The following is a 57,671-nucleotide window of genomic DNA, read 5'->3' on the forward strand; positions in this document are numbered from 1 at the left end:
AAAATAGCCATTTCGGTTGCTGGCTTTGGCTACTCTTTATCCACCTGGATCCTGGTATTGTATAATGCGTAGCCAACTTCCCATTTTGCCCGGATTTCCATTGCATAATCTCCCGACGAAATTTTTGATTGGGCCAGATTCAATGGTAAACCATCCAGGCTTTTATAAGCGAGTCCTCCTGTATTCATATCCCATAAATAGCATGTCACCGAAACAGGTGAATGCTCGAACTGCATATTAATGCTGTCATTGCTTCCGACTTTGATTGGAGGAGTTTCTCGAACAAATACAGCAGGATCGATATTGGAATCTGCTGTTGCTGCCCTCCCCCATTTTTTAAAAGAATAGGTTGAAGCTTTAATTTCCACCGCCTGTTTATCTACGACCATTTCAAGTTCAGGGGGAGTTGGCTTATAGCTTTTATAAGAATTCCAGCCGATTATGAGTACAAACAATAATACCACTGAAATTCCCAGAAGAATTTTTTTCACTAACAAACTCCCCCATTTCATGAATAACTTATTTTACTTCCAAATAATTAGACGGTCATTCAGGGAATTAAGTTTCAAATTTCCAGTTTTTTCAGTTCTTACTGATTTTTGAATCTTCATTTTCATAAAGCCTTTTGTCATTAGTATGTAACATTCCTTACATGCATTCCCTCCTTCCTAATCTATAATGAATGAATAAAAGATGAAAAGTTGGTGATGAAATTGCATGGAATAGGACATGCTCATTCCACTGGCAGCCATCCGGATGCAATTGATTTTAACGTGAATCCTTATATTGTTATTTGGGAAGTGACAAGGGCTTGCCAATTAAAATGTATCCACTGCCGGGCTGATGCACAAAACAGGCCTGATCCCATGGAATTGAATCCGGAGGAAGGGTTGAGGCTCATCGATCAAATATATGAGATGGGCAATCCCATGCTTGTATTTACAGGAGGAGACTGCATGATGCGTGAGGATCTTTTCGTTCTCGCTGAATATGCGGTGAAGAAAGGCATGCGCGTATCTATGACACCTAGCGCTACAGATAATGTTACTAAGGAAAAAATGCTAAGAGCTAAGGCAGTTGGATTATCCAGATGGGCTTTCAGCCTGGATGGACCCACTCCTGAAGTACATGATCATTTTCGCGGTACTCCCGGGTCATTCAATCTGACAATCGAAAAAGTTAAATACCTAAATGAATTAAAAATGCCGTTGCAGCTTAACACCGTCATTTCACGGTATAATTATGAGTACCTTGAACAAATGGCTGAATTGATGAAAGAATTAAAAGTCGTTATGTGGTATATCTTCCTTTTGGTTCCTACCGGCCGTGGCCAGTTGGATGCTTGTCTTACTCCAGCAGAACATGAAAAAGTATTCCGCTGGCTGTATGAATTAAGCAAAACTGCACCATATGATATAAAAACGACGGCAGCCCAGCATTATCGCCGTGTAGTTTTCCAACAAAAAGCCAGGGAACATAGGGTTAACAAAGGTGAAATACGGTATGAAGACACATTAACGAAAGATATGGCTTCAGTCATCGATGGCCTGAAACGTGCGCCAAAAGGGGTAAACGATGGAAACGGATTTGTTTTTATTTCTCACACAGGAGATGTGATGCCATCCGGATTGCTTCCTTTGGTCGGCGGAAATGTGCGTGATAAGCCTTTGGCTGCCATTTACCGCAACTCTCCAATCTTTAAGGACCTGCGTAATCCTGATCAATACAAAGGCAAATGCGGTGTTTGCGAATTCCGCTATGTCTGCGGGGGTTCCCGTTCAAGAACCTATGCGGTCACGGGTGATTACATGGGCAGCGAGCCATTCTGTGTCTATCTCCCCGAGGCAATGCGCAAAAATTCAGCATTATAAAGACGATAGCTCCTGATAGGGAGCTATCGTTATTTAGGGTTCTGTTCTTATCCAAAGTCCCAATATCAAGAGGGTCAAGGAGCAACACAGCAGCAAACGTCTTCTTTGAACAATATTGACACTTTTATGACATCCCATTTTCTGTGACATAAAGCACGGAAAACACCGTCATGGAAGTTTTACAATAAAGTTAACGAAAGGATGGTGCAAAGATGACAATCAAGATTGATCAAGAAGCATTTAAATGGTTTGAAAGAGAATTCAATACACAAAAACCGTTTCACATCCGCCTTTATCCTCAATATGCCGGGTTTGGCGACAAAAACAAAGGCTACAGCCTGGCATTTTCGCTAGAAGCTCCAGCCATTGCCGCCGAACAGCACGAAATTAATGGAATTACGTTTTATGTAGAGTCCAATGACACCTGGTTCTTTAATGAGACAGATGTAGAAATACAATACAGCGATGCTGCCGGTGAAATATTCACAAATTACAAAGAACACAATTAATCACCATTCATTATATAAAGCAACAAGTGTTGCCTAAAGTCAAAGTTAAGCTCCCGGCAGAACCAGGAGCTCTTTTTACATTTCTTTCGGTGCCTGGATTCCTAAAAGCCTAAGGCCTTCTTCCAGAACAATGCTGACTGCATTCACCAAAGACAGGCGGGCATCTTTTTCATCATTTTCTTTCAGAATCCGGACTTCTCCATAATACTTATTGAATGCCTGTGCGAGATCCAGCACATATTTTGCGATTTGGGATGGATCATTTTTATCGTAAGCTCTCATTACCGTTTCAGGGAAAGCCATAAGTTCTGTGATCACTGGCCATTCAGCAGATCCTTCAAACTTAATTTCCTCATGGGTTATTGAAGTTGCTGCCTTTCTTAATATGGTTTTGGCCCGGGCATTTGTATATTGTACATATGGGCCTGTTTCTCCTTCTACCTTCAACATTTCCTCCAGGGAAAAATCAATATCATTCATTCTAAAGTTCTTTAGGTCATGAAAAATGATTGCTCCCGTACCCACCATATCAGCTGTTTCCTTCTTATCTGCGAGTAGCGGATTTTTTTCCTCGATATTCTTTTTTGCGAGTTCAATCGAATTCTTAAGGACATCCTCCAGTAAAACAACTTTCCCTTTGCGCGTCGACATTTTTTTGCCGTCTTTCAGCATCATTCCAAAAGGGACATGGATAATCCCATCCGCCCACTCAAAGCCCATTTTTGCAAGTACGGCTTTTAGCTGTTTAAAATGAAGACTTTGCTCATTTCCCACAACGTATAAAGAAGTGACAAATGAATGCTGATCATTTCGATACTTGGCCGCAGCCAAATCCCGCGTTGCATATAATGTAGCGCCATCTGATTTCTTAATTAGGCATGGAGGCAGGGCAGCATCTTCCAATTGAACGACCATAGCCCCGTCCGATTCCACAAGCAGTTCTTTTTCCCTTAACATTTCTACGATGGGCTCCATTTTATCATTATAGAAAGCTTCTCCAGCATATGAATCAAACTCAATCCCCAGCAGATCATATATCTTTTTGAACTCCTTCAATGATTCTTCCTTGAACCATTTCCACAATTCAATGGCCTCTGCATCTGCATTTTCAAGGCGTCTGAACCAATTTCGGCCTTCTTGTTCGAGTGCAGGGTTGGTTTCTGCGGCTTCGTGAAAATTAACATAAAGGGCAAGAAGCTCCTTTATCGGACTCTCTTTCACTTTCTGTTCACTGCCCCAAAGCTTATAGGCAGTAATCAGTTTGCCAAATTGTGTCCCCCAGTCTCCCAGATGGTTTATTTTAATCGTCTTGAAGCCACACTTTTCATATATTAACGAAAGGGAATTTCCTATAACGGTTGAACGCAAATGCCCCATGGAAAAGGGTTTGGCAATATTAGGAGAGGAAAGATCAATAGTCACGATCTGTTGACGTCCAAGATTACGGTATCCGTATTGGTTTTTCTTTTCTGTAATTTCATGGAGGATCTCAGCAGCTGCTTTTGATTTATTCAAAAAAGCATTCACATATCCGCCAACTGCCTCAAACCGTTCTAAGTCAGATTCATTTCTTGACTGCAATTTAAGGCTGATGTCTTTGGCAATCTCCACAGGAGACTTTCTCAAGATTTTTGCCATCTGGAAGCATGGAAAGGCCAAATCTCCTTGTTGCAGGAATTTCGGTTTTTCGATCAACCGTTCAATATCCTCCAAAGAAAGGATTCCATTGAATTCTTGAGCGAGTAATTCAGAATATTTTTTAGCGTATTTCATTGTAGACCTCCCTCTAAAAAATAAAAAAACTCCCGCCTCTAAAAAAGAGACGAGAGTTTGATCCCGCGGTACCACTCTAATTGTTCCTAAAAAGGAACCTGCTTTCATTGATAACGGAGTTCGTTCCGGCCCACCCTACTGGTTTTCAGGGAGGCATCTCAAAAGTGCGCTTCATTACCCTGTTGCACCAGGCTTTCACCGTCCCTGGCTCGCTAATGCAAAAAAGAATAACTACTCTCTTTCTCATCGATTAGATATTTTTACCATTATAAACAACAACTATGCTCGTTTGCAATCATTTTTTTAAAGCTAATGCTGTATTAAATTCCTGGGTTGAACGATTGTAATCATCGAAGGTTTCAATATAATTTCCACCGGTATATTCTCCTATTACCTTCCGCCAAAAACTTCTCGCTGGTTCGTTCTTCTCCACCTGAAGGACACTCCATCTGCCGGGGAATTGATCAAACAGCTTTAATGCCGCAATTCTGCCAAACCCTCTTCTGTAAAATTTCCTCATGATAAAAAACTCCAGGATGACATTTGGCTCTCCGCTTTCAACCATGGCAAACCCAACATACTCACCTTCATGAATGATGAAGAAAGCATGAAGATCCGGTTCAGTCCAATATGATTTCAAATCAAACGGTGCAAAACTTCCGTTCTCTTCAAGCTTGATTTCCTGGAACACTGTAAACTCGTAGATATAGAATTGAATCAGATTCTGGAGGATCGCCTCATCCTCCTGTTTCACACGTACCAAATCGATCACAAGGATTCCCCTTCTTGAAACAAAATTTTTAAATATAATTATTCGTTGTAAAAAGAGGAAAATCCTTTTTTAAACTGATTTCCTTTTCACTCATCCCGATCAGGATATGAGTATTGGTAGGTAAGTTCTTTCTCTTTTCTAGTTATCTTAACTACTTCCTTCCCATCAGCAGATTCAAAATTATAGGATGGTCCCTCACCTCCAGTATGCTTCCAGACGCCTGTTGCCTGTATCTTATCAAGATAATCTTTCATGTTTTGATCGGTACCTCGGTCCCATATATATTTTTCAGTGACCCCATCGATTTCTGCTGGCCGTAAGCCTACTGGATAAGGAAGATATCCATAGCCATGTGTAACATATAGCGGTTCATCGTGATGATTAGGGGCAGGATTTTTCAGATCAAGTGACCCAATAATCTGAAATATATCTGCATATTCAAGCTTTGGATAATCAAAGCTGAAATACAATGTTTTATTGGCTGCTTCCACAAAGAAGTGGTACCGGAGGCTGACATCCATCATTTTTACATGTTCGATATATAATTTCGTTGGATAGGGAAAATTCTGAAGTTCTTTTTCAAAATTCATCGCTTTTGAACTGAGTATTTCTTTCTTCTTACGATCATTCACGAATTCGGCAAAACCAACCTTTTCAGATTCTCCTTTTTTGTAAAAATCATAGCCCTCACGACTTTTTTCAGTGTGTACAGTATCTAAATCCCAATTCAGACTGAACTCCTTGACAGCCTGTGATTGACTTGCTTTGTCTTCACGTTGATCATAATTTTGTACTTGAAACAACAAGCCAGCAGATAAAAGCAGGAATAGCGACGTTAACACAACGTTTTTAAGGTCGAAGATTCTTTGCTTCTTACTTTGAGCTTTACTATTTCGAATGGAAGATCTTATATTCATCCTAATTCGGTCCCTTTCGCAATCACTAGGAATTAACTTTTTCAGCGATTCCCATTGTTCATCAGAAAATTTGTTCATTATGTCCGCCCCCTTCCCCTATATCCCTTTTTCTTAGTGCCGCAAGTCCTCTCGATAGTGTTTTCCTGATTTTTGATTCCGACCAGCCCAGGATTTCGGCAACTTCTTTAGTGGAACATTCCTCGATTTTTTTCAGCGTGATCACAAGCCGGTAGTCAGGCTTAAGCTGTTGAATTGCTTTCAGGCTCCTTTCTACCGTATCCCGGTTTTCTATATATTGTTCGATGTTTAGAGGTGATGGTATGTCTTGCCCCTCATAAAATAACGTGAAAATCCTCCTTCTTTTCCGCCTGCGTATTTCATCCAATACAAGGTGCTTTGAAATGCTGAAAAGCCAAGTCTTCACACTCGCCCTCTTTTCAAATTTCTCGAAGGATGTATAAGCACGAAGAAATGTATCATGAACCAGGTCCTCACAGGATTGGCGATCACCCAGCATATAATAGATGAAACGGTAAATATCCATATAATACAATTCATACCATTGCATTACTTTTTGTTCTTTTAAGTTATCACTAATTTTCCCCACCTCATTTTCCCCTATCTAAAAGATAGGTCGAAGAATAACCAATAATGTGACACTTTTTCTCCTCTTTTTTCCATTATAAAGTGAAATGGGCCCTATCTTGTTAAGATAAAGGCCCACTTTATTAATCTTCTTCTATATCCCATGTATGTTCAAATTGTATGCTGCCTTTTAATGTTTGGGAAACCGGACATCCTCTTTCGAAAACATTCAACGCCCTTTCGGCTGCTTCCCTATTGCCAGCTGGAATCTTAAGCATATAGTGGCAACTGATTTTCGTTATTTTCAGTACTCCTTCAGGTGCTTCAATTGTACCTTGTACCTGTGCCTTTACTTTATCGGGTGAAGTCGGTATTTTACGCGCCTCCAGCGCGCCAGATAGGGTGCCGACCAGTCAGCCGCCTGCAGCAGCAACAATATGGTCCAGTGTTGAAGGGTATTCCACTTCTGGATTGACACCATAGAATTGTTTTACTCCCCCATGGACACCGAATATCAAAGGTTCTTGGAAACCATCAATGTATGCTACTTTAATTTTATTGGAAGTATCCTTTTGAATTACCGTTATTTTTGTTAAGGCAATTGGTTCAGACAATAAAACGATCCCTCCTTTAATAGTTACTATCAACATAATGGAAACCTTGCTATTTTTCAAATAAAGTCCCTTCAAAAAATAGGCTGCCCTTATTTTGATTTCTATGATACAAGCTGATGCTCGTCCGATATTTTTACATATGATGTTGTTGTAAGGTTCGGATCTTACCTATCTTCTTAAAAGAAAGGGGGTGGGGAGATGTTAATCACTGCTATCGTAGTACTATTGTTGGCGCTGGCTTTGGTCGTTGCAATCTTGTTGAATCAGGATGCACTTGCTGACGTCCTTTACAATTGCATCGGTGAAGTTATTGCTGTTGATAATGGCGTTGCTTAATCTCTTCAAATGATGTAGAACCTGAACCTTGTGACTGGCTCCCTGGCTATACCGGTATTGGCCGGGGAGACCTAATTTATTGAAAGGATCGGTGAGGATGAAAGAGAATGATTTAAATCTGGATATTGACATTGACTCATTGAAAAAAAATCCCTCATTGAATGAGGTACTTAATTTAACCACGGCCATTTTTAAAAAGCTGCCACAAGAAACGAACAATGAGAAAACGGTAAATTTGAAACCGGCTGAAACAAACCATATAAATCAAGATAGTATTCAATCATTGTTGACAGCTGCACAAAGTATCGTCAATCCTACTACTTTATCCCTTCTCTTAAATTCATTAAAGCAGCAAGAAAATAAAAGTGACAAACCAGAAATTTCTAGCCAGGCGTTTGATCAGCTTTCCTCAAGTATGAATGCTATAAAAGAGGAATTGAAACAAACGAAGATCGAGTTAGAAGAAAAAAGCCAGCGTTTGGCTGCCATGGAGTCAGAAGTGAAATCCCTCAAACGCCGCAGAAGACGGTAATGAACTGAGAGTCCTTCATCCATTTATGAAGACTCTTTTTCTAGTTTACCCCCTCTTTTCATGATTTTTTAAAAGGATTTAACAGATTTTTGAAGAATACTGTCATATCATGAATTGGAGGTTTTTGATTTTGAATACAGATACTTTGACAATCAATAAGACGAGCTGGGATGAAGTGGCCCAAAACTTTTTTGGGAGAACGGCTTTGCCGGAATATGGTCCCTTTGCTCCTGACGAAAAGGAACTGAACCTATTCGGGGATTTAAACCATAAAAAAGTATTGGATATCGGATGCGGAAGCGGACATTCCTTGAAATATATGCACGAAAAAAATGCCGACGAGCTGTGGGGCCTCGATCTTTCCAGCTCACAAATTCAGGCGGCTACAGAATTATTAGAAGGAATGACTGCCAAATTGTTTCAATCTCCGATGGAAGTGAACCCTGGAATTCCCGAAAGCCATTTTGATATTGTATACTCCATTTTTGCTTTAGGCTGGACAACCAATCTGGAACAGACGCTGACTAACATCAATCATTATTTGAAGCCGGGCGGATCGTTTATTTTCAGCTGGGAGCATCCACTGTTTAGCCGTGTGCGAAACACAGAGCATGGACTTTTATTCTCAAAGTCTTATCATGAGGAAGGTCCATATGAACATGAGGCATGGAATCATCCCGCCATCATGCAGCAGCATAAGACCAGCACCTATGTCAATTCACTAGTCAAAGCCGGTTTTAAAATCGAAAAAATAATCGAAGAAATCAGAGTTTCCGAAGAATTATTGTCCAGAGATTCAAACAGATGGTATAACTGGGAGAAAGTCAAAGCCGTTCCGACGACTATCATATTTAAGTGCCAAAAAAATAAGTAATAAAAGATAGACTCAAACGCTAATGTAGAAAAAAGGACCTATGACTAAGTCTTTTTTTCAATCAATCTTTAAAGATTTTTTGTGAAATAAAAGATATTACAAGATATATTATAAAGGCAAATATACCAAAGAAAATTTTGTTCCCCCATTCGAACCCACTGGCAAACGTCAGAATGGTAGCAACAAAAAAGCTTGTGAAAAGGATCTGGGTGACATTTAATTTAGTTTTCATTTTTTCTCCTATTGTATTGGAATCATAGATTGTAAGATAGCCAAATCCAACTGATCAATTTTGATTTCTTCTTTTAAATCCCATAGTTTTACTTCAGTTGTTTCCTCGTTTTGTGTAAAAGGCATGAGTGAATATATTGTAGAGAAGTATATTGGATTTAACTTTTCAGCTTTTGTCTTGAGATTTTTCACTCTGGCTACCCCGATTAATTGCAAACTTTCTACAATCTGTCCCGTTTCTTCAAATAGTTCTCTTTTCGCACATTCCAATGGTGTTTCATTTTCTTCTCTTTTGCCGGCCGGCAATTCCCATTGCCGTCTTAAGCTGTTGTATCCTAGAAGATATTCCCCCTCCATTTCAATAATCGCAAAAGACCCAGCCATTGGATGGACATGCTCCATTTCAAGTTCACTCATTTGTATGCATTCAATCAACTCAAAGCCATTATTCTGAGGTGATGCCATTAAGTATCCGTCCCTTCTCGTCTCTTACCCTCGAACCATAATGGACGTGCCAGTGCATATGCTTATTGCTTTGATAGTTTCCAACATTTGTAGAAATGGTGCAGGCTCCATATTCTTTTTCAAGCCTTGCTGCTACTTCCCTGACAACCTGGAGTACATCATCCAACAGATGCTTTTCCTCTGCCGTAACAGTCAGGATAGATTGTATATGTTTTTTTGGAATAACAATGATATGTATTTCATAATAAGGCCGAGTATGGTAAAAGGCGAGACTATGTTCTGTCTCCATAATGGTCTCTACCTCCGTTTTGCCAGAAAGCACCTCATCACAGTAAAAATCTTCCCATTGAGCGTTAGCCACCTTTTAAACACCTCTCTTCATCCCTCTAGTTTTTTTCTGCTTATCTAAGGTTGCCGTCCATTAAAGTTCATTTCTTTTATCAAGATAACCTTGAATATATTTCAAATAGCCTGACTGCAAGTCTTTCGGCAAATGGTCCAAATGGAAGAACATAAGATCGACTGATTCATGTTCATCTATTTCCAAAACCCCATTATATTCCCTAGTTGAATAAACGGTTGTGACAGAATAAAGTTCGTCCCCGTTCGCCACTTTTAAATAGTATTCAGCGCCTGAGAATACGCCTTCCAGCTTGAGTTCGCCGATAATAAGCCCTGTTTCTTCCTTTACTTCTCTTCTTGCTGTTTCCTCAAGACTCTCCCCTAACTCCATCAATCCACCTGGCAGTCCCCAGCCACCATCACTCCGAAGCTGCAGAAGCAATTCATCTTTCTCATTGAAAATCATGACTACGGCCCCGGGCAATATCAGTGGCCGATGGCCGACCAATTTTCTTAGCTCAGCAATATATTCCAATGGTTTCACTCCATGCCTATTTTTTAAATAACCCTGCCAACAATTCACTTGTACCAAACAGGCCTTCTTCAGGTGACTGGTCTTTCATTTTCCTGAGTTCCACAACTTCAAAATCACGAAAGATGTTAGTTAATTTTTCATTTGTAAAACCCAGTCCGCCCCTCATGCTTTTCCCTCTGTACACTTCCCAATCAGATATGTCTGACCCACCCAAGCTACCTCCCTCAACAAAGCATGTAAGCGCAAAATGGCCTCCAGGCTTTAAAGCACGAGTTACCAGGTCAATATAATCCATTCTCCTATGCGGGGGGATATGATGAAAGCACCCTGAGTCGTAAACGAGGTCGTAGGAACCCTGTTCTATATCCAAACCATAAATATTTTGCTGCATAAAGTTCACCGTAACATTTTGCTCAAGTGCCCTTTCTTTTCCCCAGTTCAACCCTTCTTCAGATTGATCCACTGCGTCCACAGAAAAACCTTTTTCAGCTAAATATATGGCATTCCTTCCTGGACCGCATCCCAACTCCAACACTTTACCAGGAGTAATTTTCCTTGTTTCCACATACTCTGCAAGATTCTCATCTGGGTAGTTTTTAAAAAAAGGGACTCCTCTATCTCGGTCTGAATAAAAAACGTCCCAATCAAATTTCCTTTCTTCACTCAAAAAATGGTCAAGCATCTCCAATAAATCATCATAGCTGTATATATTTTCTTTCATCGTTTTCCTCCTTAACTCTGACTTATCCCCTCACTGGAGAGATCAACTGCAAGTGTTGTTTATGGCTGTTTGGCTTAATTACAACCGGCCTCATAGGACCCGTGAAACTCATCACAATTTCTTCGTCAGAAATCGATTTAAGAGCATCAATCAGAAAATTATTATTCAATGAAATCAATATCTCGGGATCTCCTTTCAGTTCCCTGATTGGGATCGTTTCCTCTGTTTCACCTAAATCTGAAGAATAGGAAGCAACCCTAAGTCTCCCTTCTTGTGTTACATACAATTTCACGTTATTTCTGCTTGAGTCGCGAGTAAAAAGGCTGGCACGGTCAATAGCACTCAATAATTTCCTGGTAGATAGGATCATTGATGTTTTTGATTCGGATGGAATAATACTTGAAAGGTCAGGATAAGTCCCCTCAATCAGTCTTGAGTACAAGGATAAATCTTGTGACTCAAAGACAAAGTAATGATCAGATACATGAATTGTTACGGTAATAGGATCATTGAAAAATCTAATGAATTCCCTTATTGAATTCAGAGGAATTATGTAAGAATCGGCAAAAGGTGTGTCAAAGCCAAGTTCACACATGGACAAACGATGAGAATTTGTGGCGGCACATCTTATTTTATTGTTCATGAAGGAAATCAATATCCCTGTAAGAACCTGGCGAGCATCATTTACTGAAGCTGCGAATGCAGTCTGTTTAACCATCTCATGCAGGTGGTTTGCCGGCAGCTGCACGGTTTCATCACTATTCACTTTTGGCAATGATGGATATTCATCAACATTGAAACAATTTAACTGAATGCTTATCTCATCTGCCTGTAAAAAAAGTTTGTTATTTGTTCCGGTTTTCACTGTAATCTCACCAGGTAATTTTTTAATCAATTCTGCCAAATGCTTAGCAGGCGCTACAAAGCTGCCCTTTTCTATGATATTCAGGTTTGCGTCACAATTAAACAGCTCTTTTTTCAGAAAAAAGTTATGATTGCTGACAATAAGAGTCAAACCTTCAGAATGGGCAACTATTTTAATGCCGCATAAAATTTGCGGTTGAGGATTCGCTAAAACACACCTGCTCAAATTCGATAGTGCTTCATAAAATAAGCCATTCTTAATGATAAATTTCATGCTTCTTTCCTTTCCATTTCTATACACTATAAATTCGACAAATTCTTGGAAAATCCTTGTAAAAAATAAAAAAGTGACCTCCCTTTAAGAAAAATCACTTTTACTCATTTTGTATTATTTTTTGAGGATAACCTGAATAACATGGCCTGTTCCTGTGTGCAATTCCCCTTCCACTCTTTCCTGTTCTCCATAAAAGAAATGTAGGACTTTGTAGTCTTTAACCCATTCTAAAACATCAGATGGGTCGTAAAGCATTTCAACCGTCTTGGGACCGCCTGTTCCGTATTTCACCTGGTCTTCTGAATATACCTCGAACATGATGGTCCCCCCAGGCATGACAGTTGAAATCAACTTATCCATCACGGTTTTTTGATCATTTTTACTAAAATGGCCAAATACCATAAAGGCTGCGTCGAATTCTTCTGCAGGTACCGGATCATGTATTAAATCCTTTATTTCGGTTGAGATTTTCACCTTATTGCGCTCTGCTAGAGCATTTGTTTTGTTTAAGCCATTTTCCGCATAATCATAAGCCGTAACATGATGGCCCTGCCTCGCAAGATAAACCGCATTTCGGCCTTCACCTTCAGCAAACGCCACGATTTTACTTTCTTTTTCCAATCGGTGTGACTGGTCTTTTATAAATTGATTTGGTTCTTCTCCATATACATACTGTTCTGCGCCAAAACGTTCATGCCATGAATTTCCCATACGATCACTCCTTCCTAATCATTATACCCATTACCCTTTTTCTAGTATGATAAAAGTTCATGTGGCTATTCTGTTTTTAATAGGGTATCAATTAAGGAAGGAGTTGAGTTGAATTAAATGAAAGAATTAACATCCATAGATGAAGTGAAAAATTTAATCAATGATTACGAATTAAGTTTCGTTTATGTCTTGACTGATGGTTGAAGTGTCTGTCACGGATTGCTTCCTCAGGTCGAGGAAGTTTTAAAAGATTTCCCTAAAATTGAGGCTGGACTTGTCAATGCCGGAAAGGTCGAAGAAATAGCAGGATTCCTTATGGCATTTACAGTACCTGTTCTCGTCTTGTATGCAGATGGACGGGAATATTTAAGAGAGGCAAGAATCGTCCAGGTTGAGAAATTCAGGGAAGATGTCTCAAAGATATATGAAGGATTCTTTGGAGAATAAGTGAGGAGCTTGGTACTTCCAGGCTTCTATTTTCTTATGATCGATCAATTATAAAACTTCAATATCTTTATATTCTAATTCGGATAAAAACCTGATCTGCTCTCTGTAATTTGTCCGAACCTGGTGCTACTTCGGACAATTTCAGCCCCTGATACCTGTTTTTTGTCTGAACACGGTCCCACTTCGGACAAATCCTGTCTCTGACTCCTGCAATTTGTCNGAACNNGGNGCTACTTCGGACAAATTCCCGCTCTGGCTCCTGTATTTTGTCTGAACACNGTNNCACTTCGGACAAATCCTGNNTCTGANTCCTGCAATTTGTCNGAACCTGGTGCCACTTCGGACAAATCTGACTTCTGGCTCCAGTATTTTGTCTGAACCCCATGCTACTTCGGACAAATCCTCGTTCTGTTTCCTGTATTTTGTCTGAACCTGTTGCCACTTAGACAAAATCTATGTTTTAATTCCACTCACTTTCCCAATCTGATATTTCCTAAAGATTAATCTCAAGTTAATGCATGAATCGTTCTCTTTTAAGCAAAATAAGCATGTTGACTAATTCCTTTCCTAAGGAGAAAAAATATGAATATAAACACTATAAGGAGTGCGGTTATGGGAATTTTAAGCGGAAATCCAAAAGATGAACCTATGCATTATGGTGAGGTTTACGGGGCCTGGACTCATTTATCAATCAATCATGGTCTGATTGCTGGGTACCAGACCTTCATCAATCACATTGGTGATGAGGACCTTAAAAAGCTTGTCCAGGAAGCAATCGAAGCGATGCAGGAAGAAAATAAGCAGGTTGAAGAACTGCTTAAAACGAATGGCATCAGCCTCCCTCCATCACCACCTGAACGCCCGGTTGCCCATCTGGAAGATATTCCTCCTGGAGCAAGATTCAGTGATCCTGAAATCTCGGCTGCAGTCTCAAAGGATGTTGCTGAGGGCCTTGTTGCTGCAAGTACTATGATCGGGCAATCCATCAGGGAAGATATTGCAATGATGTACGGCCAATTCCATATGGCAAAGGCACAATTTGGCGCTAAAATGCTAAAATTAAATAAAACAAAAGGGTGGCTGGTTCCTCCTCCACTACAGGTGAAATCTACCGAGTAATAAATAATTATATTATGTAAACGGCACAATCACATCAGACAAAAACAGCAGAACCCATATCGACGAGCTCTGCTGTTTTTCCGTTTAATTTTTTCTCCAAACCCTTTTGTTCTCAATCCTTCTCGTGTATCCAAGTGAATCAAGACGTTCAAGGAATGGAATCATATACTTACGTGATAAATCCACTGCTTCCTTGGCCTGGGAGACCTCAAATTCATCTCCCGTCTGCTCTTTCAGTTTCCTCACTGCATCCTGAAAATGTTCTCCATACCAGGCATATTGGTCATCAAGCAACACAATAACTCCCTGGTCTTCGAGGAAGCGTTTTAACTCGAAGGAAATGGAGTCAGGTATGCCCGCATTTTTAATATAGTCATTCAAATAAGCAACCTTTAAGCCATCTTTCTTAAGCTCGTTGATGAGATTCTCTGTCCGTTTTTCCCAGTTCTTCGGGACATGCGGAGCAAAGGCTGCAAGTGCGATATATTGTTCTTTTCTCATGAATAAGCCCTTGCTGATTCCATTTTCAATTATGAATTCCAGCAAATTTTTAGAGAAGAATTTTTGTAGCGTTTGCAGCAATTCAGCCTTATTCATTCCAGGTCGCATGGGATTATCTTCGTGATACTCTTCCAGTCGATCCTTGATATCCTCTTCAATGACGTCAATAACTGATGCCAGGGCAAATTCCTTATTAGTAATTTTGACAAATTGATCATCTTCAAGATGGGCTAAAATGGATACTTCATCGAGTGCCGTCCGCTTAATCAGCTCTTCGACTGTAAGGCTTTTTGCCTCATATAAGGCAGCGATCATTCTTTCGATGGGCGTTCCAGCTTTCTTTTTTTCCAACTCCTCAATTGTCTGCTGTCCAAATCGATACTTGTTCCCACGCGGGTCAATTACCCAGCCGCCTCCGATCGTCTCCTGCGGACTTGGCCTGCGGACAATGAAACGGTCTCCACGCTTTGTGACGATTTTCTCCTCAAGGCGTAGCTGGCAAAGGATCTCTCCATTGTCTTCTTTTAATTCGTTTCGGTCAAAAAAGACAATCCGTCCCATCACTTCGGCAGTACCGATATGGCACTTAATCGGCGTCCTCTGTTTTACTAGATGGTCAAGGTCCTCAACGACCCTGATTGCGACATCAATGGTATTGGTCACGATAAAATGCTCGGATGATACCAGAACTTCGCCCCGTTCAAGGTCGTCTCTGGAAACACCTGAAAGATTAATCGCAGCACGCTGACCCGCGTAAGCTTTTTGTGCAGGCTGATGATGGACCTGAAGCTGGCGTGCCCTTACTTCGTGCCCTGATGGCAGGACTTTTAACTGCTGACCCTCTTCTACTGTACCTTCATAAACAGTTCCCCGGACAACGGTGCCCTGTCCTTTCACTGAAAATACCTGGTCGATCGGCAGACGGAAAGCTCCTTTAGCATCACGCATTTCCTGTTCCTTCAGCGTAGCGATGATCAGCTCTTTCAGTTCAAGAATGCCTTTTTTCGATAGACTGTCAACCATCATAAAAGGTGCGTTCTCAAAGACTGTGCCTTTAAGCTCACCAAGTATGTCGTCTTGCACGAGCTCGATGAATTCCTCTTCCACCCTGTCAATCTTGGTGATGGCAATTATTCCTGAAGAGATCCCAAGGAAACCAAGAATGTCCAGATGTTCTCGAGTTTGTGGCATGACGCCTTCATCAGCAGCGACAACGAGAACGACAAGGTCAATACCTGCAACACCAGCAATCATCTGTCGGATGAAGCGCTCATGTCCGGGGACATCCACCACCGAAATCTGCAGTTCTTCATCTTCATATAGTGGCGCAAAGCCCAATTCAATCGAAATTTGCCGTTCTTTTTCTTCTTTCAGGCGGTCAGTATCCACATTCGTCAACGCCTTGGTCAACGACGTTTTTCCATGGTCAATATGCCCCGCCATCCCGATCGTAAAATACCTTTTGCTCAAATGCCGACACCTTCTTTTACTATGTATAAAATAACTCTAACTTTAAATTCAAAATAGTTCAAGCGACGAAAATGAGACAATATATCAAGCCATTTTGCATGCCCCTATAAAATAGACCTGCAGACGTCTCATATCTTGTCTGCAGGTCTATTTTAATAGCAATCAATGATTAAACATGAAACGCAGCATTGCGGCAGCTGCCAGTCGGCTTGTGATATCACGGAAATCTTTAGAAGGGTCTATTTCTACGATATCCATCGCTTTCACTTTTGGATGAGATGCTGCAGCAGAAATGCCTGTAAGCAGTTCCCTGCTGGTTATGCCTCCGGGCCCGATTGCCGGGCATCCTGGTGCAAAGGCCTGGTCGACGACATCCATATCCACTGATAAGTAGATGAAATCTACTGATTTCGATAATCTGTCCAGTTCCTTTTTTATGATTGGTACTATTCCTGTATTTTCAACATCGTCCATTGTAAAAACGGTAATCCCTTTTTCCTTCGTATAATCATGATAGACTTTTGCATTGGCATAATCACGGATTCCTATCTGGACAAGGTTTTCACCTTTAAGGTGACCTCCTTCAATGAGACTGCGGAATGGGGTGCCGTTCGTCCGTCCTCCATCTTCCAGATTCCTGACATCATGGTGTGCATCCCATTGGATGACGCCTATTTCCCCATAATGCTCACCGAATGCGCGGATCGAAGGGTAGCTGACTCCATGGTCCCCGCCTAGCAAGATATACCTGTCGCTGGCCTTCTTTGCAAGCATCTCCCCGACACTAATTCGCAGTCTTTCGATTGACTCCTCCATGTCGGTTGGATGCACCTGCACATCACCAAAATCTAGGACCTTAAAATTCTTATAATCTTTGTCTCTTTCTCCTGAAAACGTAGAGAATGTACTTAGACATGCCCTTATATATTTAGGCGCATCTGATGCCTGTGACATTGAAATAGAAGTTTTAGAAAACGGAAGACCGATCAATCCGACCTCCCCTCTAGCTCCGTCTGTATAGGAAGCCAGACACTCATTGACCTTTGTGACAAATTTGTCCTTGAATATTGCCGGCCTACCAGGCTGAAGATAGCTGAACTCCACTATAAGCCATCCTTTCCCAAAGTTTTTTGCCAGAACGGAAAACGCTTTGAGCATGGTTCACACCATAGTGGTATGGGATGTATTGATAGTTAGGCACATCCCAGATCACGAAATCTGCACGGCGTCCAATTTCAAGTGTCCCTGCCTCTTGGGACTTGCCGATTGCATGAGCGGCATTGACGGTAACTCCATTCCATATTTCTTCTGCTGACATTTTCAGTTTTAAAGCAGCGAGTGACATGATCATTTGCAGGTTTTCAGTCACACAGCTGCCCGGATTGAAATCTGTTGCCAGGGCGACTGCCGCACCCTCATCAATCATTTTCCTGGCACGAGCATACTGGTCCTTACCGAGATAAAACGTTGTACCTGGCAGTAGAACGGCTACAGTGCTGCCTTCAGCGAGCCGTTTGATTCCTTCATCCGAAGCGGCAACTAGATGGTCCGCACTTGCAGCACCCAAAGACACAGCAAGCTCAGTACCGCCTAGCGGATCGATTTCATCAGCATGGATTTTCAACCCAAAACCCTTATCTTTTGCTAGCTGTAAGTACTTCCTTGATTGTTCAATCGTAAACACACCTGTTTCACAAAAAATATCGACGAATTCTGCCAGCCCTCTCTCTTTGATTTCATCTAATAAATCAGACATATGCTCCAGGAATTGAGCTTCTTTTCCTTTGAATTCGGGAGGAATAGCATGTGCTCCGAGAAATGTTGAAATGATCGAAACCGGATATTTTTCTTTTAACCTTTGGACCACCCTCAATTGTTTTAGCTCTGTCTCCGCATCCAGACCATATCCGCTTTTGGCCTCCATAGTTGTCACACCATAAGAAATCATCCTTTCAAGGTGGAAGGAAGCCTTTTGGAGCAACTCCTCCTCGGATGCGTTCTTAGTGGCTGACACAGTAGACAAAATGCCTCCACCCTGAGCCAATATTTCCAAATAAGGTACACCGGCCTGCTTTAACGAAAGCTCATGCTCACGGGAACCTCCAAAAACCAAATGAGTATGGGGGTCAACAAGACCAGGTGAAACAACTTTTCCTTGGGCATCGATTCGTTCAGAAGCTTTTAATGATTCTGCGTCAATGCTTGAACCGAGCCAGGCCACTTTTCCATCGCTGATCCCTATGGCCGCATTCTCACTTATATTCAGCTCTTTCATTTCCTGCCCTTTTAGCGGCCGTTCTTTGCTTTTCGGCAAAATGAGCTGTCCAATATTATATAGAATAAAATCATAGGTCAATCGTTTTCATCCTTTCCATATAGAACTTGTAAGGCTATTGAACGAATTAAGAGTTCTTTTATGTGCCATCTGGCCAGTAATAATCCGTTCGTTTACAAAGCACATCGATCCAAGCATGGATTTTGATTTGAAACAGATGATCCAATCATTCCATCCATCGTTCAGTCCCTGCTTACGGAAGCATTGGGATATCTACACCTTTCTCTTTCGCTGTTTCAATTGCTATTTCGTAACCTGCGTCAGCGTGGCGGGCGACACCCATACCAGGGTCAGTGGTCAGCACCCTTCTCAATCTTTCTTCGGCCAGGTCCGTTCCATCAGCGACTACAACCATACCTGCATGAAGAGAATAGCCCATGCCGACCCCGCCTCCATGGTGGACAGAAATCCACGAGCCACCTGCTGCGACATTGATCAGCGCATTTAAGATCGCCCAATCGCCTACTGCATCGCTGCCATCTTTCATCGCTTCGGTTTCCCGGTTTGGCGAAGCTACGGACCCGCTGTCCAAATGATCACGGCCGATGACAATCGGGGCTTTCAATTCACCATTGCGCACCAGCTCATTGATTGCCAACCCCATTTTCACTCGCTCACCATAGCCAAGCCAGCAAATCCGTGAAGGAAGTCCCTGAAACTCAACCTTTTCCTGAGCCAAGTCAATCCAGCGCTGGAGGGCTTCATTTTCAGGGAAAAGTTCTTTGATCAGTTCATCTGTACGATGGATGTCAGCAGAATCTCCTGACAATGCTGCCCAGCGGAAAGGGCCTTTTCCTTCACAGAACAGCGGACGGATATAGGCAGGGACAAATCCCGGGAAGTCAAAAGCATGCTCTTCGCCATGGTCCTTCGCCACCTGGCGAATATTGTTTCCGTAATCGAAAGTAACAGCACCTCTGCGCTGGAACTCAAGCATCGATCCAACATGCTTAGCCATTGAGAAGGATGATTGCTTAACATATTCCTCGGGATTATTTTCCCGCTGCTGTGCTGCTTCCTCCAAATTCAAGCCGACAGGTATATAGCCATTCAATGGGTCGTGTGCAGAGGTCTGGTCCGTTACGATATCAACCTGAAAGTTTCTCGTCAAAAGTTCAAGATGGACTTCTGCTGCATTGCCTACAAGACCAATCGAAAGTGCTTCACCTTTATGTTTCGCTTCCTTTGCCCATTGAATCGCCTCGTCAATTGAATGGGTCATTTTGTCGCAATAACGGGTGTCCAGACGTTTTTGGATACGCTGAGGGTCGATTTCCACCGCGAGGCAAACGCCTCCGTTCATCGTGACCGCCAACGGCTGGGCGCCGCCCATACCCCCAAGACCCGCGGTCAATGTAATCGTATTTTTTAGCGTACCTCCAAAATGCTGTCGCGCAACCTCCGCGAATGTTTCATATGTGCCCTGCAGGATGCCCTGTGAACCAATATAAATCCAGCTTCCCGCAGTCATCTGGCCATACATCATCAAACCTTTTTTATCAAGATCATGGAAATGATCCCAATTTGCCCATTTAGGGACCAATACTGAATTCGAAATCAAGACACGCGGAGCTGCTTTGTGTGTTTTAAAAACAGCGACAGGTTTACCAGATTGTACAAGCATTGTTTCATCATTTTCCAGCCTTCTTAAGGTTTCTACAATTGCATCAAACGCTTCCCAGTTACGGGCCGCTTTGCCGATTCCTCCATAGACGACTAGGTCCTGTGGTTTTTCTGCGACCTCTGGGTCAAGATTGTTATAAAGCATTCTTAATGCCGCTTCCTGCTCCCAGCCTTTACATTCAAGTTCCAGACCCTTTTTCGCTTTAATATTGCGCTTCGCTTCGATTGTCATCATTTCCACTCCTCTTAATAGATTAGATTATCAAACTAAGCTCCCCTGCTTTTTTATAGCTGTCCACTGCCAGTTATTTTTTTTTAGCCACTCTGCAAGTCTCTCAATATCCTCTGAGAAAACGCGATCTTCTGTGATCGAAGGAACAATCTTTCTTGCATCCTCATAAAAGGCTCTTGTTTTTGGCGCCATTTTTTCCATCCCCCGGTATTGGACTGCCTGGAGTGCACAAATACATTCTATGGCCAGCACACGCCTGACATTCTGAATGATGCTGTATGCATGGCGGGCTGCAATGGTTCCCATGCTCACATGGTCCTCCTGGTTGGCTGAAGACGGGATGGAATCTACACTTGCCGGGTGTGCGAGCGTCTTATTTTCGGAAACAAGAGAGGCCGCGCTGTATTGCATAATCATCGCACCAGACTGAAGTCCAGGCTGAGGACTCAAGAATGGCGGAAGGTCATTTAATTGAGGATTGACGAGCCGCTCAATGCGTCTTTCGGAAATACTCGCAAATTCTGCCACAGCAATTTTCATGAAGTCCATCGCAATGGCAATCGGCTGGCCATGGAAGTTGCCGCCTGATATCACGGTCTCACCACTGTCAAAAATAAGCGGATTATCCGTAGCAGCATTCATTTCGATTTCAAGCTTTTCTTTTACATAATCAAGTGCCTGCCAGGATGCACCATGCACCTGTGGTATGCATCTTAGTGAGTAAGCGTCCTGCACACGTTTTTCTCCCTGACGTGTCGTCAGCTTGCTCCCTGCCAGCAAGTCTCTCATACGTTCTGCTACGTCCATTTGCTGCTGGTAACCTCGTGCCGCATGAACAGCGGGGTGGAATGCATCAATGACGCCCTCCAGTCCTTCCATAGTAAGGGAAGCAATCCACTCTGACTGATAAGCGAGATCATTTGCCTCCAGCCAGTTGACAACCCCCATAGCCGTCATTGCCTGGGTACCATTAATTAATGCCAGCCCTTCTTTAGCTTTTAACTCAATTGCTTCCAGTCCTTCTTTTTCATAAGCTTCTGAAGTGACGCACACCTTACCCTGATAAAAAACTTTCCCTTCTCCAAGCAGAACCAGTGCCAAATGTGAAAGCGGAGCTAAATCTCCGGAAGCACCAAGCGAACCTTGCTGCGGCACAACTGGATGGATCTGCAGGTTAAGCAATTCCTTTAATCGTTCTACAATCACTGGCCTGATTCCGGAATACCCTTTGATTAAAGCGTTAAGCCGCAGCAAAATCATCGCTCGTGAAACCACTTCCGGAAAAGGATCTCCTACGCCGCAGGCATGTGAACGAATCAAATTCAATTGCAGGGAGTTGACATCCCGTTCATCGATGATGACATCACTGAATTTGCCAAAACCTGTGTTTATTCCATAAATCGTGCGCTTTTCGGCAACGATTTTTTCTACTGCTTCCCTGCTTTTTTTCACCTTTTCCATGCTTTCCTGACTGATCCCAACGATTTCATCCTGATAACAAACCTGCCTGATTTGTTCCAAAGTTAATGATTCACCCGTTAATACAACCATTCACGCTACCCCCCTGATCGAATAAAATAAAAAGGAGACGATAATGGCATACTTAAACCATCATCGCCTCCTTATGACTAGTGGACTATAGGCAATGCAACTTCATATATGATTGATTCCCAACCCGACTGTCTCGTGTTCAGAACCTTTTACCGGAGCGCCAATCGTTCCATAGAACGCGACAGCAATCCATTCACCTTCTGCACGATCCTCAAAGGGTGTTCCCCTTACGACAGCAAATCTCAGACCGACTGTCCGGCTCATTTCGCCAATGGATAGATGCCCGCGCGTAACACCTTCCATCCCTTCCATTATTGCATGATACAGAGCATGTGTTTCACGGTATAAATGAGGATGTATGAGTCCGTGGCGCTTGGCAGCAGTTTCCACTGCGGAAATGACCTTTTGCAAATTCATTGATCCTACTTTGCCAAGACAATAGCTTACATCCTTCAACCTATCCTGAAAAAAGACCATCTCTTCTTCTGTGAAAGATGCCAGCAGGACCGCTGTTTTTCCAATTGCAATTTTACTCATTATAGACTCCGTTTTCTGAATTTTAACTATTAACTAATAACTTATAATCAGTTTATGTTTATTACTGGCTGGTGTCAACCAATTCGGGAAAATTTTAGTATATTACTATAGTAGTATGATGCTTTGATAAAGCATTAAAAAACCGCCCCGTAAGGCGATTTTTATTGTTGCTTTTCTATAGATTCAGCCATTTTGAAAAGAAAACTGTAAATCAAGGAGTATGCTTCCCTTATTGATAAATCCTCCCTGTATCTGTCAAGCCCATTCAGTGCGAAATTAAGGCTCCAAAGTCCCTCGTTTCCATCGAACATTAAATCATATCCGGTCTCAGGAAGCATTTCGTCAAGATATTTCGTAATGGCTGGTCCATGTTTTTTCTGAAGTTTAAGGCCAAGCATAACATCAAAGGTCCCGAAAACATCATCATTTTCAAAACTTATGGCATCTACACCGATCAATTCAAACCAATTGGATTCCATATATATAAATTCATTTTTTTTGTCTTTAAAATAGGAGATCGACTGTTCAAGAAAAGCGGATGATTCCTCGCCTAGGAATTCCTCCGTTTCTTTGTCACCCCTTTCAATATAGGCATTATCGAACAGCGAGCCTGATTCCAAAACTTTTGCCTCTTTTCCTTGAAGCAGTCCATTTCGCTCGGCATATTCTTTAATGCCAATATGTAATTCTACAATCCCGTTCTTTGATGCGATATACTTCTCCACCTGGTTTTTCAGCATTTCTTTACCCTCCATATTTCGTTAACTGTTATATATATTGAATGGTTATTTTGGAAATAGCAAATATTCATGATCATTATTCCCGTAATTCTCTAAAGTTTTCCGGAAGTATGGTCACATCCCCATACAAAACACTGCTTTTCCCCATATCCTGTTATTACACCACCATTCGAATGAAAGGAGAGGCAAATTCATGAATTATTATTACAAGGATAACAATCGGCCAGATAAAGATGAACACTGGCATTCCAAAGGTAAAAATAAGCACCGTAATCACGATCAGCATAAAGATTGGTATGACTGGGATGACCACAAGGACCATAAAAAATGCAGGGAAAAAGATAAACACAAAGACTGGNACCATGATCACCATAACGAATCGGATGACTGGGATGACCATAAGGACCGTAAAAAATGCAGGGGAAAAGATAAGGACTGGGACCATGATTTCTATGATTGCGGCTGTGAAAAAGACCATTACCATGACAAGGATACCCATAATTGTGTTTGCAAGAAGGTAAAGGATATTAATAAAGCTCAGCATAAGGTAAAACAAAGGAAAGGTGGCTGTGATGTCAGCTGCGAACGGTCAATCAAGGAGCTGCTCGATCAATGCAAGCATCCGAACTATGATACCATTCCTTTCAAATTGCTGTGCGGTTGCAGTAAAGGTGACTGCGAGACATTTATTGGTACTGGGGTAGTGAAAATCGATGACTGTTTTTATGATATTAAATCTGCCTTTTTCCGTGTTGTTGATTTTGTAAAAGGATCCAGCTGTTGTGCGATTCTGGAACTGCTTTGTCCCGAAAGATGTGATGGTAAGCATCACGGCATTGAAGGCTTTATCCGGACGGGAGCCTGCTTTGAGGTCGATTTAAAAGATTTCGTAGGCATTACATGCTTTCCTCCAGTTAAAGCAAAGAAAATGGACCCTCATAAGTTCTTATGTTCCTGACCTGGAAAAGTATAATAGACTGAATGCCCCACTTTGTGTGGGGTTTATTTGCGTCCTTGTTACTTTGCCGTTTTAAAAACCTGTGAGTAAAAATATGTGGTTGCCCTCTATCATCCGTCTATTCATTGGTAGTTGTACTGGCATATACAATAGTAAGTCAAAAGAAAGGAGCAGAGTCATACCGTTCCGTGAAGCTTTTGATAAAAAAAAAAGGAGTGAAAGAAATGAAAAGAAATACAGGTTGCAACTCTTACCATAGCTGCCCGCCACAGCGTTCATGTGATGAAGCTAAAACACTTCGTGTTGATTGCGATAGTGTATCTTCTCCACCTTATGGGAGGAATCTCAATTACCGAGTTGCAGATATTGATGTTCCGCTTGCAGTAGTAGATCTGCAAGTTGATGTAGAAAGTGATATTCACCTTCCAACGCCAGCACGTGAAATCAAGCAGATGAAAAAGAATGTATCTCTTACACAGTGTAAGGCAATCATTTCATCAATGAATAATGGAGTGGTCAAACTCTATGTCTCCGGTATTGTCCACAAAAATATCCAATATGTAGAGCAATGCAGCGGTTATGTGCGGGATTATAGTGTCGAAGTACCTTTTACATGTATTGAGGCTGTTAAAGTTTACAATGAGCCAACTGAAGAGATGTTCAGCAAAAAGACTTCTGTGAAAGAAAGAAGGTTCATTGACAAAAATGGCCATGGTGCCGATAACTGCACTTCTGGAGCCTTTACGTATGAATATTACAATGAGCCAATTGAATGTAAACTGCTTTCATCCTCCGTCAATGACTTAGACTTGTACAAAGATTTTGACGCTTGGGGCAGGTTCAGCCGCATAACTGAAAAGATGGAAGCCGTTTTATGTATCAAATTGCTGCAAAAGCAGCAGGTTAACTTGGATCACGATGGCCAAGCATGTGAATAACCTACTTCTTAATCTTCGTCTACTTCCTCTGACATAGGCGCCAATTGGTCCAGCATCCAAAAATCAGGTCGGGATGTTATATTTAATGTGGTGACATAAAGGATAGTAGACAGGAAGGGGTGTCTCGATGGAGGCACCCTCTATCAATTTATTGTGAAAGCAGCTTTTGCAAATCCAGACATTGTTTCTGGAAAAGGTCAATCTTCATCCGTGCAGTTCCCTGAAATAAAACTTTATCTTGATCAATGAATTGTTCATTCCATACACAGTGCAGATCCGTAAGACTAAAGTTCACTTTTTCCACTAAACTCTCTTTATACTCACGTGTGAATCCTTCTTCCATGCCAAGTGGGGAAGTGAACATATATTCTTTGCTGTTTTTGGATGAAAGTTCTGGCTTATGAAGCCATTTTACCTGACTGATTTTTTTCCATGGGATGTGAATTTTGAGTGAGTGCATAGTTCCCAAATCGTCAGTATTAACATAATCCATTGTCAAAAGTAGTATTCCTTTCGTAAATAAGTTAGCAGTTGGCAGTAATACTTCTGCTTCAATTGAATGCAGAGAACACTCAACATTAGATACAGACGAGATAGGCCTTGTAAGATTAAATGTATCAAAAATGTCTATTTCGAGTTCTACATTTGCCAGCTGTAAGGGAAGCCTCACCTTTGTGCTTTCATAGGTTTTATTTATTCCACGGTAAGCAGCACTTGCTAATTTGATAGGCTGTGAGGAAGACTTCTCATCGAATTCCTTCAATTCCTGGAAGTCAAGGTCAAAATGCGCATCTTCTAGAGACTTTTCGATCCCAATCGGTTGATTGGAAGATTCCTCTTCAACCTGATAACCGCTCGATTCCTCTTCTTTCTGGTAACCGCTTGATTCCTCTTCTTTCTGGTAACCGCTTGATTCCTCTAATATTACATCATTGTTCTCTTCTTCAAAGCTTTCCAGGAATTCTTCCATTTCCAAAGGATCTGCCTCGGAAGCAATTAGCAATGAAGTATCACTTGGTTCGTCTTTAATTTCTTCAATCTTTAGTATCATTTTTTCTTCTACACTTTTAATCTTAGGTGGAGTCAGAATCAATGGTATTCCGGAACCCTTTTCTTTCTTGCTGGTTCTGCTCTTATTTGTACTATCAAGATCTCTATCATTCTGGATTTTCGAGCGTCCATTGCGTCCGACTGAATGGCTTCGCATACTTCCATTGAAAAGATTCCTATCATTAAATGTTCTATTTGTGTTATCCATCTTTACTGGATGGTTCTGCTTCTATTGCAACCTATCCCTTGCCTCCTTCCTGTATAAAGATAAAGGGGCATATACTATTAAGTGCCTAGTATAATACCCCGTCTTATACTGCTATTTATTCTGATTCATCATAGCAATCTGGATCATTAGTTGCTGAAGATACCCGGATTTGCTGGTTTTGAAGAACGCGTACTGTGAAATCGATAACCATTTTTTCTTCAATCGTTTGGAAATAGCCTTCGTCGATCGGTGAAGATGTCGGAAGCGGTTTACGGTCAATTGCCTCATCCCATTCAATAATTTGGCTGGAAACTAATTCACAGAAAGGCAGTTCATTATAGTGCTGTGAACTTTCCTGGTGGAATTGGCTCAGGTCGCTAGTCAACAATTCATCTTTTTCCGGAAACCCTGTTGATAACGGCTTTGATACGAAGAAGTCAAATTCCTTTCGGTTATTCACCTGAGGCATTACCGGCCTTGAAAGGAAATCCTTTATCTCTGTTACTACCTGGAACGGGATATCGACTGTATAGGAATGCAAATCTGAAGCTACGGATGATGATGATGAAGCTTGAATCTCCTGGCTAGGGCTGGCATATTGGATGTTCTTCCTTACAAATCCCTTTATAAATAGCTTATTTGTCGGCAACAGTAATCTGCATTGAGTCAATTTTATCCTCTTTTTTATGTCCTTAATCTCAAGCACTGGTTCTGGAAAATTGATGAATGTATCCAGATTTACGTGCAGCGTTAGCTCCGCAAGGACGACAGGAACTTTCGTAACGACCTTTCCTAAACTTACATGTGGATGATGATGCTTTGGTGTGCATTCAAAATGGTCTTTTGAAGGCTTACACTCATAATCGGGCTTCTTATTTTTATCTAATTCAAACATACATGGCTCCTCCTTAAAACTCCTTAGAGTGAAGATGTTCTATCCTATGCACCCTGATTTTTGGGGTCTAGGCGTATGCCCCCCTTGTGTCAGTTAAAAAAGTGGCCGGAACTTTTAAAACCATTTATTTTTATAGCGATGTACTGGCCAGAATCAGGAGTAAAAAATTTTTTAATTCTTTTTATACAACAGTGAGAAGAGCAGCATGACCAGGTTCTGAATATGTATAGAAGAGTGCATGAAAAATGGCAAAGACAATTGCCTTCGCCATTTTGTTGCTTATGAATGGTTAATGGTAATTAGCATTACCATTATCATGGCCTTTTAAGTCAAGGGAAATTGCTGGTTCTGAAAAACTCTGACACGGAATTGAAGGAATGTTTTTTCCACAATATTATGGAAGGTGCCTTCTTCAAATGGTGCATGATGTGGTGTTAAAGGTTCACGGTCGATAGCTTCATCCCATTGAACTATGCTGCTGGATACCAGTTCACAGAATGGAATCTGATTGTAGTTTTGAGTACTCACTTGATGGAATTGTGATAAGTCGCTGGATAGCAACTGATCCTTTTCCGGGAATCCATGTCCCAGGTTCTGTGCCCTGAAGAAATCGAATTCTGAACGAGTATTGACAACCGGAAGTACTGGGTCAGTCAGGAAATCAGTGATAACCGTTACACACTCAAACGGTACGTCAACAGTAAGAGATCGCATTTCGGACGCTACACAGTCACTTTTTGTATGCGGGCATGGCGTTGCGTACTGAATATTTTTGCGAATGAACCCTTTGATGAATAATGGAATTCCTGTTGCTGGGTCTGAGGTAGGGCCTATAAGAAGCCTGCACTGTACGATTTTCACTCTTTTCTTGATATCTTTGATTTCCAAGACTGGATCCGGAAAATGGATGTTGGCAACCAGATGGTCAGATACTGTAATATCCGCTAGAGTTACGGGAATATTGGCAGACGGCCCCAAACCCGGTGTAGGTACGTTGGTACATTCGTTCCTGGATGCAGATTGATTTACATTCACACATCCATGCTTACCTTTATGGTCATTAGTCATTTTTGTTCCTCCTTTTAAATTTCTTATACAATTTATCCTATTCCTCCTAGATTTTTTGGACTAGATGAATCAATCAGAGCAAACGCGGATTTTTTAGGTTTTATCTGGCTTTTTCTTTATTTCTTCCAACTTCTATTTCATATGGGTACTTGCACAATGGAACATACCTTTTGCATAGGATTCAAAAGGAGGAGGATGAAATGAACAATTATAATTATCTTGCAGTCGACATAGGCAACAGCTGGTATAAGGTTCTGGCCTCTGATCACGGGCAGCTGAGCGAATACCAAATGCCGAACGCAATCGCGCTATATGATGATGAGTTTTATGAGAAGCCCTATGACGAGGAGGATATAGACCTCGAAGAAAATTTGATCGTAGAGATAAAGAGCCCGGCGGTCACAAACAAAAGGGAAATCTTTTATGCAGGAAAGGCAGCCGCAAGACAAAGGAATGTGAGCTTAACTTCGAGCAACAATCAAAAAGCTGTTGAAGACCGGACCTATATCCTTCTATTCGCCGCTGCCGCCTATCATGCTTCCATTTTAAACCCGGAGGACATTGAAATAAGCTACTGCGTCGATCAATTAGCTGTGTCACTTCCGACGACACAATATAAGGAGAAAAAGGAATTACTAAAGCAGCGTTTGATTGGCAGCCATACCATCGCCCTTCATAAGGTACCCGGCATTTCCGAACCTAAAGAGCTGGTTATCAAGCTTGAGATCAAGGATGTGATTGTCGGGGCAGAAGGAGCATGTGCATATCTAGGTTTAATACGGGACATTGACTCACTTGCCATTAAAGACGACGGTCTCGTGAAGGATTCCAGGAAAGGAGTCATCATTGGTGATCTTGGGGGTGATTCCGTGGACTTTGTCGGCATCAAAAACAGCAAGCCTGTAGCGTCTGTTGAAGGTGACCATTTTGGCATTAATTTGTTCCTTGATACGATCATTAAGAAGGTAAGCAAGAATGAACTCTATACCTTCGATTCCAGGTCAGAACTCGAGGAAAAACTTTCTGCAGGGCAATCAGAGTGGTATGTCGAACCTTTTGCAGGTGTCAGGAAAGATATCAGCAAATACGTGATTCCGCAACTGAGAATCATGGCAATCAAATACCTTGAACATTTTGACCGTGCGAGGAGCAGTTCCAGCGAAATCAAGGGTGCGTCCCGCTACATTGCCGTTGGCGGCGCAGCAAAGCTTGCCCAAAAACAAATACAGGAAGCAGCGGTAAGATGGGCTGATAAGGGGCGTCCGATTGAACTGACTTTTCCTGAGAACCTGGAAAAACTGAATGTCTTCGGACTCATGATTTTAGCCAAGATGAATCAAATCAAAAAACAACATGAGAATACCGAGGAACTAATTCCCATTGAAGGGTGATCGGTATGTCAAACACCTATACGGATTATGTTAATAAAGTTGCGATAACAGTCCCTGATCGATATATTGACGTCAAAACCGGCGAATCTTATTCAATATCACCAAAGGTAGTCGAACAAATTGAATACCATGCGAAAAACAGTTCTTTGAGCCATCTCGTCCTGTCTGCCCTCCATCATTACCTTGCACCCAAGCCTTTGTTGAATGGCGGATCTGCTGAAATCCTCCAGCAGCTCGCTGACATTCGTTCGCTACTTGAAAATGGCTCTTTTTCCATGCAGCCATCTATAAAAACAAGGGCTGCGAAAGAGCAAACTGACGCAGCTAAATTGCTCGATATGAAGGAAGTTGAAGACATCCTTGATGCATTTGGGGGCTAAAAAAGAAAGGACGGTACTTATGTACGCGTCCTTCACTTTTGTTTTTATTCATCTGAACCCTGTCAAAATTCGATTCTTTTAGAACATACTCATATTATATTTGGCAGACATCATTTCCAGTAGCTTGATCCCGCCAATACTATTACCCTTTTCATCAAGTGCCGGCCCCAGGATGCCAATTCCAAACCGGTTTGGAACAGAGCCCATGATTCCACCCGAAACCCCGCTCTTTGCAGGAATGCCCACCCTGACTGCAAACTCCCCGGAAGCATTATACATTCCACATGTGACCATGAAGGTTTTGCATAGGCGTGCCACATGAGCAGGAATCAGCCGCCGGTTCGTGACTGGCTCCAAGCCATCCATTGCAAAGACACAGCCAATGCGGGCAAGGTCCAGACAATCCATTTCAATTGCACATTGCTTGGTATACACCATCAACAGTTCTTCAACGTCCTCCTCGATGACTCCATGCTGCTTCAAAAAATAAGATAAAGCCCTGTTCAAATCAGAAGTTCTATATTCAGATTCGGCAACTTCTTGTGAATATCCGATCGAGGAATTGCCGGCAAGATCCTGGATAAAGGTAAGAATACGGTTGAACCTGTCATCCGCATCTTTTCCTTTTATCATATTTGTCACCGCAAGTGCTCCTGCATTGATCATCGGATTCAGCGGTTTCGATGGACTGAATTCCAGCTTGACGATTGAATTGAATGGGTCGCCTGTTGGTTCATAGCCCACTTTATCAAAAACAGCTTCTTCACCATAATCCATTAATGCGAGGGCAAGTGTAAGGACTTTCGAAACACTTTGTAATGTGAGCTTTTGCTGGATGTCACCGGCAGATACACAAGTACCATCCTCGTGAAAAATGGCGACCGACAGTTCTTCCGGATTGGCTTTTGCCAGCGCAGGAATATAATCCGCAACCTTTCCGCCAAACGTATAATATTTTGCTTTCTGAACGAGTTCATTCAATTCATCTGTTGTTCTGCAAGGCATACTTAATTCCTCCGAATCTTCACGCAAATTTCTTCCTTCCACAGAAAAAGGCAATGATATGAACATTGCCTAAATCTCATCAAAATCTTCCCGATTTTATAATAGAATAGATAATCAATAAAAACATGCCGAACGCTATGAAAAACCCGATTTCAATGGCAGGTACGCTTGTCAATATTGTATTATTCCCGAAAGTGGCCCCAACTATCAGACCGAGGACAACAATACTGAAGGCAAGCAGCGTCAGGCTAAAAGAAACCTGGTTGCTGATCCTGTCGAACTTATTGAGGATCCGATTGATTTCAGAAAGGCTGATTTCAAACTTCAAGTCGCCTTTGGATGCCTGGTCCAAGACATTTTCCACTTGTTTCGGGATATTAACAAATGTATCTGTCAGGTCTTCCGCCTGATTCCATAGTCTTTTCCCCATCCTAATCGGATCATAGCGTTCCCTCATCAATTGTTCTCCATAAGGTTTGGCAATCTCGATCATATCCAATGTCGGATCCAGTTCAGAGATGATCCCTTCTATCGTGATCAGGGCTTTCCCCATCATCGTCATTTCCTTCGGGAGGATAACCCGGTGTTCCTGCGCTGCAGTAAACAGCTCCTTCACCGTCAACCCTAAACTCAAGCCATTTTTTGATGATAGTTCAACCGTTTTCCTGATGCTATCCACATGGTCATAAAAATGCTGTTCATCTATATCGGATGGAACATATGCCATCCGGAAAATCGCCTTGACGATTCGATGGGTGTCCTGCTGCATAATCCCCATCATCATGGAGGCGGAATGGTATCTCATACTTGCCGAAAGGCGTCCTACCTGCCCAAAATCAATGAATACCAGCTGTTTTTTTTCAGGGACATAGAGGATATTACCCGGATGAGGGTCCCCATGAAAAAATCCTTCTTTAAGAATTTGAGTTATGAATGCACTTACCAATAAATCCGCAATTTTTCGTTTCTCTTCTTTCCCAGCAGCCGTTGCATTTAACTCATTCAGCTTGATTCCTTCAATCTTTTCCATGGTGAGTACTTCGGGCGTGGAGTAATCATGGAAGATAACCGGAACTTTAATGTCTTCACAATCCTCAAATTGCAGCTGAACCATATCTGTATTACGTGCTTCTTCAGAATAATCCAGTTCCCTTCTGATGGATTCAGACAGTTCCTCAACCATATCGGTAATGTTATAATATTGCGCCCAGTCGTATCGCTGTTCGATTAGTTTTGCGAAATCCCTTAAAATCTCCAGGTCAGTAAGGACAGTCTGCCTAATCCCCGGACGCTGGACTTTGACCATGACTGATTCCCCATTGTAAAGAACTGCTTCATGAACCTGTCCAATTGAAGCTGCCGCTAAGTATTCCTCATTAAAAAATTGAAAGACTTCAGTGACAGGTTTGCCAAATTCTTGCTGGATTTTTTCCTTGATTTCTTCTACCGGGACAGGTGGCACCTGATCCTGGAGCAATTCCAGCTCCTTTACAACCTCATCTGGAAGCAGGTCGCTCCTGATGCTGAGAAGCTGGCCAAGCTTTATGAAAGCCGGGCCCAATTCCTCGAGCATACAGCGGATGCGATAACCTATTTCCTGTGTGTTTCCATCCTTCACTTCTGCTGTTATCCGATCTTTTAATGACAGTACATGAAAAAGGCCGACTTCCTGCAAAACATAGCCAAATCCATACTTCACAAATAAGGAGGCAATCTCCTTGTATCTATTTAAACGTCTCAAACGGTCCGTCAACATTCCATCACCTGCTGCTATTCATTATCTTTTGAGAAACCAGGTGGGACATTCTCCATCCCATTCTCCGCCTGGTCGAATTCTGTATTAAGGTTGTTTTTACGAAGCACAGATACTTCTTCCTTCAATGACTCAAGCTGTGCCTGGATAACATCTAATTCTTCTTTTGTGACAAATCCCCATTCGCTCATCTGGCTCCTTGCCATCTTTTTGAATTCATCATTCCATTCTTCACTTTTGTTTTCCCCTTTATTAAAAAACTCATCAAACATCGTATCTGCCTCTGCCTGTGTCATATTCCCTTTTTCGACCAGCTTCATGAAGGATTCATCCAGCTTTTCCTTCCCAGCTACCGCGGCTCCTAGCCCAAGTAAAAATCCACTTTTAAGAAAATTATTCATGATAAGGCCCTCCAATTAATAATATTTACTTATTAATACCCCAAAACCCAGGACAATCACCCTATTAATAAAAAAAGCACCTGGCTCATTAAAACCAGGTACATGGATAGTTTGGACATTTNCTTCATGATCTGCCGGTGTTTTGTCCGAACCTGCACCNACTTCGGACTTTTTCTTCACGATTTGCCGATGTTTTGTCCGAACCNNCATCTACTTCGGACAATTCTTTCATGATCTTCCGATGTTTTGTCCGAACCTGCACCGACTTCTGACATTTCCTTCATGATCCGCCGGCATTTTGTCCGAACTTGCGCCTACTTCGGACANTTTCTTCATGATCTGCCGATGTTTTGTCCGAACCTGCACCTGCTTCATACTAAATCCTCGTGACAACTCGGTGTTTGGTCTGAACTTCCATCCACTTAAAATAAAAAGCCGCTACAGCAATTTTTCAATAACAACCTGCCATTCAACACTTCCTAAACTATATCTACCTTATCAAGATAGGCCCAGTTCTGCGGGGAGCGAAAGCTCAATTGCCAGTATGTTGCTCCATTCAATTGATATAAATCTATCAGTCTGTATTTCTCGGTATAGCTGCGGATATCTTCAAACCAGACGATGTGTTCCTCGGTCCCTTTCCAGTACCTGAACCAGGGTGATTGTGCGGCTGTATCAAATTGAATGACAGAACCTGTTGATATGGCAAGGTTTTGTGCATCCAGCACGGATAGAGCACGAAAACGGTCAGTCGACACTATTTTGTCATGACCATATAGCGGAAGTCCGATTTGTAATTTCTCTCGCGGCATCAGTGTCAATGAATACCTGACTACAAGGGCAATCCACCAAAGCGGAGAGACCGGATCCGGCGGACCTCCCGGATAACCATAATCGATCGTCATAACAGCAACGATATCGGCAATCTCCCCAATAGTCTTATAATCATAAGCTCCTATGATAGGATTGGAGGGTATATCTTGAGTCTTGGCATGGACATTCACATGTAAAATAAGACTCCCCATCGCTGTTTTTAGCTCCCGAAGGAATGTGTTGAAATCCTCTCTCTGAAGAGGCGGAATAAATTCCAGATCAACACTGATTCCTCCATAGCCCCTTTGCAGCGCAAGGTTCACGAGGCTCGCCACCAGGTTCCTTCGATATGCCGGTGTTGACAGGACTCTGCCTGCTAGTTCTTTGCTGAACCCTGCGGCTGTCGTATTTTGAACCATTAATAACGGAATGATATCCAGTTCCAGGCTTTTACGGACGATTGGAACATCATCGCCGATGACATACGCATACCCTTCTTCAGTAAAGGAAAATGCTGAAACAGCCAGGTAAGTAAGGTTGGGGGCGATTTCTTCTAAATCGGCAAGAAATGTTGGAGAAGAACCTGGGACGATAAACCCCAAGGTAGAGAACTGTGGTTTGACAGGCGAAGGTATGTTGATATTCTGGCCAATATATAAATTGTTGGGATCGAGTCCCGGATTGGCATTTAGTATATTGTTAATACTTGTCTTGAATTGTTGTGAAAGTTTCCACAATGTGTCCCCCGCTTTAACCTTATAAAACCTGATGATTGGTTGCAGGTCTGGGATGTATAAGGCAAGACCAGGAACGATTAAGCTTGCGGACAGAAGACCATTAACTTCCACAATATTTTGAATCGTTATACCATACAATTTGGAAATGGACCAGAGGTTTTCTCCTGTTTTCACTACGTGGACAGCCATTTGATCACACCTTTTTTATTTTTCCTTCTTTTATCATATGGCTGTTGTTCCGTTATATATTACTGTCGTTTTTCAAGAAGCAGGGCTTAAGCTAATAAGCCCTGCAGATAAAAAATCATCTCCACCGGTCCTTTGGTGCACTGCGTTTTCTGTATTTTGCAGTATGGCATGCATCACATATTTGGTATGGAGAATCTGCATGTATTCCTTTCCCGCAATGTCTGCATTTCTTTTTGTAATTCTTCACTTCTGACTTTAAGAATTCATGTACTTCGTCGCTCAACTCTGTACGGATCCTTTCCCAATATACAGCCTCCGTTTTCCTTCCTAGTTTATATAAAAACAAGAGATGGAGTCCGATTGCTTTATAAGAAAGTTCGAGCTCTTCAAGGCTGGCAGTTTTCACAGGGGGTTCAGGGAGCTCGTCATCGGCAACAATTGCCTTGATCGTTTCCAGCCACTGTTCGATAAGCGCTGGTTCTCTCGATGAAAAAGGAAGGTGAAGGAAACCGTATAGCTCCATCATCTGCAGCCTTGCTTCAATTTCAGTGTCCCTGACATATTCATAAAGCTCCCTTTCTTCAGATAAAGAAGCTTTGTTTGTACCCTTTGGACTTTCGAATTTGTCCCATAATTCGAAGAAAGATGCCAATGTTCGATGGTACCTTTGGAACCTTTCAAAAATGGCTGAAGTAGGTGCGATTGAAAATGTCTCTACGAGTTTATCTTCTTTTTCAAGCAACTTTGACATTATCCCGATTTCCGAAGTAAAGGCTACCCTGCCGACATTGTAAATTCCTTTTCTACCTGCACGGCCGGCAATTTGCTTAACTTCCTGGGAAGTCAGCCTCCTTCTCCTTGTTCCATCGAACTTTTCATTTTCGAGGAATACGATTCTCCTGATCGGCAAATTCAATCCCATGCCAATAGCATCCGTAGCTACGACAACACTTGTTTCTCCATTGATGAAGCGGTCTATCTGCTTCTTCCGCGTTTCGGGGGGCATGCTGCCATAAATCATGCTGACTTGTCGGCCGCTGTTTTGCAATTTTGCTGCGTTTTCCAGGACCTGTTTCCGCGAAAAACAAACAAGCGCATCGCCTTTCTTGGTATCCTTAAGGCTGAATTCCTTGTTTTCAACCTGGAGTGGGATTTCACGGCTGTATTCATATATTTCCTCTACTCCACCATCGAGAAGGTCCAACATCATCTCTTTGATATTTTTGCTGCCGATGATGTGGACCTCCTCCGCGTTCGCTTTTGTGATTGCTTTGAACCAGGAGAAACCACGATCCTTATCTGCGATCATCTGGGATTCATCAATGACGACTACATGGTAAAAGTCTTTTTCATGGAACATTTCGACTGTGCAGGAAATATGGTTCGCTCCTGCCACTGGTTTTTCTTCTTCCCCTGTTTTTAATGAGCACAGGATACCATCAGCATTCAATTTTTCGTATACCTCAAGTGCCAGCAAGCGCAGAGGCGCGAGATAAAGTCCGCTGTTCGCTTCCTTCATCCGCTCGAGTGCATGGTGGGTTTTGCCGGTATTGGTTTCACCGATATGCAGAAAATATCTTACATTTTGCCTCAATGAAGGATTATATTCCCTGCCGAAGATTTCCTCCAGCTTGCGGGCTTCTTCTTCTCTTTTCCTTTCAAGCTCTGCTTGTTCTTCAGCTTTCCTGCGAGCTCGGTCTGCAAGGTCCTTTTCATAAATTTCCTGGTGGATATGAATATCAAAAGGAATATCATGTAACCGCAGTAAATCACCGATGTATTCTTCCTGGAGTTTATACATGAAACCATCGATATAAAATTCAGTCAAATCGCTGATGATTCTTCTGGTTTCAGGAATAGATAATCGATCAGCGAATACTTCTTCATATGATCTGATTAATTCTTGATCAACACTTTCCAGTACCTTCTCTGAAGCAATGGAAGAAAAATAGTCCAGTACCGCTTTTTCAAAATGATACTGGTAGGTTTCATATTCAAAATAAAACCTTCCCCAGTGTGATGTCTGGTGAATTTGCCCCATCAGCTCATCGAAGAAATCAGCCATTGTCTTGTAGTCTTCTGGATTGAACGAACCAATGACCGTCAATTTTTCTTCGAGCATATAGGTATCTATATCTTCATATTTCGGTTCTGTCTCGAAAATCCTTTTAAGCTCGATTGCCATATTAAGCCTGATTTTCAAATAGGCAAGCTCCTGGAAATCATTTAAAACGGTATGGGCCTGTTGATCGATCTTTTCCTTGATCATTGCCTTCTTCTCAAGCAAACGTTCTTCTTGCTTTTTCTTCAGGAACTTCTTTCTTGCTTGCTGGTACAAATCAGGCCAATTGTCTTCACTGATGGCAGAAGCAATCCATTTTTTCGAATCAAAAGGTTGGTAACTTCTTATTTCATTCCTGAAAAGTTTATTGATGAGTTTACGGTCCACACCTTCAACAGTGTAATCCCGCTCACTTAAAAATTCCTTTTTATCCCGCTTGGAAAAGTCATTCGTCGATTTTGTCAGCCAGACATTCAGCCAAATCTGGCTGATGTATGTATCTCTTGCTTTAAGGTACTCTTCCAAGTCTGGAAGACGGTCATGTTCGCCAAGGAATTTCTCGATGTCTTCCATGATCTTGGTTTTTGTATTTTCAACTGCTTGCTGATAGATTGTTTCAATTTGTTTCATATCTGATCTCCTCAAGATTGCCTAAATATAAATAAAAGGCCGCACAATTGGAATGTGCGTCCCTTCCATTTCCTATACTCTAAAAATCAGAGGAATGGGTGTTGCTATGCATTCTTAACCTTTAACTTTTTCATGACCTTAGTGGAAATCTTTTTATCGTCCTTCGTAACAGACTTTGGTTTATATGGCGATACAGCTTTTATCCCATCATTATTATCCATACTTAGAATTTCCAGGTAAAACGCTGTACTCTCCCGATTACCATTTAAATATCCACGGAGGATCTTCATTTTTTCAGGAGTACCTGTTAAATCGCCTTGATAGTCCCATTCGATTTCATTTTCATATCTAGAATCCATTTTTTCCTTTAATGCAAAAGCCTCTGATAAGGCATCCTCTGGTGTCGAAAAATAGGATTTTGTTCTCCTAAGTCCCTTCTTTTTGCTGCCATCTCCAGCTTTTGCCTGATATAGTTTGATTAACATCTTCCTCATCCTCTCTGGTTTGGTCTCACGCCTTCTCATGGTAAGTCGAAACACCAGAAGACCCGAGGAATTACATATTATCTAGTATACCCTTTTTTCCATCAGTTACCTATTAATAAGATATAAAGCTTTCAATAAATGTAACTGGAGAGCTTAATTTGCCCGTTTTTATCGTCAGTCAGCTATAAGTAATAAAGGAGCGTAATCTTGAAACACGCTCCCATTGAACATTATTTTGCTGCTACAGCTTCTTTTTCGTTATTTATTTCGTGGCGGATTGTTGCCTGTGCGGCTGCAAGTCTCGCCAGCGGAACCCGGTAAGGAGAGCAGCTGACATAGTCAAGTCCGGCATTATAGCAGAATTCAATTGAACTCTTCTCGCCACCATGCTCCCCGCAAATACCAGTCTTCAGGCCTGGCTTTGTCTTGCGTCCAAGTTCTACACCTGTCTCCACCAATTTACCTACTCCTTCGCGGTCAAGAACGGCAAATGGGTTTTCCGGAAGTACTTTTTGCTCGATATATGCCTGGAGGAATTTGCCCTCTGCATCATCACGGCTGTACCCGAAAGTCGTCTGGGTCAGGTCATTCGTGCCAAATGAGAAGAAGTCTGCTTCCTCAGCAATCTGATCAGCAGTAAGGGCTGCACGCGGGATTTCAATCATCGTTCCCACCGTATATTCAAATTCCTTGCCTGTTTCTTCTTTTATGCTAAGTGCCGCTGCATTAATTAGTTCACGCATTTCTTTCAGTTCATTCACATGCCCAACTAATGGAATCATGATTTCTGGTTTTGCCTCGATTCCCTTATCAGCTAAATTTGCCACCGCATAAAAAATCGCTCTTGCTTGCATTTCATATATTTCAGGATGGATCATACCAAGACGGCAGCCACGGTGTCCAAGCATAGGGTTGAACTCATCCAGCTGGCGCACCTTCTTCAGCAATGCTTCCTTTTCCTTAAGCTCCTTTGATTTGGGGTCTAGAATTTGCAGTTTTGTAATCTCCACTAATAGTTCTTCTTTATCAGGAAGGAACTCATGCAATGGAGGATCAAGCAAGCGAATCGTCACAGGCAGTCCCTGCATCACTTCCAGAATCCCTTCAAAATCTCCTTGCTGCATCGGCAGGAGTTCATCCAAAGCTGCGTTCCGCTCTTCAAATGTTTCTGCAAGGATCATCTTCTGGACAATCGGTACCCTTGCAGCGTCCATGAACATATGCTCCGTACGGCAAAGACCAATGCCGCCCGCTCCAAATTCAAGTGCTTTTGCGGAATCCTCAGGGTTATCTGCATTCGCGCGGACGCCAATTTTACGCTCCTCGTCTGCCCATGACAGTAATAATTGGAACTCCGCAGACAGCTCAGGTTCAATCATCGGGATTTCGCCGAGCATGATTTCACCAGTTCCCCCATCAATGGTGATGATATCCCCATGGTTCACGACAACTTCGCCAACCCGGAACTGTTTTTCGTGTAAATCAATTTTCATCGCTTCGCATCCGCAAATGCATGCTTTTCCCATTCCCCGCGCTACTACTGCGGCGTGACTAGTCATCCCGCCGCGGCTTGTTACGACAGCCTGGGCTGAAATGATCCCATGAATATCATCTGGAGTCGTTTCCGGACGGACAAGGATGACCTTTTGGCCATCATTTGCCAGCAGCTCCGCTTCATCTGCATCAAAAACAATCTTGCCTGTGGCGGCACCTGGTGACGCAGGAAGGCCTTTAGCCAGCTGGTTGCGTTCATAATTCTCATCAATCCTGCGGTGAAGAAGCTGGTCAAGCTGCTCAGGATCCACACGGAGCAGGGCAGATTTTTTATCAATGATTCCTTCTTTTACAAGCTCTGTAGCAATTCGGATCGCCGCCTGCGCGGTACGTTTCCCTGTACGTGTCTGAAGGATGAAAAGCTCACCGCGTTCAACAGTAAATTCGATATCCTGCATGTCTTCGTAATGCTGTTCAAGCCGGTTGCAAGTGTCAACGAATTGCTGAAAAACAGCAGGCATTTCATCTTTCAACGTCTGGATAGGCTGAGGAGTCCGAATGCCTGCCACCACATCTTCTCCCTGTGCGTTGATCAGGTATTCTCCATAAAGAATGCTTTCGCCTGTGGATGGGTCCCTCGTGAAAGCAACTCCAGTTCCTGAATCGTCTCCCATATTCCCGAAAACCATGCTCTGGATATTTACCGCTGTGCCTAAGTGTGATGGAATTTTATTCAAACGGCGGTAAACGATCGCTCGTTGATTGTTCCAGGAATCAAAAACTGCGTTGATCGATAGGAATAGCTGCTCCTTTGGATCCTGCGGGAACGGCTTCCTCGTATGTTTTGTCACGATATTCTTATATCCTTCGATGACTTCCTTCCAGTCGTCTGCCGTCATCTCAGGGTCTGAATTATAGCCTTTCGCTTCCCTTGTTTCTTCCAGTAATCGTTCAAAGAAGAACACGTCAACATCGAGGACGACATCACTGAACATCTGAATGAAACGACGGTAGGAATCGTACGCAAACCGCGGGTTGTTTGTAAGCTTCGCCATTCCTTCAACTGTCTCGTCATTCATGCCCAGGTTCAGGATTGTATCCATCATCCCCGGCATTGAGAATACGGCTCCGGAGCGTACAGAGACTAGCAGTGGATTCTCTGGATTCCCAAGCTTCTTGCCTGTTTTCTCTTCAAGTTCTCCAAGAGCTACGAGCACCTGTGCCTGGACTTCTGCAGGGATGGTCTTTCCCGCTTCATAATAAGAGTTGCACGCTTCTGTCGAAATCGTGAATCCGAAAGGTACCGGAAGACCAATACGTGTCATTTCCGCCAGGTTTGCACCCTTCCCACCCAGTATTTCTTTCATTCCGCTGTTTCCTTCATTAAAAAGATACACAAATTTAGACATTCGCTTAACTCCTCTCACTTTTTAGAATATCAAGTATCAGTCCTGCAGTTTCTTCTATAGCCTTATTGGAAACATTGATGACCGGGCAGCCAACACGTTTCATGATTTTTTCAGCATAATCCAGTTCCTCGAGAATTCGCTCGTAGCTGGCATAATTCGCCCTGGATCCAAGACCAAGCGCCTTCAGCCTTTCCGTCCTGATTTCATTCAGCTTATCTGGTGAAATGATCAGGCCTACACATTTGCTTCTGGGAATCTGGAACAATTCATCCGGCGGTTTGACCTCCGGCACAATCGGTACATTTGCAACTTTGTAGCGCTTGTGGGCCAGATACATTGACAATGGAGTTTTCGATGTTCGGGAAACACCGACCAGAACAATGTCTGCCCTTAAAATCCCGCGCGGATCCCGACCATCATCGTACTTAACGGCAAATTCGATGGCTTCGATCTTGCGGAAATATTCATCATCCAATTTCCTCATCATCCCGGGGCGGTGGTTCGGTTCTTTGTTGAATTTCTTTTCAAAGGCGTTCATAAGTGGATTCAACAGGTCAACTGCGTGAATCCCTTCCTCCTTTGCCCTCAGGTCCAGATAGGCTTTCAGGGCAGGTACAACAATTGTATACGCGATGATGGACTGTCCTTGCCGGGCCATCATAAGGATGTCCTCTATGTCTTCCTCATCTTCAACATATGAATTCCTTTTTATATCAACCTGCCCGCCGTTAAACTGTGTTGCCACTGCTTTAACTACAAATTCTGCTGTTTCCCCGACTGAGTCGGATACCACATAGACAACTTCCCTCATATCCAAAGTGCGCTCACTTCCTAGACAGATTTTTGCTCTGCGATTTCTAAATATACCTTGGTAATCGTTGTTTTGGTTATTCGTCCGATGACCTCATATGAATCGGGGTTACTGCTGAGTTCGCGTACGACAGGGAGAGAATCGATTCTATTCGTAACCAGTTTCCTGGCAGCCTGTAGCAGCGTTTCATCGGGATTTACCGTAATGATATTAGGCATCCTGGTCATGATGACGCTTACAGGAAGGTCCTCAAGGTTCTTGTTTCCAATCGCTGCCCTCAGCAAATCCTTTCTGGAAATGACTCCAGCCAGGCATCCTTCTGAATCAACAGCATACAAAGTGCCGACATCCTCCAGGAACATCTGGACGATGGCATCATATACTGAGGAAGATTTCTGCACCACAATTGGATGGCCTTTATAATCCTTCACCTTCAAATTCATTACCTCTGTCGGTTCGAAAGGCCTCTGTTTATCCTTATTGAAAAAATATCCCACTCTCGGCCGTGCTTCGAGACTGCCTGCCATTGTCAGGATCGCAAGGTCGGGACGGAGGGTTGCCCGTGTCAGCTTCAGCTTCTCGGCAATCTGTTCCCCTGTAATCGGGCCATCCTCTTTGACAATCTGAACAATTTCCTCCTGCCGTTTTGTAAGTTTGATAGAACTCACCACCATCGTACCCCCAATAATAATTATGTAACATTATCAAGGAATTTTTAAATGTGTTACACTCATTCACTTATAGTATATAACATTTGTTAAAAAATCAAAAGAAAAGGTTTTGTTTTTTCTAGATTTCTTTTAAAATACCGTTTCCACAGGGTAATCCTTCATTTCAGAGCTGTAATTATGTCATACTTTTTATCATTCAACTTGCAAAACCTTGCTTTTTCCATACAAATAAATCCCCTGGAACACCATCCAGGGGATTCAACAAACCTTATATGTCCAATTCCAATGTCACAGGACAGTGGTCGCTGCCCATGACAAAACATTCTGCACCTGCTTGATGAATGGCAGGTGCCAATTTTTCTGAAACAATGAAGTAATCAATGCGCCAGCCTATATTCCTTTCTCGCACCTTGCTCATATAAGACCACCAGGTGTAAACATCCCTGGCATCGGGATAGAGATACCGAAAAGAATCAACAAAACCACTGTTCAGCAGTTGAGTCATCTTCCCACGTTCCTCGTCGGTAAATCCGGAATTCCCGCGATTCGATTTTGGGTTTTTCAGGTCGTGGTCATTGTGTGCGACATTCAGGTCCCCGGTCAGGACAACTGGCTTATCCTTTTCTAATTCGAGCATATAATCCCTAAGCTTGTCTTCCCATGATAATCGATAGCCTAGGCGGGCAAGATCCCGTTGAGAGTTCGGTGTATAAACGTTGATAAGATAAAACTGATCAAACTCGATAGTGATCGCTCTTCCCTCATGATCATGTTCGGCTGATTGTATTCCGTATTTCACTGAAATGGGCTCCTGTCTGGTAAAAACAGCTGTACCAGAATACCCTTTCTTTTCAGCATAGTTCCAGAACTGGTGGTACCCTCCCATTTCCAGGCTTATTTGGCCTTCCTGCAGTTTCGTTTCCTGAATACAAAACACATCCGCGTCAGCTTCCTGAAAAAAATCCAAAAAACCTTTCCGGGCACAAGCCCTGATGCCGTTAACGTTCCATGATACTAATTTCATTGTCTTATCTCCTTGATTATATATCTGTGATGACGAAAACTTGTATTCTCCTATTCTAACAGTCTTCGATCAGCGATTCTAATACTGCGATTCCCTTAACAATATCTTCAACCTGAGCATTGGCAAAAGAAAGTCGGAAATGAGGGCTTTTTTGGTTCGAATAAATCCTGCCGGGATTGATCAGCACCCCTCTTGCAAGTGCCTTACGATACAAGTCTGCCATAGAAATTTCCTGTTTCATTTTCACCCACACGAAAAAACCTCCTGCAGGCTGTTGCCATTCACCATATCTGCTCAAATGCTGATCCAATGCCTGCAATGCAGCGTTCCTGCGAACTTTCAATTCCTTTCTGACTGCTGAGATATGCTCCTCGTATAGCCCGCTTGATAGCCATTCTGCCGCCGCTCTTTGAGAAATGGAACTTGTTCCGTAGTCGGTTTGCATTTTCAAGTCTGCCAGACGATCAATGACAGCTTCCGGCCCGACAATCCACCCGATTCTAAGTCCAGGATTAAGGCTCTTTGACAAGCTGCCTAGGTACAGAACATTTCCATGCTTATCAAGGGACTTAATCGGCCTGGGCGGTGGACTGTCAATCCATAAATCACCGTACACATCGTCTTCGATTATCGGGATTTGTGCCCTTTCTGCCAGGTTCAAAAGCTCTTGCCTTCTTTTTTCACCCATCAATGCTCCAGTTGGATTATGGAAGGTTGGATGACAATAAAGTACAGAGTTCTTGGTTTGATGGATCCCTTCTATTTTGGCAGGATTGATGCCCTCCTGGTCAATCGGGATCCCCTGAAGCTTCATGCCTGCGGATTGAAATGTCGATAAAGAGTTCACATAGGATGGATTTTCAAGAAACACTGTCGACCCCCTATCCAGAAGACCTATTGAAATAAGGTGGAGTGCCTGCAAAGCACCGGATACAACAAGGATTGAAGACGAAGAAATATTGATCCCTTTCCGGCTAAGATATCTGGCAATTTCTTCTCTTAATTGGGGATTCCCTTTTGGTTCCTCGTAGCCAAAAGGTTCAAGATTCTTACCTACTTTTGTAATCACAACTCTCATCTCTTCAAGAGGGAACAAATCCCTCGAGAGCTCCCCTTTGCTAAGCTGTATCAAATCCTCATTGGATTCAGCCTGATTGATTGCTTGAACGGTGGGCATGCTTGCCTGATGTGTTCCACGGCCCACCTGTTCATTCCAATTCAATGGAGGTTCTGACCGCATGAGTGTCCAGGTGTTGTTGACAACAATTGTTCCCATCCCAGTTCTCCCTTCAATCAAGCCATCAGCGGCTAATTCTTCCAGCGCGGTCACAATCGTACTCCTGTTCACTCCGAATTGACTGGCGAGAGCGCGCTGGCTCGGCAGCCTGCTGCCAACCGGCCAAGTACCATTCGTAATCTGTTCCTTTATGTAATCGATAATCTGCTTGTACTTCAATGCTTTCATAACAGGCTCCATTCAGAATTGGTTGGTTTAAATATACCCCTATTGGTTGGATACATTTTATCAAGACCCAGCTATATTTAAAAGACATAAGAATTCAAAGGATTAAATTGGATGGTTTTTATTGAGGTGGAGGATATGAAAGTCAAACTGACAGTTGCACATTTGCTCGTGATCATATTATGGGGTTCGGCATTTGCGGGTATAAGACATGGGCTGGAGGGATACTCTGCTGAGCTCTTATCTTTTTTTCGGCTTTTGGTAGGATCCATCACTCTTGTCTGCTATGCAGCCATTACAAAAATGAGGCTTCCTGAGGTAAGGGATTTGCCTGTCATCTTCCTGTTTGGATTCCTTGGGTTTGCAGTCTACCAAACAGCGCTGAATTTCGGCGAACAAACGGTCAGTGCAGGCGCAGCCAGTTTGCTAGTATCTACATCGCCTGTTTTCATCGGGCTATTAGGGAGGGTTTTCTTCTATGAACGTGCCGGAAAAAGATACTGGACTGGCGCAGCCATCAGCATGGCAGGAATCGCGCTTATTTCCATCGGTTCCGGCGGAGGGCTCGAATTAGGAATCGGCGTGATGCTGATTTTACTTGCTTCATTTTCAGAATCAATATATTTCGTCTTCCAAAAAAAATATCTGGACAAATATGGTCCACTTCCATTTACTGCATATACGATTTGGAGCGCGACTATCATCATGGGATTCTTTGCTTCCGACTTATCAGATCAGATCGCTTCAGCTTCCGCTGGAGCAACGATTAGCGCAGTCTATCTTGGAGTTTTCCCGACCGTACTAGCCTATTTCGCCTTAGCATATATAACCGCAAACTCAGGTGCGTCAGAAGCGGCCAGTTCTCTATATCTTACACCTGCCGCCTCATTCCTTATTGCCTGGTTCTGGCTGGGAGAAGTACCGACCTTTTTGACGATTGCAGGCGGAATGATAACTCTTGTAGGCGTTTCCCTGACCTACCTGAAAAAATGGGACAATGTGCCAGAATCCTTTTCAGATATCAAAGGATAGCTGTCCTGTTTCATCTCCACCGTTTTTTCCGGAGGATTCATCTTTTTTTGTTAGACTCTTGAATCTTTGTCCTGCCAGCTTATTTGCTTTTATGACATCAATAATCGGCGGGGGATAGCCCAATTGATAAAAAGCAGGATAAAGCCATGGTTCATGAACATACTCAACCGGGACTTTTTCCAATTCAGTGACATATCGACGAATGAATGTCCCATCCGGATCGATTTGCTTACCGACTTTTATCGGATTTATGATTTTCACCTTTTTCATCCTCAGGCCAGTAATTTGCTGGACATAAAAATCATGTAATGCAGGGTCGTAATCGAGATATAATTGCGCTAGCGCATCCGAAGGCTTCTGCCCATCCAGCATTAAAGTATTGGCAATAAATGAAGTCACCATTTCCCTTAACGAGTAGTTCATCCAGCCTGTTTTAACCAGGCTTCTCATTGCCGCGTCGATTACAGGAACTCCTGTCCTTCCCTCTAACCAGCGCTGGAACCACTCTTCATTCCATTCGTTTTTGATCTTGGAAACCTCGGTATCCTGTTTGTGTTCCGGTTGATTGCAGGTGGTCCTCACCCTGGCAGTTATTTTTGACAAGAATGCTTCCAGCTGGAGTTTTTCATCATCGTTTTCGCATGATTGAAGTTTTTCGGTTGTCCTCTGAAAGATCGTCCTGACCGAGATATTCCCCCAGGCAATATAAGCGGAAAGCCTTGAAGAAGAGAATGAGGATGGCAAGGGCTTCTGCTGGTTTTCAACATAGTTTGCATATCTTTCCTCGAGAAAGGAATCAAGTGTCTCAATCGCTCTTGATTCCCCTCCCTGCTGGCCAAAACGAATTTTCTTGCCTTTTACGCGGAATTGATGGATTTTTTTCATATCAGTGAACAGAATCGATGGCGTTTCTTTCGGAACAAAGATCTTGGCTGGCGCTTCGGCACATGGCTCGTCTCTATATGACTGAAACTGCTTATTAAAAGCTTTGGCTGACACCTGATCAAATTCAGCACCGTAAATAAACAGCCGCTGTTGGTTCTCTTCCGTCCATCCTGTCAGCTTCTCTAAAAGCCCTGAACTCCGATGAATAAAGACATTCATTGAATCATAAGCTTCCAGCAGCTTTTCGAGTACTATTTCCACTTCATTTATGGAATAAAACAGCCTTCCACCCTTCCCTTGGATTTGATCAGAGAGGTCTTCAAGACTCTCAATCACAAATTGAAAATGCCGTGCCGAATACGCAGGTGCCTCCCATTGTGATGGTTCAATTATATAAAGCGGCAAGATTTCGCCCATTTTTGCAGCTTCTGCCATCGGTTGATGGTCAAAAATACGTAAATCTCTATCAAAAAGGATGATGTTCATTCCTATCACTCCGTTAATCTAATTACACCCCAATACAGCTGAAACAAGCACTATTGACTGTTCACGAACTGCCTCTACCAAGGTGGTGCTGATTTAACTCACAGCTATTCGCGAGCTGTCCCTTTTAATGGATTAATTCCCTGAGGAGAATCCCGAACAGGATGCCAAGGAACATGGATGTGAGTGTGCCGAGCAAGAAATATTCCGCCCAGTCCCTGTCATCCATTTGCTTGAAGCGCGCGATTGATTTCGCCGTCACAATGAAGGCGATTGCCGGATAAGAACCATAATAAGTTAGAAGGATAACAAGCAGCCTCTCGATATAGCCGATCAGTTTTCCGCGGGAAAGATCGTGTTTATTAAAAATCATGTAGCTGTATTGCTCAGAGAGTCCGCTGTTCCCTGTATTCTCAGGATACGTGGTGCCAGTAATTTCATTTTTAAAAGTATACTTCCCTTCGAATGTCAGCAGCTGACCGGGCAGTGAGCCAAGCAGTATCCTTATGATATGCCCACTGACAGTTGTACCCAAAATCAAAATGATCAGGATAACAAGCGTGGTTGAGACAGCATCCAATTGCCGGCCTTCCGTGAAAAGAAGCTCTATGAATCTCTTAACATTCAAAAATAGGGATTCCCCGTAAAACAATTGCATCGCAACCAACAGCATGGTGAAATGAAGCAGCTGATCGAGAATGAAAAACCATAGTTTATTGAGATGCTCTCGTGCTGCATATTGATCAATGAGTTTGATCTTTGACAAGTCAATGATCAAATGAGTAAAAGTAATGAATAGGGCAGGCCAGATAACGGTCATGGATGGATCATTTTCCTGATGAAAAAGGAACCAGCCTGCTCCCAGGATAAAAGTGTTCACCAATAAATGATGGAGTATATGCCTTTGCAAACTCCTAAGTTTGTCCTCTACCATTCGATCTGTCTGCAGGTAAAAGTCCGCTAATAAATGTGCGATGATCAGACTCAATAACAGCATGTCCCTCTCCTTTCCCCAGAACCTAGAGACTGAAAACTTCACTCACCTTGCCTTTAATGTCATTTTCAATAGTCGTTTTCATATCGTTCTCCTGATGGAGCATAATGTCCGGGAATGTTTTAGCCTCAAGGGAGTCCAAAACGCCGACGATTTCACGGAAACTTTGAAGAATTTGTTCGCTATGCCCCTTCTTGAAATGACTGTAAACAGTAGGAGCTGATCGGCCAAGTAGATCTGCGACGGCATTCTGCTTGCCGAAAATAAGGTACAGCGAACAAACCAGGCGTTGTATGTCAGTCTGCTGGGTGCTCAATACATGCTGAAGGCTCAGCATGCCATTCATCATAACCAGAAACTCTGGCTCAATATCAAAACTTTGGAAACGGAATGATTCTCTGTCTTTTTGTTTTTTTAGATAGTCATTGGCTTCTCTCGCCTGTTTCACCAGAGGGTGAATCCATTTTTCAATATCAATTGTATCTATGCTTTTCTCTGTGCTGCCAAAGGATAGTCCATAATAAGGAGTGTTCCGCCTATATTTCCAGATTCTGCTTATATAAAAAGCGATGATGAAAGCAGTTGAATATCCTTCTGCCAGGACAATCAGTTCATCACCTGCCCTGTGTCTTACCTGAACAAGTCCAGATTGACCATCCCAGCTCTTAATCATTGACTCAAGCTTACTCAAATAGCTGCTCAATGCCTCTCCATTTCCTTTAGATGAAGAGTCGGAAACATCCATTATAAATACAGAAACAGGTCGCATTGCCATTCCACCTAACACGAAATTAGATTAATTAATCTAATTTTAAACAGATTAGATAATACAGTCAAATATAGAGAATATTAGCCTGAAATTAATTTCTTTTCTCAATTTTAACAAGAGCATACGTTCGTATCAATAGGTATTTGAGTATAAAAAAAAGAGCCCGGGGGCTCTTTCTATAGCTTATTCTTCTGTAACTACTACTTTTTCCATTACGTCACCATTGCTCATCGCTTTGGCAGCTTCAAGGTTGGAAGTCACTTTTCCAAAAACAGTGTGGACACCGTTTAAGTGCGGCTGTGATTCATGTACGATGAAGAACTGGCTTCCGCCTGTATCTTTACCTGCATGTGCCATTGAAAGTGAACCCGGTACGTGCTTGTGTGGATTGCCTTCTGTTTCACATTTGATTGTATAACCTGGCCCGCCAGTTCCTGTTCCGGTAGGGCATCCTCCCTGACTTACAAAGCCAGGAATGACACGGTGGAATGTCAATCCATTATAAAAGCCTTCGTTTGCAAGCTTTTCAAAGTTCGCAACTGTTCCAGGTGCTTCGTTTGGATATAGTTCGAATTCGATTTTTTCACCATTTTGCATTTGTATGTATCCTGTTTTTGCCATGAAAATCATCTCCTTAATGTAAAATCATTGTTATCATACCATTATTCGTTTTAAAAATAAAAGTATCACCCTTCAAAGTGTATTTTTACTGTATGTATGTGTTAAAATATAATTGCCTCTGCCGGACATTCGCTTGTTGCGGGACACTTAACCACTGTACGGACGGCAGGGGCCCTGCTTTGCAGGCACACCGCAATAATTCGTTAAGCCTTGCCGTGGTAAGGTTTTTTATTTTGAACATACTAAATAAAGATTGAAATATTAGGAGAGTACATGATTAATCAAATAGATTCCAAGTACAAAAAATGGATATCAGTCATATCTTACGCTCTTTTCATACTATACGTCATCATTGCTGCAGTTTTATTATTCCTCAGTCCCTACAGGCAGGCAGCATACGAGCTTAACACAGTTGGATCAAATCCCTATAACATCATTCCATTCAAAACGATTACAGACTATGTCAAAGCGTCCTCCCATATCAATCAAAGCATCTGGATTTCCAATCTGTTTGGCAATATACTGGCATTCCTTCCATTGGGCATCTTCCTACCATGGCTATATGAGCGATTCTGTGGATTCTGGAGGACTACAGGAACCGTCCTTCTCGCAACGTCTCTGGTCGAAAGTCTCCAGTTTCTAACCAGGGTCGGCAGCTTCGATATCGATGATATCATCCTTAACACACTGGGCGGGGCAATAGGTTACCTGTTAATCCGAATTACTTACCAGTTTATTAGGGGGAAAAAAAGTGAAAATTAGGGTGCTGACACCTGACGAACAGCCTCCCTGGAATCTGCTGCTTCTGGCAGATCCTTCAAAGGATATGGCATCTCGCTATCTAAATGAAGGTTTGTGTTATGTCGCTGTATCGGATTGCGGTGAGACCCTGGGAGTAATCGTGCTGCTTCCTATCGGTGGACGCAACATGGAAATAAAAAACCTGGCAGTTGCCGAAGCAGCCCAAGGAAAAGGTATCGGCAAAAGCCTTATAGCACACGGAATTCAAGTGGTCAGGAATGAGGGATTTCAAAGGCTCGAAATCGGCACAGGCAATTCCAGCATAAGCCAGCTGGCGCTATACCAGAAAGCCGGCTTTAGGATCACCGGGATCATCCACGACTTTTTCTTGAATAATTACCCTGAACCCATATATGAGAACGGAATCCAGTGTAGGGATATGATCAGATTAACGATGATTTTAAATGATGAAACCTAGGGATGGATTGGATTATAAAAGGATTTTCACTCTGGCAATTCTTATTGGTCAGCAATCATGTCCATTGGAGACCTCTTTTTCTTTTTTCTGGATTTTCCGGGCACCAATCAAGCCTATTGGTGACGTCTTTTTCTTTTCCTTGGATTTTTGGGTCACCAATCAGGCCTATTGGTGACCTCTGCGCTCATTCATTTTGTTTTTAATTGGTCGATCCACTTTGGCAATTGACTATATATCTCGACGATTTCATCCATTTTCATCCTGACCAGGCCACTTGATGATGGGGCCACGAAGTCGATTGTTCCTGCTACCACAGATTCGTCCTGCTTTCCCCATGGTATTTCTTTTTTTTCGCTGTATTGCTGATAGACTCCCTTGCCAACGAAGCAGACGAGTTTCGGACGATATTCCTCGATTTTCTTCCTGAGCTCCAGTTTTCCCTGCAGGTATTCATCTTTTGTAATTTCATCTGCTGCTTTGGTCGGCCTAGACACGATATTTGTCATGCCGTATCCCAGTTCCAAGAGATTGTGGTCCTCTGATGATTCATATTTTCTTGGCGTAATTCCGGCATCATGAAGAATTTTCCAAAACCTGTTATTTGGATTGGCATAATGATGCCCTGTTTCCGATGAGCGTATGCTTGGATTGAAACCGACAAAGACAATATCAAGATTTTTCCTTAAGTGGTCTGGTATAGGTTTCATTTGATTCATCCTCTCTCACCTTCATTCTATCTACCTGTACAATTACCAATATCGGGGAGGCAGCTCATTATTATTGCTGATATTCTTAAAAATCCTCAGATGGAACAGGAATTCGTCATAGAACATCGTTTCGGCATTTTCAAATGAATATGCATCTGCGAAGTGATCTAACAATTCGGCATCAATGCTGTCTTCAAGGCCACTGAGCCACATTTTGTAGCCATGCTGATCATAAATTGTAGAGAGGCCTGCCCATTCGAACATATCTTGTATGTCTTTTTCACCCATTCTATCACTCCTTCAGCTTTCACCTCCATTTTCCCATATTTTCACATCACTTATACCAAAGCTAAATACGGAGGATGCTTAAGCTTGCCAATGAGCGAAGGAATAAAGAAAAGCCAGGCTTATACCTGACTTTCTTTGACCCCGTATTTTACTTCTGCAATCCGTTCAGGGTGACTATAAACATTCATCGAACGGTTCCTGATAAAACCGATTGTGGTTATCCCGAGCTCATCTGCCAGCTTAAGGGCCAGCTCAGTTGGCGCGGATTTGGACAGCACGATCGGGCAGCCGATTTTCGCTACCTTCAGTAAAATTTCTGAGGAAATTCTGCCGCTGAAAACAATCACTTTATCGTGAATCGAGATATCATTCTTCAGGCAGTGCCCATAAATTTTATCGAGGGCATTGTGGCGGCCTATATCCATTCGTGATACGACAGGACCGAACAAACTGCAAAGAGACGCATTATGGACTCCTCCAGTATTTTGAAATAGTTCTGCGGATTCCTGCATCTCTTCCATCAGCCTGAAGCAGTCTTCAACCTCGAGCTCTGTCTCCACCGTGTGAAGTTTTTTAGCTGTCAGTGCATCTGTCGCGAATAAAAATCCAGACCTGCTCGCTCCGCAGCATGATGTTAAATAACGTTTGCCCTGCAGATTCTTATAAATGGAGTTGGATTTCGAGGTTTTCACATGGACGAATCCCTCTTTCTCCTGAATCCATAAATCTTCTATATCCGTATATTTTTTGATGATCCCTTCCGAAGCAAGATACCCTATGACCATTTCTTCAATATAATCCGGCGTGCAGACCATCGTGACAAGTTCTTCTCCATTCACTTTCACTGTGACAGTGTACTCTGTTACAATGCTGTCTTCCAATTTTTCGGCCTGGCCATTACCGAAACGTAGGATTTCACGTTTGACTTCGACTGGTTTCACAACAGCCATCCTCTCTTTATGGGTTTGCCTTACAGTCATATACTTTTAACCTATTAACTAAAAATCAAACCTGAAAAAGCAGGGGGCATATCAGAATGCCCCCTGCATCTTTTTATCGATCCTCCATCCTGCCATCCTGGCTCTGATGGAGATCTTGGTTTTCTGGAAGCTGTGTCGTCCTTTCCAGGCCTTCAGTCTTTTCACCCATGCCTTTAAGGAATTCAAAGAGCAATGACAATGCACGGTTGATTTCCGGATCCTTCAGAGAACGGACAATGTCAAAGTATCCGAGCTTGTCATCATCGCTTTCCCGGTATTCGGCCACTCTGGCAATACCGGAATTCAATTTTAACAAAAGCGGCTCGAGCTGCTGGACATTGATGGTTCCAAGAACTCCCACCATGAGCAATAGGTTTTTCAAAGTATTGGTAGCCTCAGGCTTATCCGCTGCTTTAACGAGGACGTTCAGGATCTTGTCTCCCTCGCTGAACAAGCCGTCAAGAAGCGAGAGAACGCCGCGATCATTCATATGTTTGATGATGTCTAATGACTGTAAAATCGAATCTTTATTATCAAGCAATGCCGTCTCAATTTCTTCAAGATCCATTTTTCTTTTTTGTTCCTCTGTCAGCTCGATCCGTTGTATATTGGTGATTGCTTTAGCCATGCTGGGTCCCCTCCTTTTTCACAAGATCTCCAGGGAAGACATAATCCGGACGTGCCCATTTCTTTTGTACCTGGACACCAATTTGCGGCTGAGGATTTCCGTAACGGAAATTGGTCCGCGGCAAAGGATTGGCTCCGTCCGATTGCAGGATTTCCAACTTCGCTTTCGTCTCCTTATATGCAGGAGTGTCCGTATCCTTGTCTGCATAGCTGCTTGTCAAAAGGTTGATAGCTGCATCGCCCTGGTCATTCATAGGAAGATAGACTTCCTTGCCTTGAACTCTGTCAGTGACCACACATCTGACCTTTAAATTGCCATATGGAGAGGTTAACCTGACCAGTGTTCCATCCTTCAAGCCTCTGTCTTCGGCAAGCTCTGGAGAAACCTCAAGGAAAGTGCCAGGGGTTTTGGAAGTTATCCCTTCAGATTTATAAGTCAGGTTGCCTTCGTGGAAATGCTCCAGTAAACGGCCATTGTTGACATGGATGTCATATTCTTCGCCAAACTGTACCGGAATGGACCATTTTACCGGATGAAGGCGTGCTTTTCCATCTGGGAACGGGAAACCATCCAAATACAGGACGGGACTGTCAGTGCCATCAGGCTGAACCGGCCATTGAAGGCTGTTGTAACCTTCCAGGCGTTCATAGCTGACGCCAGAGTAGATCGGCATAAGACTTGCCGCCTCCGCCATAATTTCACTTGGGTGCTCATAGGTCCATCCTGCTCCAAGGCGGTTTGCCACTTCAATCAGAATCTGCCAGTCCGGCTTGGAATCACCTGCTGGATCAAACACCTGGTATAAGCGCTGAATCCTGCGCTCTGTATTCGTAAACGTGCCTTCTTTTTCAAAACTAGGGCTTGCTGGCAGTACGATGTCAGCGAACTGTGCAGTCCTGGAGAAGAACACATCCTGTACAACAAAGAAATCAAGCTTTTCATAACCCGCTTGAACGTGGTTGATGTTAGAGTCCACAAGTCCCATCTCTTCGCCCTTAACGTAAAGGGCTTTAAGCGTTCCATCGTGCATCCCCTCAACCATGTCATGATTATTGATGCCTGGCTCTGCCGGGAGCTTCGTGCCCCATGCTTGTTCGAACTTCTGCCGCGCTGCGTCATCGTATACCTTCTGATACCCTGGCAAAGAGTCAGGTGCGCTGCCAAAATCTCCTGCTCCCTGCACATTATTGTGACCGCGCAGTGGGTAAGCACCGGTGCCAGGGCGACCGTAATTGCCTGTAATCAGCAACAAGTTTGAAATTGCTGTACTAGTGTCGCTTCCGCCAAGATGCTGAGTGACTCCCATTGCCCATAAAGCACAAACACTTTTTGCTTCATGGATCCTGGTCGCTATCTCAATCAAGGTTTCTTTAGATAGGCCTGTTGTTTTTTCTGCATATTCCAGAGTGAATCCTTCCAGGCTATCAACATACTCTGAAAGTCCATTAACTTTATTATTAATAAATTCTTCATCTGCCCATCCCTGGTCGATGATATATTTGGTTACTGCTGAAATCCAGACCAGGTCGCTTCCTGCTTTAGGCCTTACGAACATGTCCGCACGGTCTGCCATCTCATGCTCACGAAGATCAGCCACAATCAGTTTTTGACCATTAAGTTTTTGGGCACGTTTTACCCTTGTTGCCAGAACTGGGTGAGCCTCGGCTGTATTCGATCCGATGATGAGCACTAAATCAGCCATCGCGATATCCTTGATGGACCCCGCATCCCCTCCATGGCCTACCGTCCTGAACAATCCCACTGTAGCAGGGGTTTGGCAATATCTCGAGCAATTATCGACATTGTTTGTGCCGATCACTGACCTTGCCAGCTTTTGCATTAAATACGATTCCTCATTGGTACATTTGGATGATGTAATGAAGCCGAGGGAATCCGGACCATACTCATTCTTGATTTCCGTGAATTTCTTTGCCATCAGGTTCAGTGCTTCATCCCACTCAGCCTCCCTGAAACTGTCGCCTTCACGGATGAGCGGCTTTGTCAGGCGTTCTTCACTATTGACAAAATCCCAGCCGAATTTACCTTTTATACAAGTGGAAATACCATTAGCAGGTGCTTCCACCTGTGGCTCAACCTTTAGAATCTCGCGTCCCTTAGTCCATACATCGAAGCTGCAGCCCACTCCACAATAGGTGCAAACCGTCTTCGTTTTCTTGATTCTTGAATCACGCATCGCCGATTCCATATCTGAAATGGCAAGAATCGAACCATATCCCGTTTCGACTCCCTTGGTGATTTCAATCATTGGACGGAGTGTTTCTTTTGCAATTCCTGTCAGGAACCCTGCTTCGCCTTCCATTCCTTTTTCCATCATGGCATTACATGGACAAACAGTGGAACAATGTCCGCATGATACACAGGATGATTCATTGATTGCGACGTCGTTGTCCCATATGACCCTCGGTCGGTCGCGCTCCCAGTCAATTCTCAGGGTTTCGGTCACCTGGACATTCCTGGCAGGCTTCAACACATCTTCCGCATAAAATGCACTGGTCAGGATCATACCGATAAAAAGGATTGGATTCATCCTTCTCATAAGGTTTGTGGTCAAATGGGATGCTCTGATGATTGATTTTCATTTCTTTGACTGTGTTATGTATCTCACAGCCCCCATTGTTATAATCACAGACTGTACAATAGAGTTCATGGTTATAAAGGATTTTATCCATAGCCATGGTCTGTGCCTTCTTGACATCGGGCGCGACTGTGTCGATGACATCCCCGTCATTAAGGACAGTCGAACAAGATCTGACCATTTCTCCATTCACTTCTACGATACAAGTATCACATGTCTCGATTGGTCCCAGACTTGGATGGAAGCATACATTTGGAACTTCGATCGAGCTGTTCGAAAGGTATTGAAGGATTGTTTGATTTTCGTCAGCCGTCACTTCGGCACCATTGATTATTACGTTAATTTTGCCAGACAAAGCCTCATCTTCCTTTCTGTATATGAATCACTCCTTTTTTCCCTACCCTATTAGCAATAAACATTAACCATTTCCAGATTTTTTATAGGGAAGTTTTTCGCGTTGAACGTTGTTCTTGCACACAAAAAAGCCTTTTCCTGAAGAAAAGACTTTCGTTATCGTAAATATGCGTGGTCATGACGGCTCTTATAAAAATCTGCATGAATCCTGTTCTGCATCATCAAAGGCCATGACATAGACAGGGGATCCATCTGCCGTGGTTTCTCTTGTAAATCCGAAAGTATTCAATGCTTCGCAATCATCTGTTACTATGATTGCTGATGAATAGAGCAATGCCTGCAAATGGAATAACGACAGCTCCACTGCCTCACTAAGAGAATGAGTAATAGGGAATTTTTCCACTATAGATAGCCTGCCATGTATGCCGAAAGTTTCTTTGGCAAATTCGATTGCCGCTGACATCCTTTCCGATGTGGATAAAGCGCTGCTAATGATATCACTCCAATTATCATCGAAAACGCAAGCCAGCCATGATGATTCTTTAGAGGCAGACAAGAACTTAATTTTAAGGTATTGCTGGTGATCATCAAAATAATAAACTGCTTCCATTGGTCCTCACTCCTTTGCTCCTTTTGTGGTAGTCTTCCTCATCCTGTAATAGAAAATGAAAATTTCCGCATAAATATCATTACCGGGAAAATACTTTGAAAATGAAGCTATATCTGCATGATTTTTGCTGATAAGGGAAAGTAAACATGGAGAAGAATGAACTAAGGAGGAACTGACAAATGGAAAAAGA

Annotated in this window: 57 protein-coding genes, 2 pseudogenes and 1 other annotated feature (1 of these 60 running past the window's edge); of the genes and pseudogenes, 15 read left to right on the forward strand and 44 right to left on the reverse strand. The window is 42.7% G+C overall.

Annotated features, from left to right (window positions below; translation table 11 throughout):
• Window positions 1–29 precede the first annotated feature (29 nt).
• On the reverse strand, window positions 30–491 hold the full coding sequence (locus ACNAZ4_RS16765) for a hypothetical protein (protein ID WP_415816181.1): 462 nt from the start codon (window positions 489–491) through the stop codon (window positions 30–32).
• A 216-nt stretch (window positions 492–707) separates the two neighbouring features.
• On the opposite strand from ACNAZ4_RS16765, the gene ACNAZ4_RS16770 reads away from it, so the two are divergent.
• Together ACNAZ4_RS16770 and ACNAZ4_RS16775 are read left to right on the forward strand one after the other, a co-directional pair.
• Window positions 708–1,871: a TIGR04053 family radical SAM/SPASM domain-containing protein gene (locus tag ACNAZ4_RS16770; RefSeq protein WP_415816478.1), complete on the forward strand. Its 1,164-nt coding sequence runs from the start codon at window positions 708–710 to the stop codon at window positions 1,869–1,871.
• 212 nt (window positions 1,872–2,083) lie between these two features.
• Entirely contained in the window at window positions 2,084–2,380 is a 297-nt protein-coding gene (locus ACNAZ4_RS16775) for a HesB/YadR/YfhF family protein (RefSeq protein ID WP_415816183.1), read from the forward strand.
• Between the two features lie 75 nt (window positions 2,381–2,455).
• On the opposite strand, the gene argS is transcribed toward ACNAZ4_RS16775, so the two are convergent.
• The 6 genes from argS to ACNAZ4_RS16805 all read right to left on the reverse strand — a co-directional run bounded on the left by argS (window position 2,456) and on the right by ACNAZ4_RS16805 (window position 7,041).
• Window positions 2,456–4,153, reverse strand: coding sequence for an arginine--tRNA ligase (gene argS / locus ACNAZ4_RS16780; RefSeq protein WP_415816185.1), 1,698 nt, complete (start codon window positions 4,151–4,153; stop codon window positions 2,456–2,458).
• A 42-nt stretch (window positions 4,154–4,195) separates the two neighbouring features.
• Window positions 4,196–4,409: a binding site (T-box leader), on the reverse strand.
• Window positions 4,410–4,448: 39 nt separating this feature from the next.
• On the reverse strand, window positions 4,449–4,925 hold the full coding sequence (locus ACNAZ4_RS16785; RefSeq protein WP_415816187.1) for a GNAT family N-acetyltransferase: 477 nt from the start codon (window positions 4,923–4,925) through the stop codon (window positions 4,449–4,451).
• An 86-nt stretch (window positions 4,926–5,011) separates the two neighbouring features.
• Complete coding sequence (locus ACNAZ4_RS16790; protein ID WP_415816189.1) at window positions 5,012–5,920, reverse strand: hypothetical protein; 909 nt, start codon at window positions 5,918–5,920, stop codon at window positions 5,012–5,014.
• Window positions 5,904–6,449 carry an RNA polymerase sigma factor gene (locus tag ACNAZ4_RS16795; protein WP_415816191.1) on the reverse strand — a complete coding sequence of 182 codons (546 nt, stop codon included), beginning with the start codon at window positions 6,447–6,449 and terminating at the stop codon, window positions 5,904–5,906. The genes ACNAZ4_RS16790 and ACNAZ4_RS16795 overlap by 17 nt, the downstream gene beginning before the upstream one ends.
• Window positions 6,450–6,570: 121 nt before the next feature.
• Entirely contained in the window at window positions 6,571–6,840 is a 270-nt protein-coding gene (locus ACNAZ4_RS16800) for an OsmC family protein (RefSeq protein WP_415816480.1), read from the reverse strand.
• Complete coding sequence (locus ACNAZ4_RS16805; protein ID WP_415816193.1) at window positions 6,841–7,041, reverse strand: hypothetical protein; 201 nt, start codon at window positions 7,039–7,041, stop codon at window positions 6,841–6,843. It abuts the gene before it with no gap.
• 198 nt (window positions 7,042–7,239) lie between these two features.
• On the opposite strand from ACNAZ4_RS16805, the gene ACNAZ4_RS16810 reads away from it, so the two are divergent.
• The 3 genes from ACNAZ4_RS16810 (at window position 7,240) to ACNAZ4_RS16820 (ending at window position 8,783) form a co-directional block, all read left to right on the forward strand.
• A complete protein-coding gene (locus tag ACNAZ4_RS16810) occupies window positions 7,240–7,377 on the forward strand; it encodes a hypothetical protein (protein ID WP_415816195.1) in 138 nt (45 codons plus the stop codon).
• Window positions 7,378–7,474: 97 nt separating this feature from the next.
• Window positions 7,475–7,909, forward strand: coding sequence for a hypothetical protein (locus tag ACNAZ4_RS16815; RefSeq protein WP_415816197.1), 435 nt, complete (start codon window positions 7,475–7,477; stop codon window positions 7,907–7,909).
• 127 nt (window positions 7,910–8,036) lie between these two features.
• Complete coding sequence (locus ACNAZ4_RS16820) at window positions 8,037–8,783, forward strand: class I SAM-dependent methyltransferase (RefSeq protein ID WP_415816482.1); 747 nt, start codon at window positions 8,037–8,039, stop codon at window positions 8,781–8,783.
• A 240-nt stretch (window positions 8,784–9,023) separates the two neighbouring features.
• Here the strand turns inward: ACNAZ4_RS16820 and ACNAZ4_RS16825 are convergent, their stop codons facing one another.
• From ACNAZ4_RS16825 to ACNAZ4_RS16850, 6 genes are all read right to left on the reverse strand, one after another.
• A complete protein-coding gene (locus ACNAZ4_RS16825; RefSeq protein WP_415816199.1) occupies window positions 9,024–9,479 on the reverse strand; it encodes an NUDIX hydrolase in 456 nt (151 codons plus the stop codon).
• Entirely contained in the window at window positions 9,460–9,840 is a 381-nt protein-coding gene (locus ACNAZ4_RS16830; RefSeq protein ID WP_415816201.1) for an HIT family protein, read from the reverse strand. Before ACNAZ4_RS16830 ends, ACNAZ4_RS16825 begins: the two co-directional genes overlap by 20 nt.
• Before the next feature lie 60 nt (window positions 9,841–9,900).
• Entirely contained in the window at window positions 9,901–10,356 is a 456-nt protein-coding gene (locus tag ACNAZ4_RS16835) for an NUDIX hydrolase (RefSeq protein WP_415816203.1), read from the reverse strand.
• A gap of 16 nt (window positions 10,357–10,372) precedes the next feature.
• A complete protein-coding gene (locus tag ACNAZ4_RS16840; protein WP_415816205.1) occupies window positions 10,373–11,077 on the reverse strand; it encodes a class I SAM-dependent methyltransferase in 705 nt (234 codons plus the stop codon).
• Between the two features lie 22 nt (window positions 11,078–11,099).
• Window positions 11,100–12,215, reverse strand: a complete 1,116-nt coding sequence (gene dnaN / locus ACNAZ4_RS16845; protein ID WP_415816207.1) for a DNA polymerase III subunit beta — start codon at window positions 12,213–12,215, stop codon at window positions 11,100–11,102.
• 114 nt (window positions 12,216–12,329) lie between these two features.
• Window positions 12,330–12,926, reverse strand: coding sequence for a class I SAM-dependent methyltransferase (locus ACNAZ4_RS16850; protein WP_415816209.1), 597 nt, complete (start codon window positions 12,924–12,926; stop codon window positions 12,330–12,332).
• A gap of 315 nt (window positions 12,927–13,241) precedes the next feature.
• On the opposite strand from ACNAZ4_RS16850, the gene ACNAZ4_RS16855 reads away from it, so the two are divergent.
• Both ACNAZ4_RS16855 and ACNAZ4_RS16860 read left to right on the forward strand, forming a co-directional pair.
• Entirely contained in the window at window positions 13,242–13,373 is a 132-nt protein-coding gene (locus ACNAZ4_RS16855; RefSeq protein WP_415816211.1) for a hypothetical protein, read from the forward strand.
• A 612-nt stretch (window positions 13,374–13,985) separates the two neighbouring features.
• On the forward strand, window positions 13,986–14,492 hold the full coding sequence (locus ACNAZ4_RS16860; RefSeq protein ID WP_415816213.1) for a DUF3231 family protein: 507 nt from the start codon (window positions 13,986–13,988) through the stop codon (window positions 14,490–14,492).
• Between the two features lie 84 nt (window positions 14,493–14,576).
• On the opposite strand, the gene selB is transcribed toward ACNAZ4_RS16860, so the two are convergent.
• The 7 genes from selB to ACNAZ4_RS16895 form a co-directional block, all read right to left on the reverse strand.
• Window positions 14,577–16,463, reverse strand: a complete 1,887-nt coding sequence (gene selB / locus ACNAZ4_RS16865; RefSeq protein WP_415816215.1) for a selenocysteine-specific translation elongation factor — start codon at window positions 16,461–16,463, stop codon at window positions 14,577–14,579.
• Window positions 16,464–16,625: 162 nt separating this feature from the next.
• A complete protein-coding gene (gene hutG / locus ACNAZ4_RS16870; protein ID WP_415816217.1) occupies window positions 16,626–17,567 on the reverse strand; it encodes a formimidoylglutamase in 942 nt (313 codons plus the stop codon).
• Window positions 17,539–18,819, reverse strand: coding sequence for an imidazolonepropionase (gene hutI / locus ACNAZ4_RS16875; protein ID WP_415816219.1), 1,281 nt, complete (start codon window positions 18,817–18,819; stop codon window positions 17,539–17,541). The genes hutG and hutI overlap by 29 nt, the downstream gene beginning before the upstream one ends.
• Before the next feature lie 172 nt (window positions 18,820–18,991).
• Window positions 18,992–20,653, reverse strand: coding sequence for a urocanate hydratase (gene hutU, locus ACNAZ4_RS16880; protein ID WP_415816484.1), 1,662 nt, complete (start codon window positions 20,651–20,653; stop codon window positions 18,992–18,994).
• Window positions 20,654–20,683: 30 nt separating this feature from the next.
• Window positions 20,684–22,204, reverse strand: a complete 1,521-nt coding sequence (gene hutH, locus ACNAZ4_RS16885; protein WP_415816221.1) for a histidine ammonia-lyase — start codon at window positions 22,202–22,204, stop codon at window positions 20,684–20,686.
• A gap of 102 nt (window positions 22,205–22,306) precedes the next feature.
• Window positions 22,307–22,741, reverse strand: a complete 435-nt coding sequence (gene hutP / locus ACNAZ4_RS16890; protein ID WP_214708852.1) for a hut operon transcriptional regulator HutP — start codon at window positions 22,739–22,741, stop codon at window positions 22,307–22,309.
• A 161-nt stretch (window positions 22,742–22,902) separates the two neighbouring features.
• Complete coding sequence (locus ACNAZ4_RS16895) at window positions 22,903–23,481, reverse strand: branched-chain amino acid aminotransferase (protein ID WP_415816223.1); 579 nt, start codon at window positions 23,479–23,481, stop codon at window positions 22,903–22,905.
• A gap of 359 nt (window positions 23,482–23,840) precedes the next feature.
• Here ACNAZ4_RS16895 and ACNAZ4_RS16900 point away from each other — a divergent pair.
• A pseudogene (locus ACNAZ4_RS16900) lies at window positions 23,841–24,439 on the forward strand (CotY/CotZ family spore coat protein); the annotation flags it as partial.
• A gap of 224 nt (window positions 24,440–24,663) precedes the next feature.
• Entirely contained in the window at window positions 24,664–25,377 is a 714-nt protein-coding gene (locus ACNAZ4_RS16905) for a CsxC family protein (RefSeq protein ID WP_415816225.1), read from the forward strand.
• 148 nt (window positions 25,378–25,525) lie between these two features.
• Here the strand turns inward: ACNAZ4_RS16905 and ACNAZ4_RS16910 are convergent, their stop codons facing one another.
• From ACNAZ4_RS16910 to ACNAZ4_RS16920, 3 genes are all read right to left on the reverse strand, one after another.
• On the reverse strand, window positions 25,526–26,584 hold the full coding sequence (locus ACNAZ4_RS16910; RefSeq protein WP_415816227.1) for a hypothetical protein: 1,059 nt from the start codon (window positions 26,582–26,584) through the stop codon (window positions 25,526–25,528).
• Window positions 26,585–26,750: 166 nt separating this feature from the next.
• On the reverse strand, window positions 26,751–27,530 hold the full coding sequence (locus ACNAZ4_RS16915) for a CsxC family protein (protein ID WP_415816228.1): 780 nt from the start codon (window positions 27,528–27,530) through the stop codon (window positions 26,751–26,753).
• Window positions 27,531–27,854: 324 nt separating this feature from the next.
• Complete coding sequence (locus tag ACNAZ4_RS16920; protein ID WP_415816229.1) at window positions 27,855–28,598, reverse strand: CsxC family protein; 744 nt, start codon at window positions 28,596–28,598, stop codon at window positions 27,855–27,857.
• Between the two features lie 200 nt (window positions 28,599–28,798).
• On the opposite strand from ACNAZ4_RS16920, the gene ACNAZ4_RS16925 reads away from it, so the two are divergent.
• Window positions 28,799–29,989, forward strand: coding sequence for a ParM/StbA family protein (locus ACNAZ4_RS16925; RefSeq protein WP_415816231.1), 1,191 nt, complete (start codon window positions 28,799–28,801; stop codon window positions 29,987–29,989).
• 5 nt (window positions 29,990–29,994) lie between these two features.
• On the forward strand, window positions 29,995–30,369 hold the full coding sequence (locus ACNAZ4_RS16930) for a hypothetical protein (protein ID WP_415816233.1): 375 nt from the start codon (window positions 29,995–29,997) through the stop codon (window positions 30,367–30,369).
• A 78-nt stretch (window positions 30,370–30,447) separates the two neighbouring features.
• Here ACNAZ4_RS16930 and glsA read toward each other — a convergent pair whose 3' ends face one another.
• The 11 genes from glsA to pdxR all read right to left on the reverse strand — a co-directional run bounded on the left by glsA (window position 30,448) and on the right by pdxR (window position 45,318).
• Window positions 30,448–31,374: a glutaminase A gene (gene glsA / locus ACNAZ4_RS16935; RefSeq protein ID WP_415816235.1), complete on the reverse strand. Its 927-nt coding sequence runs from the start codon at window positions 31,372–31,374 to the stop codon at window positions 30,448–30,450.
• A gap of 79 nt (window positions 31,375–31,453) precedes the next feature.
• On the reverse strand, window positions 31,454–33,130 hold the full coding sequence (locus tag ACNAZ4_RS16940; RefSeq protein WP_415816237.1) for an ABC1 kinase family protein: 1,677 nt from the start codon (window positions 33,128–33,130) through the stop codon (window positions 31,454–31,456).
• A gap of 14 nt (window positions 33,131–33,144) precedes the next feature.
• Window positions 33,145–33,528 carry a phasin family protein gene (locus ACNAZ4_RS16945; protein WP_415816239.1) on the reverse strand — a complete coding sequence of 128 codons (384 nt, stop codon included), beginning with the start codon at window positions 33,526–33,528 and terminating at the stop codon, window positions 33,145–33,147.
• A gap of 479 nt (window positions 33,529–34,007) precedes the next feature.
• Complete coding sequence (locus tag ACNAZ4_RS16950; protein WP_415816241.1) at window positions 34,008–35,267, reverse strand: LysM peptidoglycan-binding domain-containing protein; 1,260 nt, start codon at window positions 35,265–35,267, stop codon at window positions 34,008–34,010.
• Between the two features lie 115 nt (window positions 35,268–35,382).
• Window positions 35,383–37,959, reverse strand: a complete 2,577-nt coding sequence (locus ACNAZ4_RS16955) for a DEAD/DEAH box helicase (RefSeq protein WP_415816243.1) — start codon at window positions 37,957–37,959, stop codon at window positions 35,383–35,385.
• 104 nt (window positions 37,960–38,063) lie between these two features.
• Window positions 38,064–38,444: a hypothetical protein gene (locus ACNAZ4_RS16960; RefSeq protein WP_415816245.1), complete on the reverse strand. Its 381-nt coding sequence runs from the start codon at window positions 38,442–38,444 to the stop codon at window positions 38,064–38,066.
• A 230-nt stretch (window positions 38,445–38,674) separates the two neighbouring features.
• Window positions 38,675–41,347, reverse strand: a complete 2,673-nt coding sequence (ppdK, locus tag ACNAZ4_RS16965; protein WP_415816247.1) for a pyruvate, phosphate dikinase — start codon at window positions 41,345–41,347, stop codon at window positions 38,675–38,677.
• 4 nt (window positions 41,348–41,351) lie between these two features.
• A complete protein-coding gene (locus ACNAZ4_RS16970) occupies window positions 41,352–42,158 on the reverse strand; it encodes a pyruvate, water dikinase regulatory protein (protein WP_415816486.1) in 807 nt (268 codons plus the stop codon).
• Between the two features lie 20 nt (window positions 42,159–42,178).
• Window positions 42,179–42,826, reverse strand: coding sequence for a helix-turn-helix transcriptional regulator (locus ACNAZ4_RS16975; RefSeq protein WP_415816249.1), 648 nt, complete (start codon window positions 42,824–42,826; stop codon window positions 42,179–42,181).
• Between the two features lie 271 nt (window positions 42,827–43,097).
• Window positions 43,098–43,853, reverse strand: coding sequence for an exodeoxyribonuclease III (locus ACNAZ4_RS16980; RefSeq protein WP_415816251.1), 756 nt, complete (start codon window positions 43,851–43,853; stop codon window positions 43,098–43,100).
• Between the two features lie 55 nt (window positions 43,854–43,908).
• On the reverse strand, window positions 43,909–45,318 hold the full coding sequence (gene pdxR / locus ACNAZ4_RS16985; RefSeq protein ID WP_415816253.1) for a MocR-like pyridoxine biosynthesis transcription factor PdxR: 1,410 nt from the start codon (window positions 45,316–45,318) through the stop codon (window positions 43,909–43,911).
• Window positions 45,319–45,453: 135 nt separating this feature from the next.
• Here pdxR and ACNAZ4_RS16990 point away from each other — a divergent pair, with 135 nt between their 5' ends.
• Window positions 45,454–46,347, forward strand: a complete 894-nt coding sequence (locus ACNAZ4_RS16990; RefSeq protein WP_415816255.1) for a DMT family transporter — start codon at window positions 45,454–45,456, stop codon at window positions 46,345–46,347.
• On the opposite strand, the gene ACNAZ4_RS16995 is transcribed toward ACNAZ4_RS16990, so the two are convergent.
• The 4 genes from ACNAZ4_RS16995 to ACNAZ4_RS17010 all read right to left on the reverse strand — a co-directional run bounded on the left by ACNAZ4_RS16995 (window position 46,330) and on the right by ACNAZ4_RS17010 (window position 50,099).
• Window positions 46,330–47,718 (reverse strand): FAD-binding domain-containing protein, encoded by a 1,389-nt coding sequence (locus ACNAZ4_RS16995; RefSeq protein WP_415816257.1) that lies wholly within the window; start codon window positions 47,716–47,718, stop codon window positions 46,330–46,332. The two genes, ACNAZ4_RS16990 and ACNAZ4_RS16995, sit on opposite strands and share 18 nt — an antisense overlap.
• Before the next feature lie 124 nt (window positions 47,719–47,842).
• Window positions 47,843–48,712: a DUF3307 domain-containing protein gene (locus ACNAZ4_RS17000; protein WP_415816259.1), complete on the reverse strand. Its 870-nt coding sequence runs from the start codon at window positions 48,710–48,712 to the stop codon at window positions 47,843–47,845.
• 22 nt (window positions 48,713–48,734) lie between these two features.
• Window positions 48,735–49,478: a hypothetical protein gene (locus ACNAZ4_RS17005; RefSeq protein WP_415816261.1), complete on the reverse strand. Its 744-nt coding sequence runs from the start codon at window positions 49,476–49,478 to the stop codon at window positions 48,735–48,737.
• Window positions 49,479–49,661: 183 nt separating this feature from the next.
• Window positions 49,662–50,099 carry a peptidylprolyl isomerase gene (locus tag ACNAZ4_RS17010; protein ID WP_415816263.1) on the reverse strand — a complete coding sequence of 146 codons (438 nt, stop codon included), beginning with the start codon at window positions 50,097–50,099 and terminating at the stop codon, window positions 49,662–49,664.
• A 273-nt stretch (window positions 50,100–50,372) separates the two neighbouring features.
• Here ACNAZ4_RS17010 and ACNAZ4_RS17015 point away from each other — a divergent pair, with 273 nt between their 5' ends.
• Both ACNAZ4_RS17015 and ACNAZ4_RS17020 read left to right on the forward strand, forming a co-directional pair.
• Entirely contained in the window at window positions 50,373–50,861 is a 489-nt protein-coding gene (locus ACNAZ4_RS17015) for a VanZ family protein (protein ID WP_415816265.1), read from the forward strand.
• On the forward strand, window positions 50,851–51,318 hold the full coding sequence (locus ACNAZ4_RS17020) for a GNAT family N-acetyltransferase (protein ID WP_415816267.1): 468 nt from the start codon (window positions 50,851–50,853) through the stop codon (window positions 51,316–51,318). Before ACNAZ4_RS17015 ends, ACNAZ4_RS17020 begins: the two co-directional genes overlap by 11 nt.
• A 188-nt stretch (window positions 51,319–51,506) precedes the next feature.
• Here ACNAZ4_RS17020 and mug read toward each other — a convergent pair whose 3' ends face one another.
• The 6 genes and pseudogenes from mug to ACNAZ4_RS17050 form a co-directional block, all read right to left on the reverse strand.
• Window positions 51,507–52,025: a G/U mismatch-specific DNA glycosylase gene (mug, locus tag ACNAZ4_RS17025; RefSeq protein ID WP_415816488.1), complete on the reverse strand. Its 519-nt coding sequence runs from the start codon at window positions 52,023–52,025 to the stop codon at window positions 51,507–51,509.
• A gap of 42 nt (window positions 52,026–52,067) precedes the next feature.
• On the reverse strand, window positions 52,068–52,313 hold the full coding sequence (locus ACNAZ4_RS17030) for a hypothetical protein (protein ID WP_415816269.1): 246 nt from the start codon (window positions 52,311–52,313) through the stop codon (window positions 52,068–52,070).
• A gap of 119 nt (window positions 52,314–52,432) precedes the next feature.
• A complete protein-coding gene (gene fdhD / locus ACNAZ4_RS17035; protein WP_415816490.1) occupies window positions 52,433–53,254 on the reverse strand; it encodes a formate dehydrogenase accessory sulfurtransferase FdhD in 822 nt (273 codons plus the stop codon).
• 112 nt (window positions 53,255–53,366) lie between these two features.
• Window positions 53,367–53,921, reverse strand: coding sequence for a helical membrane plugin domain-containing protein (locus ACNAZ4_RS17040; RefSeq protein ID WP_415816271.1), 555 nt, complete (start codon window positions 53,919–53,921; stop codon window positions 53,367–53,369).
• Window positions 53,914–56,872, reverse strand: a pseudogene (gene fdhF / locus ACNAZ4_RS17045) (formate dehydrogenase subunit alpha). The gene ACNAZ4_RS17040 and the pseudogene fdhF overlap by 8 nt, the downstream one beginning before the upstream one ends.
• A gap of 186 nt (window positions 56,873–57,058) precedes the next feature.
• A complete protein-coding gene (locus ACNAZ4_RS17050) occupies window positions 57,059–57,481 on the reverse strand; it encodes a hypothetical protein (protein ID WP_415816273.1) in 423 nt (140 codons plus the stop codon).
• Window positions 57,482–57,660: 179 nt separating this feature from the next.
• Between ACNAZ4_RS17050 and ACNAZ4_RS17055 the strand changes: the two genes are divergently transcribed.
• Window positions 57,661–57,671, forward strand: the 5' end (the start) of a protein-coding gene (locus tag ACNAZ4_RS17055) for a hypothetical protein (RefSeq protein ID WP_415816275.1). 139 nt of this gene lie beyond the right edge of the window; only the first 11 of its 150 coding nucleotides appear in the window; it begins with the start codon at window positions 57,661–57,663; its stop codon lies off the right edge, out of view.

The sequence above is a fragment of the Mesobacillus thioparans genome (assembly GCF_965138835.1).
Classification (GTDB): domain Bacteria; phylum Bacillota; class Bacilli; order Bacillales; family Cytobacillaceae; genus Mesobacillus; species Mesobacillus thioparans.

Coding starts and splice junctions, on each gene's coding strand:
- ACNAZ4_RS16770 (WP_415816478.1), top strand. CDS start 708: ATGAAATTGCATGGAATAGGACATGCTCATTCCACTGGCAGCCATCCG.
- ACNAZ4_RS16775 (WP_415816183.1), top strand. CDS start 2,084: ATGACAATCAAGATTGATCAAGAAGCATTTAAATGGTTTGAAAGAGAA.
- argS (WP_415816185.1), bottom strand. CDS start 4,153: ATGAAATACGCTAAAAAATATTCTGAATTACTCGCTCAAGAATTCAAT.
- ACNAZ4_RS16790 (WP_415816189.1), bottom strand. CDS start 5,920: ATGAACAAATTTTCTGATGAACAATGGGAATCGCTGAAAAAGTTAATT.
- ACNAZ4_RS16810 (WP_415816195.1), top strand. CDS start 7,240: ATGTTAATCACTGCTATCGTAGTACTATTGTTGGCGCTGGCTTTGGTC.
- ACNAZ4_RS16815 (WP_415816197.1), top strand. CDS start 7,475: ATGAAAGAGAATGATTTAAATCTGGATATTGACATTGACTCATTGAAA.
- ACNAZ4_RS16825 (WP_415816199.1), bottom strand. CDS start 9,479: ATGGCATCACCTCAGAATAATGGCTTTGAGTTGATTGAATGCATACAA.
- ACNAZ4_RS16840 (WP_415816205.1), bottom strand. CDS start 11,077: ATGAAAGAAAATATATACAGCTATGATGATTTATTGGAGATGCTTGAC.
- dnaN (WP_415816207.1), bottom strand. CDS start 12,215: ATGAAATTTATCATTAAGAATGGCTTATTTTATGAAGCACTATCGAAT.
- ACNAZ4_RS16850 (WP_415816209.1), bottom strand. CDS start 12,926: ATGGGAAATTCATGGCATGAACGTTTTGGCGCAGAACAGTATGTATAT.
- ACNAZ4_RS16855 (WP_415816211.1), top strand. CDS start 13,242: ATGGCATTTACAGTACCTGTTCTCGTCTTGTATGCAGATGGACGGGAA.
- ACNAZ4_RS16860 (WP_415816213.1), top strand. CDS start 13,986: ATGGGAATTTTAAGCGGAAATCCAAAAGATGAACCTATGCATTATGGT.
- hutU (WP_415816484.1), bottom strand. CDS start 20,653: ATGACAATCGAAGCGAAGCGCAATATTAAAGCGAAAAAGGGTCTGGAA.
- hutH (WP_415816221.1), bottom strand. CDS start 22,204: ATGGTTGTATTAACGGGTGAATCATTAACTTTGGAACAAATCAGGCAG.
- hutP (WP_214708852.1), bottom strand. CDS start 22,741: ATGAGTAAAATTGCAATTGGAAAAACAGCGGTCCTGCTGGCATCTTTC.
- ACNAZ4_RS16895 (WP_415816223.1), bottom strand. CDS start 23,481: ATGCTGAAAAACCAGGTGGAGAAGTATATCGCATCAAAGAACGGGATT.
- ACNAZ4_RS16905 (WP_415816225.1), top strand. CDS start 24,664: ATGAAAAGAAATACAGGTTGCAACTCTTACCATAGCTGCCCGCCACAG.
- ACNAZ4_RS16910 (WP_415816227.1), bottom strand. CDS start 26,584: ATGCGAAGCCATTCAGTCGGACGCAATGGACGCTCGAAAATCCAGAAT.
- ACNAZ4_RS16915 (WP_415816228.1), bottom strand. CDS start 27,530: ATGTTTGAATTAGATAAAAATAAGAAGCCCGATTATGAGTGTAAGCCT.
- ACNAZ4_RS16920 (WP_415816229.1), bottom strand. CDS start 28,598: ATGACTAATGACCATAAAGGTAAGCATGGATGTGTGAATGTAAATCAA.
- ACNAZ4_RS16925 (WP_415816231.1), top strand. CDS start 28,799: ATGAACAATTATAATTATCTTGCAGTCGACATAGGCAACAGCTGGTAT.
- ACNAZ4_RS16930 (WP_415816233.1), top strand. CDS start 29,995: ATGTCAAACACCTATACGGATTATGTTAATAAAGTTGCGATAACAGTC.
- glsA (WP_415816235.1), bottom strand. CDS start 31,374: ATGCCTTGCAGAACAACAGATGAATTGAATGAACTCGTTCAGAAAGCA.
- ACNAZ4_RS16940 (WP_415816237.1), bottom strand. CDS start 33,130: ATGTTGACGGACCGTTTGAGACGTTTAAATAGATACAAGGAGATTGCC.
- ACNAZ4_RS16945 (WP_415816239.1), bottom strand. CDS start 33,528: ATGAATAATTTTCTTAAAAGTGGATTTTTACTTGGGCTAGGAGCCGCG.
- ACNAZ4_RS16950 (WP_415816241.1), bottom strand. CDS start 35,267: ATGGCTGTCCACGTAGTGAAAACAGGAGAAAACCTCTGGTCCATTTCC.
- ACNAZ4_RS16955 (WP_415816243.1), bottom strand. CDS start 37,959: ATGAAACAAATTGAAACAATCTATCAGCAAGCAGTTGAAAATACAAAA.
- ACNAZ4_RS16960 (WP_415816245.1), bottom strand. CDS start 38,444: ATGTTAATCAAACTATATCAGGCAAAAGCTGGAGATGGCAGCAAAAAG.
- ppdK (WP_415816247.1), bottom strand. CDS start 41,347: ATGTCTAAATTTGTGTATCTTTTTAATGAAGGAAACAGCGGAATGAAA.
- ACNAZ4_RS16970 (WP_415816486.1), bottom strand. CDS start 42,158: ATGAGGGAAGTTGTCTATGTGGTATCCGACTCAGTCGGGGAAACAGCA.
- ACNAZ4_RS16980 (WP_415816251.1), bottom strand. CDS start 43,853: ATGAAATTAGTATCATGGAACGTTAACGGCATCAGGGCTTGTGCCCGG.
- pdxR (WP_415816253.1), bottom strand. CDS start 45,318: ATGAAAGCATTGAAGTACAAGCAGATTATCGATTACATAAAGGAACAG.
- ACNAZ4_RS16990 (WP_415816255.1), top strand. CDS start 45,454: ATGAAAGTCAAACTGACAGTTGCACATTTGCTCGTGATCATATTATGG.
- ACNAZ4_RS16995 (WP_415816257.1), bottom strand. CDS start 47,718: ATGAACATCATCCTTTTTGATAGAGATTTACGTATTTTTGACCATCAA.
- ACNAZ4_RS17000 (WP_415816259.1), bottom strand. CDS start 48,712: ATGCTGTTATTGAGTCTGATCATCGCACATTTATTAGCGGACTTTTAC.
- ACNAZ4_RS17005 (WP_415816261.1), bottom strand. CDS start 49,478: ATGCGACCTGTTTCTGTATTTATAATGGATGTTTCCGACTCTTCATCT.
- ACNAZ4_RS17010 (WP_415816263.1), bottom strand. CDS start 50,099: ATGGCAAAAACAGGATACATACAAATGCAAAATGGTGAAAAAATCGAA.
- ACNAZ4_RS17015 (WP_415816265.1), top strand. CDS start 50,373: ATGATTAATCAAATAGATTCCAAGTACAAAAAATGGATATCAGTCATA.
- mug (WP_415816488.1), bottom strand. CDS start 52,025: ATGAAACCTATACCAGACCACTTAAGGAAAAATCTTGATATTGTCTTT.
- ACNAZ4_RS17030 (WP_415816269.1), bottom strand. CDS start 52,313: ATGGGTGAAAAAGACATACAAGATATGTTCGAATGGGCAGGCCTCTCT.
- ACNAZ4_RS17040 (WP_415816271.1), bottom strand. CDS start 53,921: ATGGCTAAAGCAATCACCAATATACAACGGATCGAGCTGACAGAGGAA.
- ACNAZ4_RS17050 (WP_415816273.1), bottom strand. CDS start 57,481: ATGGAAGCAGTTTATTATTTTGATGATCACCAGCAATACCTTAAAATT.